The 57,671-nt window shown below is 71.6% G+C and carries 42 protein-coding genes (2 of these 42 cut by a window edge); 17 read left to right on the top strand and 25 right to left on the bottom strand.

Features of this window, described 5'->3' with window-relative positions:
• From ACVBD7_RS14565 to ACVBD7_RS14555, 3 genes are all read left to right on the top strand, one after another.
• Positions 1-972: the 3' portion of a tripartite tricarboxylate transporter substrate-binding protein gene (locus ACVBD7_RS14565; protein ID WP_458093952.1), read on the top strand. The gene continues 24 nt to the left of window position 1, outside the view; the window shows 972 of its 996 coding nt (coding positions 25-996); its start codon lies beyond the left edge, outside the window; the stop codon is at positions 970-972.
• A 4-nt stretch (positions 973-976) separates the two neighbouring features.
• Positions 977-1,651, top strand: coding sequence for an RraA family protein (locus ACVBD7_RS14560; protein ID WP_458093951.1), 675 nt, complete (start codon positions 977-979; stop codon positions 1,649-1,651).
• A 119-nt stretch (positions 1,652-1,770) separates the two neighbouring features.
• Positions 1,771-2,388 (top strand): chalcone isomerase family protein, encoded by a 618-nt coding sequence (locus ACVBD7_RS14555; protein ID WP_458093950.1) that lies wholly within the window; start codon positions 1,771-1,773, stop codon positions 2,386-2,388.
• Between the two features lie 10 nt (positions 2,389-2,398).
• On the opposite strand, the gene ACVBD7_RS14550 is transcribed toward ACVBD7_RS14555, so the two are convergent.
• On the bottom strand, positions 2,399-3,421 hold the full coding sequence (locus ACVBD7_RS14550) for an enoyl-CoA hydratase/isomerase family protein (protein WP_458093949.1): 1,023 nt from the start codon (positions 3,419-3,421) through the stop codon (positions 2,399-2,401).
• 117 nt (positions 3,422-3,538) lie between these two features.
• Here ACVBD7_RS14550 and ACVBD7_RS14545 point away from each other — a divergent pair, with 117 nt between their 5' ends.
• The 8 genes from ACVBD7_RS14545 to ACVBD7_RS14510 all read left to right on the top strand — a co-directional run bounded on the left by ACVBD7_RS14545 (position 3,539) and on the right by ACVBD7_RS14510 (position 10,812).
• Positions 3,539-4,729 carry an ABC transporter ATP-binding protein gene (locus ACVBD7_RS14545; protein ID WP_458093948.1) on the top strand — a complete coding sequence of 397 codons (1,191 nt, stop codon included), beginning with the start codon at positions 3,539-3,541 and terminating at the stop codon, positions 4,727-4,729.
• Positions 4,730-4,844: 115 nt separating this feature from the next.
• On the top strand, positions 4,845-5,900 hold the full coding sequence (locus tag ACVBD7_RS14540) for an extracellular solute-binding protein (RefSeq protein WP_458093947.1): 1,056 nt from the start codon (positions 4,845-4,847) through the stop codon (positions 5,898-5,900).
• Positions 5,897-7,015, top strand: coding sequence for an ABC transporter permease subunit (locus ACVBD7_RS14535; protein ID WP_458093946.1), 1,119 nt, complete (start codon positions 5,897-5,899; stop codon positions 7,013-7,015). The genes ACVBD7_RS14540 and ACVBD7_RS14535 overlap by 4 nt, the downstream gene beginning before the upstream one ends.
• On the top strand, positions 7,012-7,710 hold the full coding sequence (locus ACVBD7_RS14530; protein WP_458093945.1) for an ABC transporter permease subunit: 699 nt from the start codon (positions 7,012-7,014) through the stop codon (positions 7,708-7,710). The genes ACVBD7_RS14535 and ACVBD7_RS14530 overlap by 4 nt, the downstream gene beginning before the upstream one ends.
• Before the next feature lie 87 nt (positions 7,711-7,797).
• Positions 7,798-8,538 carry a superoxide dismutase gene (locus tag ACVBD7_RS14525; protein WP_458093944.1) on the top strand — a complete coding sequence of 247 codons (741 nt, stop codon included), beginning with the start codon at positions 7,798-7,800 and terminating at the stop codon, positions 8,536-8,538.
• Positions 8,539-8,674: 136 nt separating this feature from the next.
• The gene (locus tag ACVBD7_RS14520; protein ID WP_458093943.1) at positions 8,675-9,349 is read left to right on the top strand and encodes a chloramphenicol acetyltransferase; all 675 of its coding nucleotides are present in this window, start codon (positions 8,675-8,677) and stop codon (positions 9,347-9,349) included.
• Positions 9,350-9,359: 10 nt separating this feature from the next.
• Positions 9,360-10,193: an alkaline phosphatase family protein gene (locus ACVBD7_RS14515; RefSeq protein WP_458093942.1), complete on the top strand. Its 834-nt coding sequence runs from the start codon at positions 9,360-9,362 to the stop codon at positions 10,191-10,193.
• 16 nt (positions 10,194-10,209) lie between these two features.
• Positions 10,210-10,812 (top strand): hypothetical protein, encoded by a 603-nt coding sequence (locus ACVBD7_RS14510; protein ID WP_458093941.1) that lies wholly within the window; start codon positions 10,210-10,212, stop codon positions 10,810-10,812.
• Between the two features lie 86 nt (positions 10,813-10,898).
• On the opposite strand, the gene ACVBD7_RS14505 is transcribed toward ACVBD7_RS14510, so the two are convergent.
• From ACVBD7_RS14505 to pehA, 7 genes are read right to left on the bottom strand one after another with little or no spacing between them, the layout of a single operon-like run.
• The gene (locus ACVBD7_RS14505; protein WP_458093940.1) at positions 10,899-11,786 is read right to left on the bottom strand and encodes an ABC transporter permease; all 888 of its coding nucleotides are present in this window, start codon (positions 11,784-11,786) and stop codon (positions 10,899-10,901) included.
• Positions 11,786-12,721 (bottom strand): ABC transporter permease, encoded by a 936-nt coding sequence (locus ACVBD7_RS14500; protein WP_458093939.1) that lies wholly within the window; start codon positions 12,719-12,721, stop codon positions 11,786-11,788. The genes ACVBD7_RS14505 and ACVBD7_RS14500 overlap by 1 nt, the downstream gene beginning before the upstream one ends.
• Positions 12,721-13,767, bottom strand: a complete 1,047-nt coding sequence (locus ACVBD7_RS14495) for an ABC transporter ATP-binding protein (protein WP_458093938.1) — start codon at positions 13,765-13,767, stop codon at positions 12,721-12,723. Before ACVBD7_RS14495 ends, ACVBD7_RS14500 begins: the two co-directional genes overlap by 1 nt.
• Positions 13,764-14,744 (bottom strand): ABC transporter ATP-binding protein, encoded by a 981-nt coding sequence (locus ACVBD7_RS14490; RefSeq protein ID WP_458093937.1) that lies wholly within the window; start codon positions 14,742-14,744, stop codon positions 13,764-13,766. Before ACVBD7_RS14490 ends, ACVBD7_RS14495 begins: the two co-directional genes overlap by 4 nt.
• Positions 14,744-16,372, bottom strand: a complete 1,629-nt coding sequence (locus ACVBD7_RS14485) for an ABC transporter substrate-binding protein (protein ID WP_458093936.1) — start codon at positions 16,370-16,372, stop codon at positions 14,744-14,746. The genes ACVBD7_RS14490 and ACVBD7_RS14485 overlap by 1 nt, the downstream gene beginning before the upstream one ends.
• 5 nt (positions 16,373-16,377) lie before the next feature.
• Positions 16,378-18,006 (bottom strand): ABC transporter substrate-binding protein, encoded by a 1,629-nt coding sequence (locus ACVBD7_RS14480; protein WP_458093935.1) that lies wholly within the window; start codon positions 18,004-18,006, stop codon positions 16,378-16,380.
• Entirely contained in the window at positions 18,003-19,556 is a 1,554-nt protein-coding gene (pehA, locus tag ACVBD7_RS14475) for a phosphoric/sulfuric ester hydrolase PehA (protein ID WP_458093934.1), read from the bottom strand. Before pehA ends, ACVBD7_RS14480 begins: the two co-directional genes overlap by 4 nt.
• Before the next feature lie 266 nt (positions 19,557-19,822).
• On the opposite strand from pehA, the gene ACVBD7_RS14470 reads away from it, so the two are divergent.
• A complete protein-coding gene (locus ACVBD7_RS14470; RefSeq protein WP_458093933.1) occupies positions 19,823-20,977 on the top strand; it encodes a ceramide glucosyltransferase in 1,155 nt (384 codons plus the stop codon).
• A 95-nt stretch (positions 20,978-21,072) separates the two neighbouring features.
• A complete protein-coding gene (locus tag ACVBD7_RS14465; RefSeq protein WP_458093932.1) occupies positions 21,073-25,326 on the top strand; it encodes a choice-of-anchor I family protein in 4,254 nt (1,417 codons plus the stop codon).
• 190 nt (positions 25,327-25,516) lie between these two features.
• Here ACVBD7_RS14465 and ACVBD7_RS14460 read toward each other — a convergent pair whose 3' ends face one another.
• The 5 genes from ACVBD7_RS14460 to ileS all read right to left on the bottom strand — a co-directional run bounded on the left by ACVBD7_RS14460 (position 25,517) and on the right by ileS (position 32,304).
• A complete protein-coding gene (locus tag ACVBD7_RS14460; RefSeq protein WP_458093931.1) occupies positions 25,517-26,779 on the bottom strand; it encodes a M16 family metallopeptidase in 1,263 nt (420 codons plus the stop codon).
• Positions 26,776-28,212, bottom strand: a complete 1,437-nt coding sequence (locus ACVBD7_RS14455) for a M16 family metallopeptidase (RefSeq protein WP_458093930.1) — start codon at positions 28,210-28,212, stop codon at positions 26,776-26,778. Before ACVBD7_RS14455 ends, ACVBD7_RS14460 begins: the two co-directional genes overlap by 4 nt.
• Before the next feature lie 95 nt (positions 28,213-28,307).
• Positions 28,308-28,868, bottom strand: a complete 561-nt coding sequence (locus tag ACVBD7_RS14450; RefSeq protein ID WP_458093929.1) for a DUF3035 domain-containing protein — start codon at positions 28,866-28,868, stop codon at positions 28,308-28,310.
• A gap of 65 nt (positions 28,869-28,933) precedes the next feature.
• Entirely contained in the window at positions 28,934-29,446 is a 513-nt protein-coding gene (lspA, locus tag ACVBD7_RS14445) for a signal peptidase II (protein ID WP_458093928.1), read from the bottom strand.
• Positions 29,446-32,304, bottom strand: a complete 2,859-nt coding sequence (gene ileS / locus ACVBD7_RS14440; RefSeq protein ID WP_458093927.1) for an isoleucine--tRNA ligase — start codon at positions 32,302-32,304, stop codon at positions 29,446-29,448. The genes lspA and ileS overlap by 1 nt, the downstream gene beginning before the upstream one ends.
• Positions 32,305-32,598: 294 nt before the next feature.
• On the opposite strand from ileS, the gene ACVBD7_RS14435 reads away from it, so the two are divergent.
• A complete protein-coding gene (locus tag ACVBD7_RS14435) occupies positions 32,599-34,146 on the top strand; it encodes a cation:proton antiporter (RefSeq protein WP_458093926.1) in 1,548 nt (515 codons plus the stop codon).
• 22 nt (positions 34,147-34,168) lie between these two features.
• Here ACVBD7_RS14435 and ACVBD7_RS14430 read toward each other — a convergent pair whose 3' ends face one another.
• On the bottom strand, positions 34,169-34,453 hold the full coding sequence (locus ACVBD7_RS14430; protein WP_458093925.1) for a DUF3297 family protein: 285 nt from the start codon (positions 34,451-34,453) through the stop codon (positions 34,169-34,171).
• An 88-nt stretch (positions 34,454-34,541) separates the two neighbouring features.
• Positions 34,542-35,915 carry a glycosyltransferase family 4 protein gene (locus ACVBD7_RS14425; RefSeq protein WP_458093924.1) on the bottom strand — a complete coding sequence of 458 codons (1,374 nt, stop codon included), beginning with the start codon at positions 35,913-35,915 and terminating at the stop codon, positions 34,542-34,544.
• A 157-nt stretch (positions 35,916-36,072) separates the two neighbouring features.
• Here ACVBD7_RS14425 and ACVBD7_RS14420 point away from each other — a divergent pair, with 157 nt between their 5' ends.
• Positions 36,073-38,298: a glycosyltransferase gene (locus ACVBD7_RS14420; protein ID WP_458093923.1), complete on the top strand. Its 2,226-nt coding sequence runs from the start codon at positions 36,073-36,075 to the stop codon at positions 38,296-38,298.
• Positions 38,299-38,369: 71 nt separating this feature from the next.
• Here the strand turns inward: ACVBD7_RS14420 and ACVBD7_RS14415 are convergent, their stop codons facing one another.
• The 5 genes from ACVBD7_RS14415 to ACVBD7_RS14395 are packed head-to-tail and all read right to left on the bottom strand — an operon-like array spanning position 38,370 to position 43,264.
• Positions 38,370-40,139 (bottom strand): polysaccharide biosynthesis/export family protein, encoded by a 1,770-nt coding sequence (locus ACVBD7_RS14415; protein WP_458093922.1) that lies wholly within the window; start codon positions 40,137-40,139, stop codon positions 38,370-38,372.
• Positions 40,129-41,313, bottom strand: coding sequence for a capsule biosynthesis protein (locus ACVBD7_RS14410; RefSeq protein ID WP_458093921.1), 1,185 nt, complete (start codon positions 41,311-41,313; stop codon positions 40,129-40,131). Before ACVBD7_RS14410 ends, ACVBD7_RS14415 begins: the two co-directional genes overlap by 11 nt.
• Positions 41,282-41,932, bottom strand: a complete 651-nt coding sequence (locus ACVBD7_RS14405) for an ABC transporter ATP-binding protein (protein WP_458093920.1) — start codon at positions 41,930-41,932, stop codon at positions 41,282-41,284. Before ACVBD7_RS14405 ends, ACVBD7_RS14410 begins: the two co-directional genes overlap by 32 nt.
• A gap of 19 nt (positions 41,933-41,951) precedes the next feature.
• On the bottom strand, positions 41,952-42,779 hold the full coding sequence (locus tag ACVBD7_RS14400) for an ABC transporter permease (RefSeq protein WP_458093919.1): 828 nt from the start codon (positions 42,777-42,779) through the stop codon (positions 41,952-41,954).
• Positions 42,776-43,264 carry a hypothetical protein gene (locus tag ACVBD7_RS14395; RefSeq protein ID WP_458093918.1) on the bottom strand — a complete coding sequence of 163 codons (489 nt, stop codon included), beginning with the start codon at positions 43,262-43,264 and terminating at the stop codon, positions 42,776-42,778. Before ACVBD7_RS14395 ends, ACVBD7_RS14400 begins: the two co-directional genes overlap by 4 nt.
• Before the next feature lie 41 nt (positions 43,265-43,305).
• Between ACVBD7_RS14395 and ACVBD7_RS14390 the strand changes: the two genes are divergently transcribed.
• Both ACVBD7_RS14390 and ACVBD7_RS14385 read left to right on the top strand, forming a co-directional pair.
• On the top strand, positions 43,306-45,102 hold the full coding sequence (locus tag ACVBD7_RS14390) for a capsular polysaccharide export protein, LipB/KpsS family (RefSeq protein WP_458093917.1): 1,797 nt from the start codon (positions 43,306-43,308) through the stop codon (positions 45,100-45,102).
• Positions 45,099-45,875 carry an SDR family NAD(P)-dependent oxidoreductase gene (locus tag ACVBD7_RS14385; protein ID WP_458093916.1) on the top strand — a complete coding sequence of 259 codons (777 nt, stop codon included), beginning with the start codon at positions 45,099-45,101 and terminating at the stop codon, positions 45,873-45,875. The genes ACVBD7_RS14390 and ACVBD7_RS14385 overlap by 4 nt, the downstream gene beginning before the upstream one ends.
• A 6-nt stretch (positions 45,876-45,881) precedes the next feature.
• On the opposite strand, the gene ACVBD7_RS14380 is transcribed toward ACVBD7_RS14385, so the two are convergent.
• The 5 genes from ACVBD7_RS14380 to ACVBD7_RS14360 all read right to left on the bottom strand — a co-directional run.
• Entirely contained in the window at positions 45,882-47,141 is a 1,260-nt protein-coding gene (locus ACVBD7_RS14380) for a capsule biosynthesis protein (protein WP_458093915.1), read from the bottom strand.
• Positions 47,142-47,209: 68 nt separating this feature from the next.
• The gene (locus ACVBD7_RS14375; protein ID WP_458093914.1) at positions 47,210-47,950 is read right to left on the bottom strand and encodes a formyltransferase family protein; all 741 of its coding nucleotides are present in this window, start codon (positions 47,948-47,950) and stop codon (positions 47,210-47,212) included.
• Positions 47,951-48,015: 65 nt separating this feature from the next.
• Positions 48,016-49,335, bottom strand: a complete 1,320-nt coding sequence (locus tag ACVBD7_RS14370) for an aminotransferase class I/II-fold pyridoxal phosphate-dependent enzyme (protein WP_458093913.1) — start codon at positions 49,333-49,335, stop codon at positions 48,016-48,018.
• Entirely contained in the window at positions 49,332-56,846 is a 7,515-nt protein-coding gene (locus ACVBD7_RS14365; RefSeq protein ID WP_458093912.1) for an SDR family NAD(P)-dependent oxidoreductase, read from the bottom strand. The genes ACVBD7_RS14370 and ACVBD7_RS14365 overlap by 4 nt, the downstream gene beginning before the upstream one ends.
• A gap of 26 nt (positions 56,847-56,872) precedes the next feature.
• Positions 56,873-57,671, bottom strand: the 3' portion of a protein-coding gene (locus tag ACVBD7_RS14360) for a glycosyltransferase family 4 protein (protein WP_458093911.1). The gene runs 545 nt beyond the window's last position; the window shows 799 of its 1,344 coding nt (coding positions 546-1,344); its start codon lies off the right edge, out of view; its stop codon occupies positions 56,873-56,875.

Below are 57,671 nucleotides of genomic sequence, written 5' to 3'. Positions count from 1 at the left end.
CGCCGCACCCTCCTGTCCCTCCCGCTGGCGCTCCTGGCAGCACCCGCGGTGATCCGCGGCGCGGACGCGCAAGCCTGGCCGAGCGGGCCGGTGCGCGTCGTGGTGCCCGTGCCGCCCGGCGGGTCGATCGATGCGGTCGCGCGGCTGGGGGCGCCCGCTATCTCGGCGGAGCTCGGCGTGCCGGTGCTGATCGAGAACCGCGGCGGCGGGGCGGGCAGCATCGGCACGGGCATGGTCGCCAAGGCGGCGCCGGACGGCAACACCTGGCTCATCACCTTCGACTGGCACCCGATGATGAACGCGCTGGTACCGAACCTCACCTTCGACACGCGCACCGATTTCACGCCTGCCTTCCTCGTCGGCAGCGCGCCCTATGTACTGGTCGCGAAGCCGGATTCGCCCTTCCGCAGCCTGTCCGACGTGATCGCGGCGGCGAAGGCGCGGCCGGATACTGTCACCTTCGCCTCCACCGGCAGCGGCACGCTCGGGCATCTCGTAATGGTGCTGCTCGCGGCGCGCGCGGGCGTGCGGATGGTGCATGTCGCCTATCGCGGCGGCGGCCCGGCCATGACCGACACGCTGGGCGGGCGCGTGGACCTGATGATCGGCAGCGCGGCGCTGATGGCGCCCGCCATTGCCGATGGCCGGCTGCGCGCCATCACCCAGACCGGGGCCGAGCGCATCGCCGCCCTGCCCAACCTGCCCACGGCGGCGGAGGACGGGTATCCGGATGTCGTGGCCAGCGCCTGGTGGGGTTATTTCGGCCCGGCGGGCGTGCCCGCGCCCATCGTCACCCGCTTCGCCGGCGCGTTGCGTGCGGCCTATTCGGGCGATCGCGCCCGCACGATGATGACGGAGACCCAGCAGGCACGCCTGATCCTCGGCGATGCCCCGGCGCTGACCCAACTGGTGGACCGCGAGGCGAATCTGTGGTCCCGCGTGATCCGCGAACACGACATCAAGGCCGATTGAACCGATGGACAGCTTCCCCCGCCTGGATCCGGCGATCGTCGCCGCCTTCCGCGACCTCCCGACCTCCGCCATCTCCGACGCACTGGACCGCCAGGGGATCGAGTGCGCGGTCGAAGGGCTGCGTCCCATGCTGGCCGGGCGCCGCGTGGCGGGGCAGGCCGTGACCCTCGCCTACCTGCCCTGCGGCACCCGGCGCGGCACGATGGGGGATTTCCTGCATCTCGCCGCCCCCGGCGACATCCTCGCGCTCGACATGCGCGGCCACACGGAATGCACCGCCTGGGGCAACATCCTGACCGAGGCGGCGCATCGCGCCGGCCTGTCGGGCACGATCATCGACGGTGCCAACCGTGATATCGGCGAGAGCCGCGAGGTGGGCTACCCGATCTGGTCGCGCGCGCATTTCATGCGCACCGGCAAGGATCGCTGGCAGCTCGAGGCGACGAATGTGCCGATCGCACTCGGCGGCATCCGGGTCGAGGCCGGTGACCTTCTCTGTGCGGATGATGCGGGCGTGGTCGTCGTCCCGCGCGAGTTGGCGGCGCGCACGCTGGAGATCGTGCGCGAGATCGGCGCGAAGGAAACGCTGATCCAGGAGGCGGTGCGCGGTGGCGCGGAACTGGCCGAGGCCCGTGCCACCCACGGCTATTTCGGCCTGCAGGGGCGCGAGGGGCGGTAGCGCCGGCCCGTGGTAGAAGCGGGACGCCCACCTATCTAGGCCGAGCCGGTCTAGGCCGAGCCGGTCGCGGGCAGGCCCGTGACCGCGCGATGCGGCGGGCGGGCGAGAGGAGCATGGGCATGGCGCGAGACGATCTCCCGGCGAGCGGGTTGGACGGGGCCGCGGGGCCCCTCGGCGGCAGTTCGATGCCTGTCCTGTCGCCCCGTGCGGTGCTCCCGCGCCGTGCGCTGCCGCTCCTCGCGGCCGCCCTGCCTCTTGCGGCGCCCCGATCTGCCCGCGCGCAGGAGGCCCCGGCCGAGCTGAACGTTGCCGGCCGCCACCTGCTGCTCAACGGCACGGGGGTGCGCCGCTTCCTCGCTTTCGAGGTGATGCGCGGCTGGCTCTATCTGGAGCGGCGCAGCGGCGATGCCGCCGCCATCCTGGCTTCTCCTGGGGTCAAGCTGCTCCGCATCCGCTACCTTGTCGGCGTGCCGCGGAGCCGACTGGTGGATGGCTGGGAAGAGGGCTTCCGGGACGGCTGCGCCTGCGAGATGCCGGCCGATTTTCGCGCCCGCCTGCGCGACCTTCCGGCGGGCCAGATGGAGGACTGGCTGTTCCTGCCGGACCGTGCGGAGATCGCCTATGCCGGGGAGGCGCCGGTGCGCGTCGGCGGCCAGCAGGGGCGGATGATGCTGGCCAGCTTCATCGGGCCGGATGCCTCCAGCGCGGGGCTGCGCCGGGGGCTGCTGGGCGGGTAGCCGGCGAGCCTTAGACGCCGAACATCGCCCGCACGGCTGCCGGGTCCACCGCGCTCATGGTGGAAGGCTGCCAGTGCGGGGCGTTGTCCTTGTCCACCAGCACGGCGCGGACGCCCTCGGCGAAGTCCGGGTGGCGAGTGACGGCGCGGGTGAGGGCCAGTTCCATCGCCAGACAGGCCGGAAGATCCAGCCCGGCGCCGCGCCGCAGCAGTTCCAGCGTCACCGCCAGCGAGGTGGGCGACATCCGGTGTAGCACGGCCATCTGGGCCCCGGCCCATTCGGTGCCCTCGGCGGTGAGGAGCGCCATGATCGAGGCCATGTCGTCGGGCGCGAAGCAGCGTTCCACGGCCGCGCGCTCGGTCTCGATCCGGCCCGGGGGAACGGCGGCCGCGTGGCGGTCCACCACGCTGGCGTCGCCGGCCAGCAGGGCCTCGCGCAGGGCCGGCAGGCGGTCCCGTGGGACGTGATGGGTGGCCAGGCCCGCCTCCACCGCCTCGGCGCCGTGAAGCCGGGCGCCGGCCAGGGCCAGGTACTTGCCCATCGTGCCACGGGCGCCGGGAAGGCGAGGCAGCACGAAGGAGGTGCCGACATCGGGAAACAGCGCGATCGCGGTCTCGGGCATGGCCAGCAGCGCGTGCTCGCTCACCACCCGGTGGCTGCCATGGATGGAGACGCCGATGCCGCCGCCCATGCAGACGCCGTCGATCAGGCTGATCCAGGGCTTGGGGAACTCTGCGATCATCCGGTTCAGCGCATATTCCCCGGCGAAGAAGCGCTCGATGGTGGCGGCATCCCCGGCCAGGGCGGCATTGCGGACGGCGCGCACATCGCCGCCGGCGCAAAAGGCGCGGCCGCCGGCACCCTCAAGGATCACGAGATCCACCGCCGTGTCGTTGCGGAACCGGGCGGCGGCTTCGGCCAGAAGGTCGATCATCCCCTGGTCCAGCGCGTTCAGGGCGCGGGGGCGGTTGAGCAGGATGATCCCCGCCCGGCCCTCGATCCGCGCCGTCACGCTCGCTTCCGTCTGGTCCATCGCCGGTCCGCTTCCCTGTCCTTTTCTCCGGGCTAGACCCCAGCCGCGGTCTGAGCAAGCGGGCGCGGTTGACAGTGCCGCCCTGCGCCGCGATCCCTGCAATCCTTGGAGGGCCCCATGGCGCGGCAACTTGTGAGCTTCGGCACCGAGGGCACCGTCTTCGGGGGTGATACCGCCCCGCGCCCCGTTCAGCCCGCGCAGCCGCAGGCAGAGCCGCCCGTGCTGGTGATGGATGGTCTCCGGAAGTCGGGCCGGGCGGAGGGGACGCAGGCTCTCATCTGGCTCGACCTGAAGCAGGCAAAGGGGGAGTTCGTGACCCTGCTCGGCCCGGCCAGCGCCGGGAAGAGCGTGGCGATCGACCTCGTCGCCGGTTTTCTGCAGCCCGATGCCGGGCGGCTGCTCATCAAGGGCGAGCGGATGACGCAGCAGGCGCCCTGGCGGCGCGATATCGGCCTCGTCTCGGGCGCGCCGGACCTGTTCCCGGACATGACCGTGCTCGGCAACGCCGCCTTCCCGTTGGAGGCGCGCGGCATTGCCCGGGCGGAGCGGGAGGAGCGGGCGACGGCGATGCTCGAGCGCTGGGGCGTGCCGCCTGCCCTCGGTGCCGCGCGGCCGTCGGGGCTGTCGCTCGCGCACCAGATGCGCGTGGCCTTCGCGCGCGCCCTGGTGCACGCCCCCGCGCTGCTGCTGCTGGACGACCCGCTGCATGCCCTGGAGGGGGAGGAGCGGGAGCTGCTCGCCGCCGACCTGCGCCGCCATCGCGCGGAGCTGGGGTTGACGGTGCTGCACGCCACGCGTGACGTCTCCCTGGCCTTTGACCTTTCGGACCGAGTGGCGGTGCTGGAAGGCGGACGGATGCGCCAGCTCGGGACGCCACAGGCGCTGTACAACGCCCCTGCTGATCCGGTGGTGGCCGGGCTGACCGGGCCCTGCAACCGGCTGGCCGGCGCCGTGGTCTCGATCGAGGACGGCGCCTGCGTGGTGCGGCTGGATTGCGGGCTGGAGGCGATGGGGATGCCGGTGACCGGTCCGGAGGGTTCGCCCATGCCTGGCGGGCGCTGCGTCCTGGTGATCCGGCCGGAGCTGGTGGCGGTGGCGCCGCTCTCGGCCGAGGAGATGGGCGAGGACGCCGTGCCGGCGCGGCTGCTGGAGCAGCGCTTCGCCGGGGACCATCTGCGCCTGCGCCTGGCAGTGGGAGAGGGCGCCGAACTGGTTGCTCACCGCCCGCCCGGGCTCGCCTTGCCGGCCCTGGGTGGGGAGGCCTCCATCGCCTGGGACCTTTCCGCGGCGCGCGTGCACCGCGCCTAGAAATTCGCGCCGAAACGCGGGCTCGGCATCGCGATTTGCGCATCTCGCCGGTCGACTCGGACCCATCATGCGTTAGGGTGCAGCGCACACCGCCCAGAACGAGCGAGAGGCCGCGATGCTCTCCACGCGCCGCATCACGCGCAGGCTGCTGGCCTCCGCCCCGCTGGCGGCGGCCTCGCTCGGCCTTGCGCGCAGCGCGCAGGCCCAGGCGCGCGACCTGACGGTGGTCTCCTGGGGCGGCGCCTATCAGGACACGCAGCGCGAGGTGATGTTCCGTCCCTTCCAGCGCGCCACCGGCCAGCGGCTGCTGGAGGAGACCTGGGACGGCGGCATGGATTCCCTTCGTGATTCCGCCCGCACCGCGCGATGGGACCTCGTGCAGGTGGAGGGCGACGAGTTGCTGCTCGGCTGCGAGGAGGGGCTGCTGGAGCGGATCGCGCCCGACCAGGTTGGCGGGGCGGAGCGCTACATCCCCGGCGCGCTGAGCGAGTGCGGAGTAGGCACCATCCTCTACGGCTTCGTGCTGGCCTACCGGCGCGGCGGGGTGGCGCCCGATGGCTGGGCGGATTTCTTCGACATCGGCCGGTTTCCCGGCGGCCGCGCGATGCGGCGCGGGGCGAAGGTAACGCTGGAGATCGCGCTGCTGGCCGACGGCGTGGCGCCGGAGGCGGTTTACGCGACGCTCGGCACCGCGGCGGGGGTGGAGCGGGCCTTCCGCCGGCTGGACACCATCCGGCCGGTGCTGCGCTGGTGGGACCAGGGCAGCGAGCCGCCGCGGATGCTCTCCGCCGGGGAGGTGGTGCTCGCCGTGTCTTATAACGGCCGGATCGATGCCGCGAACCGCGAGGATTCGGCGGATCTCGGCATCGTCTGGGCCGGGCAGCTTCTTGCGCAGGATAGCTGGGCGATCCTGCGGGGCAGCCCGAACCGAGAGCGCGCCCTGGCCTTCCTTCGCTTCATTGGCGATCCCGCCCTGCAGGCCGGGCTTCCGGCGCGCATCCCCTATGGCGTAACCGCCCGCGGTGCCGAGGACGGGCTGCCGGACGAGGTGCTCGCAAACCTGCCGACCGCACCCGACAATGCCCGCGGCGCGCTGCAGATCGACGACGCCTTCTGGAAGGCCAATCTGGACCGTCTGGAGCGGCGGTTCGCGGCCTGGCTGGGGCGTTGAGGCTTTCCGCCCCACGGGCGGCGCTGCTGGTCGCGCCGCTCATCCTTCTCGTGCTGGCCGGGGTGGTGGCGCCGGTCGGGGCGTTGCTCTGGCGCGCGGTGGCGGAGCGGGAGGTGGCGCCAGCCCTGCCGCGCACCCTGCGCGAGCTGAGCCGCTGGGACGGGCGTGACCTGCCCGAGGACATGGCCTTCGAGGCGCTGGCGGCCGATCTCGCCGCCTTGCGCGCGGCGGGGGCGGTGGGGGTGGTGGCGATGGCGCGCGCCGCCAGCCGCCTGGCCGAGGACGTGCCAAAGCTGCGCGAGGCCCTGCCCGGCACCGCCGAGCGCGCGGGCGAGACGCGAACCCTTCGCTCGGTCGCTGTGCTCGTCGCCGATCCGGCCTGGGGCGAGGCAGAGAGCTGGGCCGCGCTGCGCCGCGCGGGTGCGCCGGCCTCGGGCTTCCATCTGCTGGCATCCCTGGGGCTACGGTTGACGGCGGATGGCGGGCTGGAGGACAGCCCGCAGGGGCCGCATGCGCGGGCGCTGCTGGTGCGCGGGATCGGCGGCGCGGTGCTGGCCGTGGCGGGCTGCTTCCTTCTTGCCTGGCCACTGGCGCGGCGGATCGCGGAGGCGGCGCCGGTCCGGGCCGGGCTGCTCGCGGGGCTGACGCTGCTGCCGCTGTTAGCTGGCGAGGCGGCACTGGCCCTGGGCTGGTCGGGGCTGGTGCAGGCGGGGCTGACGGAGATGGCATGGGGCGTGGCGCTAGCGGCCCTCATCCTCGGCGGATTGCCCCTGATGGCGTTGCCCGTCGCCTTCGCGTTGCGGCAGGCGGGGCCGCGCCTGCCGCGGGTGGCCTCGGCACTGGGCGTGTCGCCCTGGCTGGTGTTCCGGCGTATCCACCTGCCCGCCGCCCGGCGCGGCATCGCGGCCGGCTGTGCCCTGGTCTTCGCCCAGTCGCTGGGGGCCTTCATCGCGCCGGGGTTGCTGGCCCCTGAGGTGCCAGGCGCTGCGGCTGCTCTCGCCGCGACCGCGGGGGCCCGGGATTGGGGCTCTGCCGGCGCGCTGGCCGCCTGGCTGCTGCTGCCGGTGCTGCTGGCGGCTTGGCTACTGCTACGGGCCTGGAGGCGGCCGGCATGAGGCGGCTTGCCCCCTTCGTGCTGTTGGCGATGCTCGCGCCGCTGCTGGCCCTGCTCCTGGATGGCGCGATGGCCGGTGGGGGCGAGAGCGCGGCCTGGGCGCTGCGGCACAGCCTGCTCGTGGCCGCGCCGGCAAGCCTGGCGGCTACTGCCCTGGGTAGCGCGGCGGGGATCGGGCTGCGCGCGGGCTTCCTGGGGCGTGGGTTGGCCGTGGCGCTGATCGCCCTGCCGTGGCTGCTGCCCTCGGTGATCCCGGGCGCCGCGCTGCTGCTGGTCGCGGAGCGCACGGGCTATGGCGCGGGGCGGCCGGGGCTGTTGCTGTGGCATGTGCTGCTGGCCGCGCCACTGGTGGCCGCGATCGTCTGGGCAGCACTTGAGCGTGTGGATCCGGCGCTGTTCCGCGCGGCGGCGGCCTGCGGTGCGAAGCCGGCGCAAGCGGCGCAGCTTCTGCTGCGGCCGCGGGTGCTGCGCGCGATGGCGGCCGGGGCCGCGCTGGCCTTCGCCGTCTCGATCGGTGAGAGCGGTTCGGCCGTCCTGCTCGGGGCGGAGACGCTACCGGCATCGGCGCTGCCGAGTGCGATAGGCGGTGCTGCGGCGTTGGGCGGGGATACTGCGATGGCGTCTCTCTGCCTGCTGGTGGCCGGGGGCGCACTTGGCCTGGCGGCGCTGCTCCGGCCCCTGCGGAATGCCGCCTGACAGAACCCGGCCCTCGTAAACGGGCGGGCCCTCCCATGTCCTTCCGGCTGGGCGGGACGTTACCGCCCCAACAAGAGGAGACCTTTCATGATCCTGCCCCCGCGCCGCGCCCTTCTGGCCGGCCTGCCCGCCCTTGCCGCTGCCGCTATGCTGCGCCCCGCCCAGGCACAGACGCCCGCGGCGCCGGCCGCCCCGGCGGCCGGGCCGTTCCGCCTGCCGCCGCTACCCTATGCGGCCTCGGCCAACGAGCCGCATCTCGACGCGCAGACCATGGAGATTCATCACGGCCGCCATCACCAGGCCTATGTCACCGCGCTGAACAATACCCTGCGCGACCACGGCCAGCTGACGGCCATGCCGGTGCAGGACCTGCTCGGGAAGCTTGACCAGGTACCCGAGGCGATCCGTACCACCGTGCGCAACAACCTTGGCGGTCACGCCAACCACAGCATGTTCTGGGAGATCATGGGCGGCCGCGGCGGTCCGCCCACGGGCGAGGTGGCGGAGGCGATCACCCGCGACCTCGGCGGCTTCGATAAGATGAAGACCGACTTCAACGCCGCCGGCGCCGGCCGCTTCGGCAGCGGCTGGGTGTTCGTGACGGTGGCTCGGGACGGCAAGCTGGCCCTGACCACGCGCCCGAACCAGGACACGCCGCTGATGGACGGGCAGCGCGTGCTGTTCGGCAACGATGTGTGGGAGCACGCATATTACCTGAAGTACCAGAACCGCCGCCCCGACTACCTGGCGGCCTGGTGGAACGTGGTGAACTGGGACCGGGTGGCCGAGCGCTACGCTGCGGCAAAGGCGGGCACGCTGGGGATCTGAGACCCCGGCCGGCGAGGGGGCAGCCCTCCGCCGGCCATGCTGTTCGTCACCGATCTTTCGCGGAAGCTTCACCGGAGCGGGCGGGCAATTCATCCGGACGGGCAGGATGGTCGCCGCCCGATCTGTGGACCTTCCCGTGACCGATCCCGACATGCCCACCCGCGCCGTTGCCTCCGACCCTGACACTGCGGGAAAGGCGCTGGGTGAGGCGCCCGCGATTGATCCCACCGCCCGCGTGCGCGACAGCCAGTTCGGCCGTTGGTGCGAGGTGGGCGCGCGCACCCGCGTGGCCGAGAGCCGGTTCGGCGACTACGCCTATGTCGGCAATGACAGCGACATCATGCACACGCAGGTCGGGCCCTTCTGCTCCATCGCCGCGCAGGTGCGAATCAATCCGGGCAACCACCCGCTCGACCGCGTGGCGCTGAACCACTTCACCTACCGCTCCTCCGCCTACGGTCTGTGGGATGACGATGCGGCACTCTTCGAATGGCGCCGGCAGTCCCCGGTGGTGCTGGGCCCGGATGTGTGGATCGGGCACGGCGCGGTGATCTTGCCGGGCGTCACGATCGGCACGGGGGCGGCGATCGGGGCGGGGGCGGTGGTGACGAAGGACGTGCCGGACTTCGCCATCGTGGTCGGCGTGCCCGGGCGCGTGCTGCGCCTCCGCTTCGCGCCCGAGATCATCGCGGCGCTGCACCGCATCGCTTGGTGGACCTGGCCGGATGAGCGGCTGGGCGCGGCGCTGGCGGATTTCCGCGCGCTGGACGCCGAGGCCTTCTGCGCGAAATACGACCCGGCCCAGGCCTGAGGAACCCGCCATGAGCCCGACCGCCAGCCGCGTGCTGATCGTGCTGTTCGACGGGCTGCGGCCCGATCTCGTCACGCCGGAGCGAATGCCGGCGCTGTCGGCCTTCCTGGGTGGATCCAGGCGCTTCCCCGAGGCCTCCTCGGTGTTTCCCTCGCTCACCCGCGTCTGCGCCACCACCATCGGCACGGGGGTGCCACCGGCGGTCAGCGGCATCATCCAGAACGCCTTTCCGGACCCGGCGGCGCGGGAGGGGCGGTTCCTCGACACCGCCTCGGTGGAGGACATGCGGCGGGCGACGGCGCTGCACGGGCCGCGCTTCGTCGCGGTGCCGCGCTTCGCGGATTCGCTTGCGGCGGCGGGGCGGCGCTTTGCGCTCGTGCACAGTGGTTCGCCCGGCGGTGCCTATCTGCTCGATCCCCGCGCGGCGGCGAATGGCTCCTTCGTGCTGAGCCTGGCCGGGCGCGAGGCGAGCGAGACGCCGGAGGCCTGGGACCGGGTGGTGGAGCGGACCGGGGCGCCGCCTTCGGGGCAGGCGGACAAGCTTGGCCTGCTGGATTACGCCGGCCGTGCGATGGCGGATGTGGTCCTGCCGGAGGTGGCGCCCGATGTCGCGCTGCTATGGCTGACGGAGCCGGACTGGTCCTTTCACTACAGCGGCATGGACACGGAGGCGACGCGCATTGCCACGCGCGCGGCCGATGACGCCTTCGCGCGGGTGCTGGAAGCGGCGGAGCGCCTGCCGGAGGCGGAGCGGATGGCGGTGATCGCCATGTCCGATCACGGGCATGTCGGGACGGATGAGGTCTTCGATCTCGTTTCCGAACTGGCCGTGCAGGGGGTTTGACGCCTCGCTCGATCGAATGGGGGCGGACCTGTCGATCGCGGCGGGCACGATGTGCTGGCTGTGGCCCAGGCAACCCGACGCGGCGCGGCTGGAGCGGCTGGTGGCTGACCTGCGGGAGCAGCCCTGGTGCGGCGCGCTGCTGGCCGGCGGCGGCAACGGGGTGGAAGGACGGTTCCCCGGCACCTTCGACTTGGCCCTCGTGAATGCCGACCACGCCCGCTCCGCGCCGCTTCTTGTCGGGATGCGCGGTGGTGATGGGCTGGACCCGTTCGGCTTGCCGGGATGTAGCCCAATCGTGGGGAAGAACTTCCCGCGCGGGGGCGGCATGCACGGCGGGATCCATCGCCGGGAGATGGCGAACCTCATTGCCCTGCGGATGGCCGGGGTGGCGCCGGGCGAGGATGCGGCGCCGGTGGGGCTGGTGGATATCGCGCCCACCTTGCTCTCTCTGCTCGGCGCGGCGCCGGTCGCGCCCGTGGCGGGGCGGTCGCTGCTGTCGGATGGGCCGATGCGCGCGCGGCGGGTGCTGGAGACGGGCGCTGGCGGTTACGCGCAGCGCCTGGTGCTGGCCGGGGAGGGGCGCGGCAGCCTCGTGCGGGAGGGTGGGCGTTCGGGCTGAGACCAGTGTCCTGACCGCCCGATCCGTCGAGCAGCGCGGGCGGATCACGCCGCCCGCGCGCCGCGTCCCACGCTCGCTGACGCCGCTCAGCGCAGCGTCGGGTCCAGCCGGTCCCGCAGCCAGTCGCCCAGCAGGCTGACCGACAGGGTGGTCAGCACGATCACCGCGGAGGGGGCGAGCAGGATCCAGGGCGCCCGCGTTAGGTATTCCCGCCCGTAGCCGACCATGTTGCCGAGCGAGGTCATCGGCGGCTGCACGCCGAGGCCGAGGAAGGACAGCCCGCTTTCCAGCAGGATGACCTCGGGAAAGGCGAGGGTCATGGAGACGATGAGGGTCGAGGCGATATTGGGCAGCACATGCCGCCCATAGACGCGCCAGGGCGAGGCGCCGAGCTGGCGGACCGCCGCGGCATAGCCCTGCGCGCCGGCGCTGACCGCGAGGCCGCGCGCGATGCGGGCGTAGCGTTCCCAGCCATGGAGGCCGAGCAGGCAGATGAAGAGCGGCAGCGCATTGCCGAAGAAGGCCAGCACCGCCAACGCCAGGATGAGGAAGGGCATGGCGGCCTGGAAATCCACCAGCGCCAACACTGCTTGCTCGACGAGCCCGCGGAAATGCGCGGCGAGGAAGCCGAGGGAGATGCCGAGCACCGCCGCGATGGTGGTGGCGCCGAAGGCGATCAGCAGGCTCATGCGGATGGACTGGATGAGGCGGGACAGCACGTCGCGCCCCAGCTCGTCCGTGCCCATCGGGTGCAGCCATTCCCCGCCCATGCCGATGGGTGGCGTCAGGCGGTTGCGCAGGTCGAGTGCAGTGTAGGGGAAGGGGCTGATCAGGTCGGCGGCCAGGGCCACGAACAGCATCAGCGCCAGCCATCCCAGGGCGAAGACCACCAGCGCGGGCATGCGCGCGCGGCGGCGCTTCGGAGGCGCGGTGACGGCGGGCGCGGCGACGGGGGAGAGGGCGATGTCGGACATCAGGCGGTCGCTCCCCGGGGCGCCGCGCGCAGGCGCGGATCGAGCACGCCGTAGAGCAGGTCCACGGCCAGGTTGGCGGCGACCATCGTGGCCGCGACCAGCAGCAGGATACACTGCACCACCGCCAGGTCCCGGTTCGCCACGGCCACCACCAGCAGCCGCCCGACGCCTGGCCAGGAGAACACGCTTTCCACCACCACCGCGCCGGCGAGAAGGCTGCCGACCATGAAACCGACGATCGTGACGGTCGGGATGGCCGCGTTGGGCAGGGCGTGGCGCCGTACGGCGACGGACCAGGGCACGCCCTTGGCCAGTGCGGTGCGCATATAGGGCTGGCCCAGCACCTCCAGCATGGCGGAGCGGGTGAAGCGCGCCAGCACGCCGGCGCCGCCGATGCCCAGCGTGATCACGGGCAGGATCGCGTGCCGCCAGCTCTCCTGCCCGCCGGAGGGCAGCCAGCCGAGGGTGACTGCGAAGACCAGCACCAGCACCAGGCCGAGCACGAAGGAGGGCACGGTGAAGCCGGCAACGGCCAGCATCATCACCGCGCGGTCGGCGAAGGAGTTGCGGTGGAGCGCGGCATAGACGCCGGCGGGGATGCCCAGCCCGATCTTGATCAGCAGGGCGGGGATGGTGAGCGCGAGGGTGGCGGGCACGCGCTCGGCCACCAGCTCGACCGCCGGGCGGCCGTCACGCATGGACTGGCCGAGATCGCCGCGGAAAATGGCGGTGAAGTAACGGAGATACTGCTGCCAGATCGGGTCGTTGAGGCCCCAGGCTTGGCGGAAGGCGGCGACGGCCTCGGGCGGCGCGTCGGCCGACATGATGAGCAGCGCGGGGTCGCCCGAGAGGCGCAGCACGACGAAGGCGAAGGTGACCACCAGCGCGAGGGTGAGCAGCGCGCGGGCAAGGCGGGTGCCGAGGAAGCGAAGCATCAGGCGTTCATCCGTTCCGGCACGGGTTCGGAAATGGCGGTGGGCACCGCGCCGTCATTCGGCGCGACATCGCCATGGGCGACGTGGCAGGCCACCAGCCGGCCATCGGAGCTGCGGCGCTTCAACGGCGGCACCTCGCGCGCGCAGAGGGCGGCGGCGAAGGCGCAGCGCGGGTGGAAGGCGCAGCCGGGCGGGCGGGCGGCAGGGTTGGGCGGGTCGCCCCTGAGCACGATGCGCCCGCCGCGCCGGCCGGGATGCGGGATGGCGGAAACGAGGGCCTGGGCATACGGATGCGCGGGGTCGTGTAGCACCGCATCCGGATCGCCTTCCTCCACCACGCGGCCGAGATACATGACGGCGACGCGGTGGCTCATCTGCCGCACCGCGCGCAGATCGTGCGAGATGAACAGCATGGCGACGCCGGTGCGCGCCTGCACCTCCGTCAGCAGGTTCATCACCTGGGCCTGGATGGAGACGTCGAGCGCGCTGATCGGTTCGTCGCAGACCAGCAGGTCCGGGCCGGTGGCGAGCGCGCGCGCCAGCACCGCGCGCTGGCGCTGGCCGCCGGAGAGCTCGTGCGGGTAGCGCGTGGCGTGATCGGCGCGCAGGCCGACATCGCGCAGCAGCGCCTCCACCCGGCCGGGCCGGTCGGCGCGCGTGCCGATGTTGTGGATCTCCAGCGGCTCCGCGATCTGGGCGCCGATGGTTAGGCGCCGGTCCATGGCGCCGAGCGGGTCCTGGTAGACCATCGCCATCCGCGCCCGCAGGCGGCGCCATTCCGGCGAGGAGGGATGCGGCATCTGCTCGTTCTTGAAGGCCACGCCGCCGGAATCCGGCACCTCCAGCCCCAGCACCATCCGGCCGGTGGTGGACTTGCCGCAGCCGGATTCGCCGACCAGGCCGAGGGTACGGCCGCGATGCAGGGTGAGGGAAACGCCATCCACCGCGCGCACCTCGACGGATCTGCCGAAGAAGCCCTGGCGCATGGCGTAACGGCGGACGAGGTCCTGGGCGTGCAGCAGCGGCTCGGGATGGGCGTCGGTCATGCCGGGATGGGCTCCGGGGCGCGGGCGTGCTCGATGGGGCGGATGCAGGCGGCGCGATGGGCGGGCGCGACCGGGAGAAGCAGCGGCGGGGCGGCATCGCAGGCCGCGACGTGGCGTGGGCAGCGCGGCGCGTAGGGGCAGCCGGGCGGTATGGCCCAGGGCTCGGGCACGCCGCCGGGGATGGCGGCCAATGGGCGGCGCGGGCCGTCGATCGGCGGCAGGGCGGCGAGCAGGCCGGCGGCATAGGGATGGGCGGGCGCGGTGAAGAGTTCGGCGGAGGAGGTCTCCTCCACGATGCGGCCGGCATACATGACGCAAACGCGGTCGCAGGTTTCCGCCACCACGCCGAGATCATGGGAGATGAGCACGAGGGCCATGCCGGTGTCGCGCCGGATCTCGGCCAGCAGTTCCAGGATCTGCGCCTGAATGGTGACGTCGAGCGCGGTGGTGGGCTCGTCCGCCACCAGCAGCTCGGGTTGGCCTGCGAGGGCCATGGCGATCATCACGCGCTGGTTCTGGCCGCCGGAGAGCTCGTGCGGATAGGCGTCCAGGCGGCGCCGGGCATCGGGCATGCCGACGCGGTCCAGCAGGCGGCGGGCCTCCTCGCGCGCGGCGTCGCCGGAGATACCCCGATGCAGACGCAGGGCCTCCGTGATCTGGCGGCCGATGCGGTGCACGGGGTTCAGGCTGCTCGCGGGGTCCTGGAAGATCATCGCTACGCGGCCGCCGCGCACGCGGTCCAGCACGGTGGGGGCGGCGTGCAGGATTTCCTGGCCATCCAGGCGCACGCTGCCGCCGACAGTGGCCTTGCCCGGGAGCAGGCCGAGGGCGGCGAGCCAGGTGACGGACTTGCCGCAGCCGGATTCACCGACCAGCGCCACGGCTTCCCCGCGCCCGATGGCGAGGTCCACGCCATGAAGGGCGGGGATGCCATCGAAGGCGGCGGTGAGGCCGCGCATTTCCACCAGCGGGGCCATCACGCACCCCAGTTGCGGGCGGAGAAGTCCATGGCGAAGGACTGCCCGGCGCGCCAGGGCAGGTCGCGGCGCTTGGCGGTGAAGTTCAGCGTCTGGTGCAGCACGGTGTAGCCGGGGTCCTCGCGCTCGATGATCTCGAGCATGCGGCGGAAGGCGCGGCGGCGGTCATCGAGACTCATCGAGCCCTCCAGCACCGCGGAGAGTCGGCCGAATTCCTCGTTGCGCCACTCGTTGATCTGCCACTGCTGGCCTTCCGGACCATGGGCGGCGGTCAACGACGACACCGGGTCGTTGAAGGAGGCGGAGTTGGACCAGTCCCGCACGCCACGACCGGTCGCCGTGCCCGCACCCTGGTTCGAGAGAACCTGCGGGAAGTTCTCCTTCATCTCAATCACCACGTTCAGCCCGACCGCGCGCCAGCCCTCGACCAGGATCTGCGCCGTGGCGACCTGGGCGGTGTAGTAGTTGTTGAGCAGGCGGTAGGGGATCGGCTCGCCGCGGTAGTTGGCTTCGCGCAGAAGGCGGCGAGCCTCGGCAGGGTCGAAGCGCGGGGCTTCCCAATCGGCCTGCAGCATCGGGCCGTAGAAGTCGAACTGCTCGCCGCGCGGGATCGGTGCCTTGCCCGCCCAGAGAGCGTCCACGATCGACTTGCGATCGATGGAATGGGTGAAGGCGCGGCGGATGCGGGCGTCGCGCAGGCTGGGATGCGACTTGTCGAACACCGTGATGCGGTGGTTCATGATCGGGCCGCCCACCACCTCGTGACGCGCGGTGCGGTCCAGCCCGCCGATCTGGTCGGGCGGGATGTCGCAGGCGAAATCGGCCTCGCCGGAAAGCAGCATGTTGATGCGGCCGGAAACCTCGGGCACCTCGATGAATCGCACCTGGCGCAGCGGCGGGCGGCCGCGCCAGTGGTCGTCATGCGCCAGCAGGGTGAGGGACTGGTCCGGGCGGAACTCGGCCACCTTGTAGGGGCCGGTGCCGACGGGCTTGCGCGCCCAGTCCAGCCAGGAATTCGCGGCGTCGAACCCGGCCTGGGAGAGGATCATGCCGGTGGTGCGGGAAAGCCGCCCCTCCAGCGCCGGATCGGCCACCTTGTTCACGTAGCGGACGGTGCGCGCATCCACGACCTCGATGCGCTCGAAGCCCGGATAGGTGCGGCGCGCGATGGCGGCGGCCTCCGGCGGCGGCTCCTTGCCGCCCGTGCGGCCGGGGACGCTGCCGAAGAGGTTGCGCGCGGAGGCGGGGTCCGCGCCCCACATGCGGCCGGGGCCGAAGGAGAAGGCGACGTCCTCCGCCGTCATCTCCCGGCCATCGTGGAAGCGCACGCCGGGGCGCAGGGCGAATTCCAGCGTGCGGTCGTCCACCCGGCGCCATTCGGTGGCGAGGCCCGGCTTGAGGCCGAGATCGCCGAGCCAGTCCTGCTCGATCAGCGCCTCGCCATACAGGCCACCATGCCGCGTGCCGACGTTCGACTGCTCGCGCAGCGTCTCCAGCGTGTTGGTGTTCGCCACCTTCTGCACGGCGACCGTGACGGAAGGGCGCTGGTCGGACTGCGCGATGGCGAAGCGCGGCAGCGCCAGGGCACCGGCGGAGGCCAGCGCGGCGCGACGAGAGAGGACCGGCACCGCGATCAGCCCCAGTTGCCCTGGCGGAAGTCCATGGCGAAGGCCGGGGCCGCGCGCCAGCGGATGTCCTTGCGCTTCGCCGTGAAGGTCGCGTTCTGGTGCAGAACGGTGTAGGCCGGGTCCTCGCGCTCACAGATCTCAAGCATGCGGCGGAAGGCCCGCTTGCGCTCGGCGCGGTCCATCGAGGTCTCGAGCAGCACGGAGATGCGGTTGCTCTCCTCATTGGTCCAGATTCCGACCTGCTGCGGCTGACCGTTCGGACCCCACTGGTTCACGTTGCAGGACACGGGATCGTTGAAGGGGGCGCTGGCGGACCAGTCGTACACGCCGCGGCTGCCGTTGCGGTCGAGCACCTGGCTCCAGTTCTCCTTCATGTCGATCTGCACGTTCAGGCCAACCTGACGCCACATCTCCACCAGCACCTGCGAGGTCGGAGTCTGGTTGATGTAGTAGTTGTTCAGCAGGCGATAGGGGATCGGCTCGCCCTTGTAGCCGGCCTCACGCAGCAGGTTGCGGGCCAGCGTCGGATCGTAGCTCGGCACCTCCCAGTCCGAGACGAACATGTCGCCATAGTACTCGAACTGCAGCCCGCGCGGGACGACGGTCCGGCCGCCCCAAAGGCTGTCCACGATCGCCTTGCGGTCGATGGAGTGAGTGATGGCGCGGCGCACCCGCGCATCGCGCAGCGCGGGATTGTTCTTGTCGAAGACGGAAATGCGGTGGTTCAGGATTGTGCCGCCCTGCACCTCATAGGCACGGTCGCGCTCGATGCCGGAGATCTGGTCGGGCGGGATGTCGCAGGCGAACTGCACCTCGCCGGTGCGGAGCGCATTGATGCGGGCAGACACCTCGGGGATCTCGAGGAAGCGGATCTGGCGCAGCGGCGGGCGGCCGCCCCAGTACTCGTCATGCGCGGCAAGCGTAAGGGAGTGGTCCGGGCGGAACTCCACCACTTTGTACGGGCCCGTGAGCACGGGCTTACGCGCCCAGTCGAACCAGCCGGCTGCCTCCTGATAGGCACGGCGCGAGATAATCTCGCTGCCGAAGCGTGACAGGCGGCCCTCCAGCGTCACGTCCGGTGTGGCGTTGTGGAAGCGCACGGTCCGGGCATCCACGATCTCCACCCGCTCCAGCGCAGGCCAGGCACGGCGGGCGACGCCGGTCACCTCGGCCGGCAGCTCGCGCTGGGCGGGGGAGGGGATGATGTCACCGCGGATGGAGATGGTGCGGCCCTGGGCGGTTGGCTGCGTGTCACCGAACATGCGCTCGCGGCTGAAGGAGAAGGCCACGTCCTCGGCCGTCATCACGTCGCCGTTGTGGAAGCGGACACCCTCCCGCAGCGTCAGCTCGACCACGCTGTCAGACACGCGGCGCCAGGACGTGGCCAGGCCCGGCACGGTCTTCAACTCGTTCTGCCAGTCGCGCCCGATCAGTCCCTCCCAAAGGGAGGAGAAGAAGATGCGCTCACCGACATTGGACTGCTCGCGCAGCACCTCCAGCGTGTTGGAGTTGCTGATCTTCTGCACGGCGATATTGATTGCCGGGCGCTGGTCGGACTGGCCGATGGCGAAGCGCGGCAGGGATGCCGCAGCCGCGGCGGCACCGAGGAGAAGGGGGCGGCGGGAGAGGTTCATGCGGTTCGCTCCTCGAGGCGATCTTCGAGACCGGTGGGGGTCGCGCGGAAATGGGTCAGCGTGCGCTCGGCATGGCGCATGCGGTGGGACAGAGCGCGCTGCGCCATGTCGCGCACGGTGCTGGCATGGGCGGGGTCTTCGGCCAGGTTGTGGAAGCCGTTCGGATCGGCCTCCAGGTCGAAGAGCAGCGGCGGCAGGGCGGCGAAATGGACGTATTTCCACCTGCTGTCCTGCACGACGAGGAGCGAGCAATCATCCATGTGCAGGCCGAGATCGTCCTCGGGGCGCGAATAGAAGACGTCACGGAAATCGTATTCGTAGAAGAGGTGGTCGCGCCACCCGGCCGGCGGACCGCTCGCCAGCACGGGCAGCAGCGAGTGGCCGTCGCAGGCCCGGGGCGCATCGCCGCCCAGCCAGTCGAGGATGGTGGGCATCACGTCCACGCTCTCAGTAAAGGCATCCTCGATCCGGCCGGCGGCGGAGGCTGGCGCGTCGGGGTCCTTGATCACCAGCGGGATGCGGAAGCTCTCATCGTGGTAGCCGACCTTGCCGAGCAGGTAATGGTCACCGAGCTGCTCGCCATGGTCGGAGGTGAAGATGACCAGCGTGTCGTCCCACTGGCCCGTCTCCTCGAGATAGGCGACGACCTGGCCGAGCGCCGCATCCACCTCCGAGATCATGCCGCAATAGGTGGCGCGCATCTGCGCGATGGAACCGGCATCCAGCGCCGTCGCGGCGCCGCCGGCGCCGTGGAAGAAGGAGCCCTGGCTGATCCCGCGCAGGTAGAAGTCGAGTAGCGGGTGTTGCGCCGCTTCCTCCTTCCAGTTGCCGGCGCGGATCGGCGCAGGCATGTCCTCGGGCCGGTACATGCTGTTGTAGGGCGCGGGAGCGATGAAGGGCGGGTGCGGGCGGTAGTAGCCGAGATGCAGGAACCAGGGCTTGCCGTTGCGGCCCTTCAGGTAGCTCAGCGCACGCTCGGTGAAATAGGCTGTGTCGGAAAACTCGGCGGGGATGCGGCTGGGGCGGTTCGTGGCGCCCGGCACCTCGTCCTCGCCCTCGGGCAGCCAAATGTCCTCGCGGTTCGGCGGCAGCGGGTAGCCCTTCTGGGCGAGCCAGCCGAAATACCCGTCCATGCTCGGCTCGAAGGCACCCACGGCGCGGAATCCGTCCATCAGATCGCCCAGCGTGGTGAAGCGCGGGTCGAGCGCGCTGGTGGTACGCGGGTCCGGGGTGCTGGTGGTGTAGCCGATCAGTGCGGGGTCGTAGCCGATGCGCCGCAGCTCCTTCGCCAAGTTGGTGTGGCGCGCATCCAGCGGCACCGTGTTCTGCACGGCCCGGTGGTTCATCAGGTACAGGCCGGTCAGCAGGCTGGCGCGGGCCGGGCCGCAGGGCACGGTATTGGTGACGTGGTTGCGGAAGGTCACGCCCTCGCGGCACAGCCGGTCGAGATTTGGCGTTTTCAGGAAGCCCGCGCCGAGGGCGGGCACGAAATCGGCGCGCCACTGGTCGACGACGACGAGAAGCACGTTGCGGCGAGAGGAGCTGGGCATGTCGGCCGTGGGAGTCCCGGAAGGCGCGGGACGCTTACTGCGGATCGGCGACAGCTCTGCGTCGTCAGGGTGTCCGTCGCGTGACAGCGCGAGCCGCTCGCGCGGGCCACGGAAACGGCAGCACACGCGTAGCCTGTCACGGATGTTTCACGCCATTGCAAGATGCGTGTCGGCGGCCGTGGCGCAGGTAGGCGGATGATCGGAACCAAGGCACCGGCGCCGAGCGGCGCCTTCCCTGGCGACATGCTCAAGGCGTGCGCGACGCAATGAGCATTGTCGTCCTAGCCGGGGCCGCTGCGGCCGCCCTCTCGGCCATCAACCTCGCCAGCATCGGCCTTGCTTGGTCGCGTCTGCGGCCGCGCGGGCGTCCGGCGGCACCACTGGCGCATGCGCCTGCCGTGACGATCGTTCGGCCGGTCTGCGGAATCGAGCCTTTCATCGAGGAGACGCTCGGGACCAGCTTCGCGCTGAACCATCCCGAGCACGAGATCCTTTTCTGCGTCGATCACGCAGAGGATCCGGTGGTTCCCCTCATCCAGAAGCTGATGGCCGCCCATCCCGGCGTCGATGTCCGGCTTCTGGTGGGGGAGGACCGCGTCAGCGCGAATCCCAAGCTGAACAACTGCGTGAAGGGCTGGCGGGAGGCGCGGCATGGCTGGATCATCCTTGCCGACTCCAATGTTCTGATGCCCTCGGATTACGTGCAGCAGCTGTTCCGGGCCTGGCGCCCGGATACGGGGCTGGTCTGCTCCACCCCGCTCGGCGTACGGCCCGGCAGCTTCTGGGCGCATGTGGAATGCGCCTTCCTCAACACGCTCCAGGCCCGCTGGCAGTACGCGGGGGAGCGCGTGGGCCTCGGCTTCGCGCAGGGCAAGAGCATGCTGTGGCGACGTGACGTGCTGGACGCCCATGGCGGCATCCGGGCGCTGGGCGCCGAGATCGCCGAGGATGCCGCGGCGACCAAGCTGGTGCGCGCGGCGGGTCTGCATGTGCATCTGGTGGATTCGCCTTTCGATCAGCCCCTCGGTCCGCGCACCGCGCGCCAGGTCTGGGACCGGCAGGTGCGCTGGGCTCGCCTGCGCCGCGTCACCTTTCCCGCCTTTTTTGCGCCGGAAATCCTGAGTGGCGGCGCGGTGCCGCTCGCCCTGGGGCTGGGCGCGGCGGCCGGTGCCGGGATCAGCCTGCCGCTCGCGGCGGCCGTGCTGGCGCTGCTCTGGTACGGGGCGGAGGCTGCGCTGGCAGCGCGCAAGGGTTGGCCGCTGTCCTGGCGGCTGGTTCTGGCCTTCCTGGTAAGGGACCTGGTGATCCCAGCCATGTGGGTCGCGGCCTGGACAGCCGGGCAGACCGTGTGGCGTGGCAACGCGATGCGCATCAGCTTTTCGCGGGTGGCAACTGAGTCCCCGGGCACCGCGGGCGACTGACCCGGCGCAGGTGTCACAAAACCATGCATGAACGAAGTTTTAAGGCCGGGTAACTGCCCGCGCTGTCGCTCTCCGTGACGGAAAGGCCCGAGACCATGCCCGATATCAATGCGGACCTGCTCTGGAGCAGGGACAGCTCCGACTCCGCCGCCGGCAGCGCGGAGGTGATCGCCTATGACGCCGTGCGCGGCCTCGTGCTGGTTCTTGGCCCCAACGGGGTCGAGGCGTTGAGCGCCGCCGATGGCGCGCTCCGCTTCAGCCTTCCCTCCTCCGCGCTCGGCGCACTGGGGACCGGCAACAGCGTGGCGGTGTTCGGCGACGTCATGGCCGTGGCCTATGATAATGCGACGGACGGTGGCAACGGAACGGTCGCCATGTACCGCATCGCGGCCGATGGCAGCGCGGCGACCCTGATCCGCCAGGTCGAGGTTGGCGCCGTACCGGACATGGTGACCTTCACGCCCGATGGCAGCCGCCTGCTGGTGGCGATCGAGGGCGAGCCGAATGACAATTATGGCGTGAACGCCTCGGGCGACCCCGTTGGCGGCGTGGCCGTGATCGATGTGGCGACGGGCGGCAGCACCTTCCTCGGCTTCGGCGGGTTCGACACCGAGGCGCTGCGCGCCGCCGGCGTTCGCATCACGGGTGTGGACGGTGTCACCGCCGCGACCGATCTCGAGCCGGAATACATTGCCGTCTCCGCCGATGGCACGAAGGCCTACATCACGCTGCAGGAAAACAACGCGATCGCGACGCTGGACCTGGAGACCCTGAGCTACACCGGCATCTTCGGCCTCGGCACCAAGGACCATTCGGTCGAAGGCAACGGACTCGACACCTCGGACCGCGACGGCGGCGTGAATATCGGCACCGCCCCCGTCCACGGCATGTACATGCCCGACGGCATCGCCACCTTCGAGTCCGGCGGCCGCACCTACCTCGTCACCGCCAATGAGGGCGACGCCTCCGAGTGGGGCAGCTACAACGACGTGGGCCGGCTGAAGAACGCCAATCTCGACGCGGCCAGCTTCGGTGGCGCGGAAGGCATCGCCGCGCTGAAGAACGACGCCGAGCTCGGCCGCCTTAACATCTCCCTCGTTGACGGCGACACGGATGGGGACGGCGACATCGACGTCATCCACACTCTCGGCGCGCGCAGCTTCTCGATCTGGGAAGTGGGCGAGAACGGCCTGACCCAGACCTTCGACTCCGGCGACATGATCGAGAGCATGCTGGCCCAGGTCCGGCCCGATCTGCTCGACGATGGGCGCTCGGACGACAAGGGCCCGGAGCCGGAGAGCATCACCCTCGGCACCATCGATGGCCAGCTCTACGCTTTTGTGGCGCTCGAGCGGTCGGACGCCGTGATGTCCTTCGCCATCACCTCCCCGACCTCGGCCGAGTATGCCGGGGTGATCGAGACGAGCGATGCACCGGAGGCCATCCATTTCGTCTCTGCCGAGGACGCACCGGCCTCCGTGGGCGGCCCAATGCTGATCGCCCCGGCCGAGGGCTCGGGCGTGACGACGGCGCACAAGCTGGCCGCGAATGACGGCAGCTTCACCCTGCAGATCCTGCACGCCTCCGACTTCGAGGCGGGGCTCGCGGCCACCACCCGCGCCAGCCAGTTCGCGGCCATCGTGGACAAGCTGGAGGACAGCGTCGCCAACAGCATCACCCTGTCATCGGGTGACAACTACATCCCCAGCCCCTTCAACGCCGCCGGCACCGACCCGAGCGTGAAGAACGAGCTGCAGGACCTCTATGCCTGGCTGCTCGGTGTGCCCGCCTCCGACCTCGCTGGATTGGCGCTGAACCCGGCCACGATCGACATCGCTATCATGAACGCGCTTGGCGTGCAGGCGAGCGTCTTTGGCAACCATGAATGGGACTTCGGCCCGAACGCCGTCGCCGCCGCGATCGACTTCACCAAGGGCGCCGGCACCACGGCCTCTGCGGTCACCTCGATCGGCGGGATGTTCCCCTACCTCTCCGCCAATCTCGATTTCAGCGCCGATCCGGCGATGCGGGCGCTCTACACCGCCGCTCTGCGTGACGCGGCGAGCTATGCGACTGTGGCGGGCGACCTGGCCAGCGGCGATGCGCTGAATGCAGAGGCCGCGGACCAGCAAGTGGCTCCCTGGACCACGATCACCGAGGGCGGCGAGACGATCGGCGTGCTCGGCGTTACGACCCAACTCCTCGCCTCCATCTCCTCCATCGGCGGCGTGAAGGTGATGGACCCGGCCGGTGATGGCGGCGTGGACAACACGACCGAGCTGGCTGCCATCCTGCAGCCGCTGATCGACCAGATGACGGCGCAGGGCCTGGATAAGATCATCCTGCTCAGCCATCTCCAGCAGTACCAGCTGGAACTGGATCTCGCCGGCAAGCTGAGCGGCGTGGACGTGATCATCTCTGGCGGCAGCCACGCGGTCTTCGCTGATGATGGCGACGTTCTGCAGCCCGGCGACACGGCGGCCCAGGACTACCCGACCTTTGTCACCGGCGCGAACGGCAAGACCGTGGCGGTGGTGAACACGGGCAGCGAGTACTCCTATGTCGGTCGCCTTGTCGTCACCTTCGACGCGAATGGCGACATCATCCGCGACAGCGTGGACCCGGACGTCTCCGGCGCCTATGCCGTGAACGAGGAAACGGTCACCGACCTCTGGGCCGGCGAGGATGCCTATGCCGAGGGCACGCGTGGCGGCGAGGTCAAGAACGTGACCGACGCCGTCGCCGCGGTGATCGCGCAGAAGGACGGCAATGTCTTCGGGTTCACCGACGTGTACCTGGAAGGCCGCCGCGGCGAGGTGCGGACGGAGGAGACCAATCTCGGCAACCTCTCGGCCGATGCGAACCTCTTCGTCGCCAAGCAGCTGGACGCCACGGTCACCGTCTCCATCAAGAACGGCGGCGGCATCCGGGCCGAGATCGGTGCCATCGGCACCGGTGCGAACCCGGAAGAGCTGCCCCCGCAGGGCAACCCGGGTGCGGACAAGCCGGTGGGCGCGGTTAGCCAGCTCGATATTGAGAACTCACTGCGCTTCAACAACGCGCTGTCCGTCGTCACGGTCTCGGCCGAGGAGCTGGTGCGGATCTTTGAGCACGCGGTGGCCGGCGTCGCACCGGGCGCGACCCCGGGCTCTTTCGGCCAGGTCGGCGGCGTCTCCTTCAGCTACGACGCAACGGCGGTCTCCCAAGTCCTGAACCCGGACGGCACGGTGGTGCGGGCCGGTGAGCGCGTGCAGAACCTCGTCATCCTCGGCGAGGACGGCGCGGTGCTCGACACGATCATGCGGGACGGCGTGCTGGTGGGCGATGCGGGCCGAGACATCCGCATGGTGACGCTCAGCTTCATGGTGGATGGCGGCGACGGTTACCCGATCGGTGCCTATGCCGAGAACCGGGTGGACCTGCTGAACAACGCCGCCCTGACCGATGGCGCCGCCAGCTTTGCGGCCAAGGGCAGCGAGCAGGACGCGCTGGCCGAGTACCTGAAGGCCGAGCACGGCACGGCGGCCGAGGCCTATGACAAGGTCGATGCCGGCCAAGCCACGGACGAGCGCATTCAGAATGTTGCCGCCCGCGAGGACACGGTGCTGGGCGACCGCCAGGACGGCACGACGGGCGACGACCGCCTGCTGGGCGATGGCGGGCGCGACGCGCTCTACGGGATGGGCGGCAACGACCGCCTCATCGGTGGCGCCGGGGATGACCAGATGTTCGGTGGCACCGGGGACGACGGCTACAACGTCAACTCCGCCGGCGACGTGGTGGTCGAGCTTGCGGGCGAGGGCTACGATCGCGTCACGGCTTCCATCAGCTACACGCTGACCGACAACGTCGAGAAGCTGATCATGGAGGGCACGGCGGTGGAGGGCACGGGCAATGCGCTCGGTAACCGCATCCTTGGCAACGCGCAGGACAACATCCTCTCGGGTCTCGCCGGGAACGACACGCTTCACGGCAACGGCGGTGACGACCTGCTGATGGGCGGCACGGGCGTGAACCACCTGTTTGGTGGCGAGGGTGCGGACCGCTTCCGCTTCGACGCGCCGGGCGGCCAGGGCAACCTGACCCGCGTGATGGACTTCGTCGGTGGCGAGGACCGGATCGAGCTGGACGGCGATGTTTTCGCGGCGCTGTCGGGTTCCGGCCCGATCGCGGCTGGGGAGTTCGCGGCCGGGCGCGTGGCGACCACGGCGGACCAGCACGTCCTCTACGACCAGGCTTCCGGCACCCTGCTCTACGATGCGGATGGTGCGGGTGGGGCCGCCGCGATCCGTATCGGCACGCTGGTGGCCGGCACGGCGCTGGCCGCGTCGGACATCTGGGTGGTCTGACCTCTAGGCCTGAAACGCGAGCGGGCCACCATCCCGGGGGACGGTGGCCCGCTTTCGTGTCCGGCGCTTGGCGCATCAGCAAACGACCGCCGCTGGCGGTGACGGCTGCGCGGGTGGTCTGACCGGGTGCCCAGAAACGTAAACGGGCCGCCGTCCCCCGGGATGGCGGCCCGTTCGGTAAAAGGCTGGGCTAAAGGCCTTCCGGCTTGCCCACCACGGTCACCGCCAGCGCATCCGGCTGCAGCACCCGCGCCGCGACCTCCGCCAGCTTCTCGCGCGAGAGAGCCGCGAGCCGGGCAGGGCGGTTTGCCAGCCAGTCCAGCGGGCGATTGTTCCGCCGCAGCGCCAGCAGGATGTTCGCCACCTGCCGCGTGGAGGTGAAGGAGAGTGGCTGGCTGCCCGTGAGATAGGCGATGGCCTCCTCGCGCTCGGAATCGGTCGGGCCAGCGGCGGCCATGCGGGCCCATTCGCCCCGGAGCACAGAGAGCGTCTCGGCCATGCGCGCATTCTCGGACGCAACCGAGCCGATGATGATGCTCCGGCCGGCCACGGGCTCGGGCCCGGCCCCGATGCCATAGGCCAGGCCGCGCTCGACCCGCACCGCGTTCATCAGGCGCGAGGAGAACCCACCACCGGCAAGCACGCGCATCACGACCCCGGCCGCTTCCCAGTCCGGGTCATCCACCGCGAGGCCGGGCTGGCCGAAGACCGCCGCGGATTGCGGGCTGTCCATCGTCAGCACCTGCACGCCACGCGCGGCGAAGGGCGGGACCGTCGGCAAGCCGGAGGGCGCCTCTGTAGGCCAATCGCCGAAAATGGCGGCCAGCACGTCGCGCAGTTGGTCGGCCGTGATCGCGCCCGAAGCGGCGACGAGAAGGCCGCCGCGGCGGAACTGCCGGCCGGGCACGGATTTCAGCAGCTCGCCCGGCAGGGTGGCCAGGGTCTCCGCCGTGCCGCCGGGCGGGCGGCCGAAGGGGCCGGGCAGGGCGGCGGCCCAGAAGGCACGGCCGGCCTGCCCGCGCGGGTTCTCCAGCGCCTGGCGTGCACCGGCGATGGCACGGGCGCGCACCCGCTCGACGTCCTGAGCCTCCATCCGCGGGGCGGAGAGGGCGAGGCGGGCGAGGCGCGTGGCTTCCGGAAGAGCGTCGCTGAGACAGCGGAAATTGCCGGAGAACTCGTCCCGGTCGGCGGAGAAGTTGAAGGAGATGGCGGCATCGCGCATCGCCTCCTGGAAGGCGTTGGCGGAGAGGTCGCCCGCGCCCTCGGTCAGCAGGGCAGCGGCCAGGGCGCCGGCGCCCTCCCGCCCCTCGGGATCCAGCGCGGAACCGCCGGGGATGGAGAAGGCAAAGGAGACGACGGGAACCGCATGGTCCTCCGCCAACCATGCGGTGACGCCGGCCGCTTCCACCACCTGCACGGGCAGGGTGAAGCCGCTGGGAATGGTCTCGCTCATGGCGCGCGCACGCCTTCGGGCAGCAGCCATCCCGTCGTGGAGGGATGGGTGAAGATGGCGCGGGCTGAGGCGGTCACCGCCTCGGGCGTCACGGCACGGATGCGGGCGGGCCAGTGCTCCACGGCGTCGAGCGGCAGGCCGATGGCCAGCGCGCCGCCCAGCAGGCGGGGGGCGGCGCCGAGCCCGTCCAGCGAGAGAAGGGCGCCGGCGGTGAGCTGGCGCTGGCTGCGCGCCACCTCCTCGGTGGTCACGCCGCCATCCAGCAGGCGGGCGATCTCCTCCTCGATGGTGGCTTCCACCTTGGAAGGGAGCGTGTCGCCGCGAGGGGTCGCAAAGACGGCGAAGGCGTCTGCGCCGAGCTCGTCGCTGTCGTAGCTGGCGCCGGCCGCGACCGCGAGGCCGCTCTGGACCAGCGCCTTGTGCAGGCGCGAGCCGGGACCACCGCCCAGCAGATGCGCCAGCACTTCCAGCGGATGGGCATGGCGGATCCCCGCGCCATCGCGCCCCCAGGTCAGGGTAGGGGCGATCCAGGAGCGGACCATCTGCGCTTCGCGCACGCCGGCATCGTTGCGGATGACGCGAGCCTCCAGCGGGGCCGCGGGCGGCTCGGCACGGCGGCGGACGATCGGCTCGCCGCCCTCGGCGCCACCATACTCGTCCTCCACCACCCGGCGCAGCGCGGCCTCGTCCACGGCCCCGGCGACGACCAGCACGGCATTGGCCGGATTGTACCAGCGGCGGTGGAAGGCGAGCATATCCTCGCGGCTGAGGCCGCGGATCTCATCCGGCCACCCGATGATCGGGCGGCCGCGCCAGTGCTGGCGGCCCCACATCGCGGCGTCATAGGTCTCGCGGAAGCGGGCGCGGGGGTTGCTGTCGGTGCGCTGGCGGCGCTCCTCCAGGATCACGGCGCGCTCGGGCTCCACCCCATCGGCGGGGTAGAGCGGCGCACGGAGGCGGTCGGCCTCCATCATCGCCACCAGCTTGAGGCGGGTGGCCTCCACGGTCTGGTGATAGGCGGTCACGTCGCGGGAGGTGAAGGCATTGTCCTGCCCGCCCTCGCGCGCGACGCGGCGGGAGAACTCGCCATCCGCCACATGGGCACTGCCCTTGAACATCATGTGCTCGAGGAAATGGGCGAGGCCGGACTTGCCCTCGGGATCATCCCCGGCGCCGACACCGTAGAACAGGTAATGCGCCACCACGGGCGCACCGCGGGTGGGCACATGGGCCACGCGAAGCCCGTTCGGCATCTGCCAGAGATTGGCGCCGAAGAGCGGACGGTCGGCAGGGATGGGGGCCGGGGTGGGAAGCGGAGCGGCGGGAGCCGGGGAGGCGCCCGGCGCGGGCTGGGCAGTTGCGGCGCGGGTGGCCAGGGCGGCGGGCGCCGCGGCGGCGGTGGCCAGGGCGGCGCGGCGGGTCAGGGATGGCATTCCTGGAATGTGGGGTGCGGCTTGGCCGGCGGGAGTGTCCGGGCGGGTTTCATTGCGTGACAACCCGCCGAACCGATCGTTCTGCAACGGGCGGCCTAGAACAGGCCGTCCAGCAGGCCGCGCTGGCGTCGCTGGATGATCGGCGTCTCGCCATCCTCGGGCGAGCGACCCAGGGCGGAATTCTCACGGAGGCGCTGAGACTCCCGCTGGGGGTCCACCACGGTGCCCGGGCGGGGCGGGTCCTGCCAGAACATCAGCCGCTCGACCACGTTCCGCTGCGGGCGGTCGAGGCGGAGGCTCTCCTCATCCACCTGGCGGCGGATATTGCCGGTGGCGGTGGCGCCCGAGGCCTGGCCGGCCTGGGCGAGCAGCGCCGATTCCGCGCCCGTCGGGCGGTCGCGCCGGCTCTCGCCGAGAAGGGTGGCGGGGGCGAGGGTGCTCTCGCCGCGCTCGCGCGCCGTCATCTCCTGCGGGCGCTGGGCACCCGGGCGGGGCGGCGGAAGGGCGCCGATGCTGGGCGGGATGGAGAGGGGCGCGCGGGTCACCACCTGGAACTCGTCCGGGGCTTCGCGCGTGAGGCCGAGCGTGCGGGCCGTGTCGCCGCCACAGGCAGCGAGGAGGAGCAGCGGGGCCAGGAGGAGGGGGCGAGGGTTCATGGCGGCCGCATCCTTAGCAGGGGTGCAGGGTTTGCGGAAACAGCGCGCTGCGGGCCAGGCGTATTTCATTTCGTGCCCGCCGGGCCGGAGGCGACGGGGCGGGCCGTCACGGCCTCGATCAGCAGCACGACGACGCCGAGCACGATGGCCGCATCCGCCACATTGAACACGTACCAGTGCCAACCCCAGGCATAGGCATCGACGAAGTCCACCACCGCGCCGAAGCGGGCACGGTCGATCACATTGCCCACCGCACCGCCGACGATGGCGCCCAGCGCCAGCGCCGTGCGCCGGTTCTCCGCCTTGGCCATCCAGCGCACGAGGAAGACGGCGATCGCCGCCGCCAGCCCGGCCAGCACCCAGGCATGCCAGGGCGCGCTGCCCGAGAGCAGGCCGAAGGTGACGCCGCGGTTCCAGACCATGGTCATGTCCAGCCCGAACCCTCCCCCGCCGAGCACGGGCACGTTCCGGCGTTCCTGCAGGTTCAGCACCTCCAGGACCCACCACTTGCTCGCCTGGTCGGCGATGAGGACGAGGAGGGCGAGGATCAGGCCGCGCCGAAGATTGAGGGCGGCCATCAGGCGACGGCCGCTTCGCAGCGAAGGCACAGGGTGGGGTGCGCAGCCGAGCGCCCGACCTCGGGCAGCACGCGCCAGCAGCGCTCGCATTTGTTGCCCGGGGCGGGGAGGAAGCGGGCGGCGGCGTGCTCGCCCTCCTCCACCTCGTCGCCCTCGGGCTTCGTGCCGAGCAGGCTCAGGTCCGAGGTGATGCAGAGCTCGGCCCAGGAAAGGTTGGACAGGTCGGCATAGGTCTCGCCCAGGAACAGTTCCGGCGCGGCCTGGAGAGAGCTGCCGATGGTGCCGGCGGCGCGCGCCTTCTCAAGCGCGGCGGTGACGAGGGAGCGCACGGCCCGCGCCCGGGCCCAGCGGGTGGCCAAGGCCTCATCCCGCCACTCCACGGGGATCTCGGGGAAGGTCTGCATGTGCACGCTGTCCGCGCCCTCGCCGAAGCGGGCGAGCCAGGCTTCCTCCGCCGTGAAGACGAGCACAGGGGCCAGCCAGGTGCAGAGGCAGCGATGCAGCACGTCCAGCACCGTGCGCGCGGCCCGGCGGCGCGGGTCATCGGCGCGGTCGCAGTAGAGGCTGTCCTTGCGGACGTCGAACAGGAAGGCGGAGAGATCCGAGGCGCAGAAATTGTGGATCTCCGGCATCACGCCGGACCAGTCGTAATCCTCGGCTGCGCGGCGGATGCGCGCGTCGATCTCGGCGACGCGGTGAAGGATGAAGCGCTCCAGCTCGGGCAGTTCGGCATAGTCCACCTTCTCCGCCTCGGTGAAGCCGTCCAGGCTGCCGAGCAGCCAGCGCAGCGTGTTGCGGATGCGGCGATACAGCTCCGCCTGCTGGCCGAGGATGGTCTTGCCGATGCGGAGGTCCTCCGCGAAATCGGAATTCATTACCCACAGCCGCAGGATGTCGGCCCCATAATCCTTCGTCACCTCCTGCGGGGCGGTGACGTTGCCGAGCGACTTCGACATCTTCCGGCCGGACTCATCCAGCACGAAGCCATGCGTCAGAATGGCCTTGAAGGGCGCGATGTCGCGCGTGCCCACCGATTCGAGCAGGGAAGAGTGGAACCAGCCGCGATGCTGGTCCGAGCCCTCCAGATAGAGGTCGGCGGGGAAGGGCAGGTTGTGGTCGGGCAGGACGAAAGCGTGGGTGCTCCCGCTCTCGAACCACACGTCCACGATGTCCATCACCTGCTCGTAGTCGTCAGGGTTCCGCTCGTTGCCGAGGAAGCGGGCAGCGGCGCCGGGCTGGTACCAGGCATCAGCCCCTTCCTTGCGAAAGGCGGCAAGGATGCGCTCCATGACCGTGGGATCGCGCAGCGGCTCGCCGCTCTTCTTCTCGACGAACACCGCGATCGGCACGCCCCAGGCGCGCTGGCGGGAGATACACCAGTCCGGACGGGCGGCGACCATGGAGCCGATGCGGTTGCGGCCCTGGTCCGGTACGAAATGCGTCTCGTCGATCGCGCGCAGCGCCTTGGCGCGGATCTGGTTCCCGTCATCCATGGCGATGAACCACTGCGGCGTCGCGCGGAAGATGACGGGCTTCTTGCTGCGCCAGGAATGCGGGTAGCTGTGGCGCAGGCTGCCCTTGGCGGCCAGCGTCCCCATCGTCTCCATCGCGGCCCAGACGGCATCCTGCGCCTTGAACACATGGATGCCCGTGAAGCCGGCGGCCTGCACGGTGTAGGTGCCGTCGTCGCCGACCATCTCGGGCACGGGCAGGCCGTTGGCGCGGCCGAGGGCGAAGTCGTCCTCGCCATGGCTGGGCGCGATGTGCACGAAGCCGGTGCCGGCCTCGGCGGTGACGAAATCGCCGGCCAGCATCGGCACGTCGTGGTCATAGGCGCCCTCGCCGGCGGCCCAGCCGCGCAGCGGGTGCGCAAGGATGGTGCCGGCGAACTCGCCCCCCTTGATGACGCGGCGCACGGAATGCGCGGTGAGGCCAGCCTCCTTCTCGAAGGCGGGCAGCAGCGACAGGGCGACGATCAGGTCGTCGCCGGTGGCGAGCAGCGAGCCCTCGGCGATGCCGTCCACATGCACCAGCGCATAGTCGATCTCCTCGCCATAGGCGACAGCGCGGTTGGCAGGAACGGTCCACGGCGTAGTGGTCCAGATGACCACGCGGGCGTTCTCCAGCCCGGGCACGGTCGTGCTGACGACAGGGAAGGCGGCGTGCAGCGTGGGGCTGGTGACGTCGTGATACTCGATCTCGGCATCCGCCAGCGCGGTCTTCTCGACCGGGCTCCACATCACCGGGCGCAAGCCGCGATAGAGCGAGCCGTTCATCAGGAACCGGCCGATCTCCTCGGCGATCACCGACTCGGAGGTGAAGTCCATCGTCGCGTAGCGGTTCTCCCAGTCGCCCAGCACGCCCAGGCGCTGGAACTCCTCCGACTGGATGCCCAGCCAGTGGCGGGCATATTCGCGGCACTCCGCGCGGAACTCGAGGACGGGGACGCTGTCCTTGTCCTGCTTCTTGGCGCGATAGCCCTCCTCGACCTTCCACTCGATCGGCAGGCCGTGGCAGTCCCAGCCCGGGACGTAATCGGCATCGCGGCCCGACATCTGGGCGGCGCGGTTGATCACGTCCTTCAGGATCTTGTTCAGCGCGTGGCCGATATGGAGCGGGCCGTTCGCATAGGGCGGGCCGTCATGCAGCACGAACTTCCGCAACCCGCGGGACCGCTCGCGCAACTGGCCGCGCAGGTCCTGCGCCTTCCAGCGGGCGAGGGTGGCGGGCTCGCGCTTCGGCAGGTCGCCGCGCATGGGGAAGGGGGTCTTGGGCAGGAAGACGGTGCCGCGATAATCGCGGCGCTGGGCCTTGGTGTCAGGGGCCTTGGCGTCTTCGGGGGCGGGGGCGTCGGTCATGGGTGGTCCGGGTCTCAGGGCCGCGCTCGGGGCGGGCGGCGAAGGGGCAGGCGCTGCGGTTTGTCCCCGGCCCCTAGAGGGGGACCGGGCCGGGAATTCGCGCCCGCATGGGGGCTGGCTGCGGCCGGAGAGGCATGGGCGCCATATGCGGAGGGGGCGGGGCAGGGGTCAAGCGAGCGGCGCGGAAGCCAGCCCTGCCCGAAAGGCGGGCGAATGCCCTGGCCGGAATGGAACGGAGCTGCCCCGGCGCGCCAGCGCTTCTGCAGCGGGGCCCCTGGCCCTTAGGCTGCCGGCATGGAGTTGTTCGAAACCATTATCGCCCTGCTGCTAGCCGCGGCCCTGCTCTCTACCCTCGCCGGGCGCATCGGCGTGCCCTATCCGGCGCTGCTGGCCCTGGCCGGCACTGCGGCGGCCTTCATTCCCGGCGTACCAGCCATCACGCCCGACCCCGAGCTGGTCCTCGTGCTGTTCGTGGCCCCGGTGCTGCTGGACGCAGCCTTCGATGCCTCCCCGCGCGACCTGCGCGACAACCTCGTCCCCGTGGCGACCCTCGCCCTGGTCGCGGTGGGGATCACGGTCGCTTCCGTGGCGCTGGTGGCGCGCTGGTGCTTGCCGGAGATGCCCTGGGCGGCCGCCATCGCGCTCGGGGCCATCGTGGCGCCGCCGGACGCTTCCGCCGCGACCGCCGTGCTCCGACGCCTCCGCCCGCCGCACCGCATCCTGGTGATCCTGGAGGGGGAGAGCCTGTTCAACGATGCCAGCGCGCTGTTGATCTACCGCATGGCCCTGGCCGCGGCGGCCACGGGCACCTTCTCCCTTTTCGATGCCGGCCCGATGCTGCTGCTGACGGCGGGCGGGGGCGCGCTGTTCGGCTGGGCGGTGGCGCGGCTGCACCTGGCCTGGGTGGATGGCATGTTCGACGACATTCCCATCAACACCCTCGTCCAGTTCCTCGGCACCTTCGGCGCCTGGCTGGTGGCGGAGGCGCTGCACCTCTCGGCCATTATCAGCGTCGTCGTCTTTGGGATGACCCTGGCCCGCCACGCGCCGCGTCGGATCGGGGGGCGGCGGCGCATCGCCTCCTATGCGGTCTGGGACGTGGCGGTCTTCGTGCTGAACGCCCTGGCCTTCCTGCTGATCGGGCTGCAGCTGCGCGGGATCGTTGGCCGGATCGACGGCGCCTGGGAGAAGGTGGCGCTGCTGGCGGCGGCCACCTGCGCGGCGGTGGTGCTGACGCGGCTCGTCTGGGTGATGGCCTTCAACACCCTCGCACGCTGGGGCGTCGCGCGGTTCGGGCCGCGGATGCGCGGCGGGCGGGTGCTGGCCGAGCCTACGGCGGGCGGGGGACTGGTCATCGGCTGGTCCGGCATGCGCGGGGTCGTCACCCTCGCCACCGCCCTCGCCCTGCCGGAGGACCTGCCCTTTCGCGACGCGATCGTCTTCGCCTCGGTCTGCGTGGTGCTCGTCACGCTGGGACTGCAGGGCACGACGCTCGGGCCGCTGCTGCGCCGGCTGGGTCTCTCCGATGACGGCGCGGTGGAGGCCGAGGTGGTGCGGGCCCGCACCGAGAGCGCCCGCGCGGCCATGCAATTGGTGGAGCAGGCGCCGCCCTCCCCGGGGCGGGACACGCTGCTGCGGGAACTCGGCGCCCGCGCCGCCCTTGGCGGGTCCGTGCCGCCAGAGAGCACGGCGCGGCTGCAGCGTCGGGCGGTGGATGCCTCCCGCGACGCGCTGGAGAACCTTCGCCGGGCCGGCACGATCGGCGACGATGCCTTCCACGCGGTGGAAGAGGAGCTGGACCTGATGGAGCTGGCAGCCGATCCGCGGCTGCGGCCGGGCTGAGGCCCGGCCCCGGCCCCGGCCATTAGGCGTCCGGCGCAGCCCCGCCGGCAGGCTCGGCCTCGGTCGGCTCGCGCAGATAGGGCTCGACCTTGCCCTGCAGCTTCATGGTCATCGGCTTGCCCTTGCGGTCGACGGCCTTGCCGACCGAGAGCCGCACCCAGCCCTCGCTGACGCAGTATTCCTCGACGTTGTTCTTCTCTACGCCCTTGAAGCGGATGCCCACCCCGCGCTCGAGCAGCTCGGCGTTGAAGAAGGGGCTGCCCGGGTCCGTGGAAAGGCGGTCGGGCAGGGCGGTGTCGTCGTTCATGGGGCTGGCCTTGATGGGCGTCGGGATATCGAGATCGGGGCGGAGGGTGTTACGGAAGGCGGGGCGCGGAGTCCAAGGGGTGCGCCAATCACTCCTCCGGCGCGGCCTGTGCGGAGCCGGGCTCCAGCGTCGCGCCCAGCCGGGCATAGACATCGGCCAGCCGCCGCTCATAGGCCGCGGCGCTGTAGGTTGCCGCCTGACGACGGCCGGCCCAGGAGAGGTGCTCGCGCAGCTCCTCGTCGGCATCCAGGGCGCGGATGCCCTCGACCATCGCGCGGATATCGTAGGGGTTCACCTTCACCGCTGCATCCCCCACCACCTCGGGCAGGGAGGAGGTATTGGAGGTGAGCACGGGGGTGCCAAGGCTCATCGCTTCCAGCGCCGGGAGGCCGAATCCCTCGTAGAGGGAGGGGAACAGCACGGATTTGGCGCCACGGATCACCGAGACGAGCAAGCGGAAGGGCGCGTAGTCCAGCAGGATGATCTTCTCGCGCAGCTTCCGCTGGGTGAGCTTGCTCTCACCCTGATTCGTCATCCAGCGCTGGTGGTCCTCGAACAGCAGCTGCAGTTCCTGGTCGCTCTTCCAGGCCTGCTTGCCGAGAATCACGAGCGGCGTGTCGATGCCCGATACGAGATGCGCCTCGATCAGGCGCCCGAGGTTCTTCTTCGGCTCGATCGCGCCGAAGAAGAGGTGATAGCCTTTCCATTCCAGCCCGAAGGCGCCGCGGATCTCGTCCCGTGCCTGGTCCTCGGGCTTGTTGGTCAGGAAGAGCGGCAGCTCCACGGACTGGTAGGTGTTGGTCACCTTCTCGGGCGGGGCACCGAGGAGGTTGATGATGTCGCGCCGCGACGCCTCGCTAACGGTGATGATGTGGTCGGACTGGGCGAGCAGCATGCGGCACAGGCGGAAGTAGCGGCGCTTGTGATCCAGCGTGGTGAAGGGCAGGCGCAGAGGCACCAGGTCGTGGAAGGTGTAGATGTTCTTCGCGCCCGGCATGCGCATGGGCAGTGGATAGGTCCAGTGCGCGATGGTGGGCGCCCCGCCCGGCAGGTTCACCGGCACGGAGCGCGGGAACATCTTGAAGCGGTTGTGGGAGCGGTTGAACACGTCCTCCACGTTCCACAGCCGGTCGAAATGCGGCATGCGGGAGGCGTAGTTGTCGGCCACCACCTGGCCGGTCACGGGGATCTCGGTGGCTGTCTCGCCCAGGCCCGCCATCAGCGTGCGCCGCAGCCGCCGCATCCGGCGGGTGAAGGTCATGCGCTCGATCCCGGGATCGTCGAAGAAGGCGATCTCCTTGATCAGGGCGCTCCATTTCGGGTTCACGTGGCGGCCGTACAGCACCTCCACCTCCGCCCCCGCAGTGCCCAGCCGGTAGGACAGGTTCCGCGCATAGGTGGAGACGCCGGTGCCGTGCTCCAGCGCGAGGTTGAAGCCGTCGATCAGGATTCTGGGGCGCATCTGTTCTGTTCTAAACGAGGTTCGCCGGAAGCCGAAGTCACGGAAGCCGAAGTCCCCGCCCCAAGGTCCCGGAAATGGGCGCGGGAGGGCGGGAGCTGGGCCCTGCGCTGGTCTGGCGAGGCCGGGCACGGCATGTTCGGCGGGCAGGATACGGGGGATGAGGGTGGCGGAGGAGAGGGCCGGAGAGGATGAGCGCGCGGGCGATCTGCTGGCCCGGGCCGATGCCGCGCGGGATGCGCGCCACTGGGCCGAGGCGGCCGAGGCTTATGGCGCCTATTTGGATCTGCGGCCGGGCGACCGCGGCATCCTCGTTCAGCGCGGGCACTGCCTGAAGGAGGATGGCGACCCCGCCGCCGCCCTGGCGCTGTACCGTCGCGCTGAGGCGATGGACCCCGGCGACGCGGACATCTACCTGCAGATCGGGCACGCGCTGAAGCTGCTCGGCCGGCGCGGCGCCGCGGCGGAGTCCTATGGCCGCGCCTTCCTGCTGAACCCTGCGGACCAGGGCGCATGGGCGGAGTGGCGCGATTCGCTTCCGCAGCTGCCGCCACCGCGGGCGGAAGCGGGCATCGCTCTCGACCTGTCGGACTTGGTGAGCTGGTACGGTCACCGCCGGGTGCCGAGCGGGATCCAGCGCGTCCAGTCGGAGATCGCGGCGGCCGCCATGGGCGAGGTGACGCTCTGCGCCATGCATCCGGAGGAGGGAAGCTGGCGCGTTCTGCCGCCACCCATCTTCCTTCGCCTGCACCGTCTTTCCGAAAGCGGCGCCGATCCGGAGGAGCCGGCCTGGCAGGACGCGCTCGGGCTGCTGAAGGACTGGCTCCGCCGCGGCCATGCCCTCCGGGTCGGTCCGGGCACGGTGCTGGTGACGCTGGGCAGCGCGTGGTGGCTTCCCCGCTACGCCACGGCCCTGCGGGCGCTGCGCTCGGCCGGCGGCCGGCACGTGCCGGTGCTGCATGATTGCGGCCCGCTGGTCCTGCCCGAATTCACCGGGCCCGGGTTGCGGGCGGAGTTCGGGCGCTGGTTCTCCAGCCTGCCCGTGCTGGCGGACGGGGTGATCGCCGTCTCACACGCCACCGCGGCGGAGTACCGGCGGCTGATGGCGCGGCACCTGCCAGACTGGCCGGCGCCGCCCGTCATGGTCGTGCCGCCCGACGGCCGGCCCGGCTCGGCCATGGAGGAAGCCGAGGAAGCACCGGCTGCCGTCGCCCCATCCCGCCGCCTGGGCGCACTCTCCACGTTGCTCCACTCGCACCCCGCCCCGCCCGCGCCTATGACGCCGGCGGGCCCGGCGCATCCGGACCTGCCGGACGAGCCCTATGTGCTGCTCGTTTCCAGCCTGGAGCCGCGAAAGAACCATCTCCTCGCCCTTGAGGCCTGGGGACGACTGATCGAGCGGCGCGGGGCAGCGGGCACGCCGCGGCTGGTCTTCGCCGGGCGGCGCGCCCCGGGGGACGGGCCGATCCTCGCCGCCTTGGCCGCGGACCCCCGGCTCGCCGCTCGGGTCACGCTGCTGCACGAGCTGGACGACCGCGCGCTCGCGCGGCTCTACCGTGGCTGCCTTTTCACCCTGTATCCCAGCCGGCACGAGGGCTGGGGGCTGCCGGTTTCGGAATCCCTGTTCCACCGCCGTGTCCCGGTCGTCGCCGAGATCCCGGCGCTGATGGAAAGCGGGCGGAACGGCGCGGTTTTCTTCACCCCTAATGTTGCCGAGGACCTGGCCACGGCGGCCGAGGGACTGATTGCCGATCCGGCGCGCCTGGTCGCCGCCGCCGCGCGCATTCCCCGGCATGGCGGGCTGCGGCCCTGGGCGGAGGTGGCCGAGGATCTCCTGGCCGCCGCCCGTCGGCTGGCCGCGGAGGAACGGGATCCGCCGCCGCCCCTCCCGCTCTGCCAGGCCATCCCTCTCGGCCATGGCGGATCGCCGGGGCCGCATTCGGGCCTGGCCCGGGCCGAACTGGTGCTGGAGGGTGGCAACTGGCACCCGTCCGAGGACTGGGGTGCCTGGACGAAGCCGGGCCGCGCCGTTCTGCGCCTGTCCGCGCCGTCGGCAGGACCAGCCCGGATCTCCCTCGCCCTGCGCGCGCCGCCGGGGGCAGGGGGGCTGCTGCGCGTGGCGCTCGGGCGTCGGGACGCGGCGGCGGTGACGGCGGAGATCCGCGCCGAGGCGGTGGGCGAGCTGGCGCTGGAGATTGCGGAAGGCGGGCCGGATCTGGAAATCACGCTGGATCGCCTGCCTGGTACCCCGTTGCCGCGGGAAGGGGAGGCGCCGATCCAGGTGGGGATTGGGGTGGTTTCAGTCGCGGTCATGCATGGCCGCTCACCGGGCGACCGGATGCTCTATCTCGAGAACCGCATCCTGGTGCCGATCCGCCCGGGCTGACCCGGCCCCACAAACGAAGCGGGCGGCGCCTTCCGGCACCGCCCGCCCATTCGCCGACCAGCCTCGGTTCCCTACTGGAAGACGCGGGCCGAAAGGGCGCTCTGGTAGATGAGCTGCAGGATATCGCGGCCTACCTGGAAGAGCTTCGGGTCCAGCCGCGGCAACGCGATCAGCTCGTCGCCCGGGCGCGGGCCCTCGCGCGGGTCCAGGATCAGCTCGCCGCTGGGGCGGCGGATCATGATGTTGGACAAATTGCCGCGCTGGGTGAAGCCGCCCGCCTGGTTCACGAAATCCTCGATCCGCAGGTTCGGGCGCCACAGGATCGCCTGGGGCGTCACCACCTCGCCCGCCACCAGCACCAGCTCGCTCCGCTCGGGGACGACGATCACGTCACCATCCATCAGGCGAGTGTCGCTACAACGGCCGGAGCTGTCGGAGACGACCAGCCGCCCCTCCGGCTGCACCCGGCGTCCGCGGGAGATGTACTGGGCGACGAGCTGGGCCTCACTGGCGCGGATCTCGGCCACGCCGGTCGTCAGCGAGGTGGCGTTGAAGAGCTGCCGCTCCAGCCGGTCCAGCGTCTCGTTGATCGTGCGCAGCTGCTGGGCGGCGACGGTCGGGCGCAGCACGAAGACCGACTTGGTGTCGGCCAGCACCGGATCGACCGCCACATGGTCAAGCAACTGGCAAAGGCCGATGTCGCGGTCCGCGATCAGGACGGAGGGGCCGATGCGGCTGCCCTCGATGCTCACCCGGATGGTCTGGGGCGGGGCATCGGTGATGAAGCTTGCCACGTCCTGGTCCAGCAGGGAGATGCGGCGGAGTTCCGTGACCGTGGTGTAGCGCGACCAGGGCTGGCCGTTGCGCGTGCCGCGCACCACCACGTTGGTGGCGGAGGGTAACGGGCCGGCAAGCTGGATCAGCTCCTCGCCCGACATGGCGCGCCCGGGTACCTCGAACAGGTAGTTGTTGCGGATGGCTCCATCGACGCTGACCAGCGCGCCCTGCTTGTTCACGACGATCGTGTCGCCTTCCTGGAACAGGAAGCGCGTGAGCCGACCGGTAAGCAGGAAGGGGTAGAGGTCCACGGTCTGCACCGTGCGGCCGCCGCGCTGGATCACGATGTCGCGGAAGGAGCCGCGGGCCGGGTCCACGCCGCCGGCGCGCATGAGGTAGTCGAGCACGCTCTCCATGCCGGTGCCGACATGGCGGCCAGGGGAACGGACGAAGCCGGTGACGAAGACGCCGATCCGGTTAACGTTCAGCAGCACGGCATAGACCTGCACCTGCTGCGTGTAGATGCGGCGCACCTCGGTCTCGACCACGCGCTGCAGGTCGCCCGAGCGGGTGCCGGCGACGCGGATCGGGCCGATCGAGGGCAGGAACAGGTTGCCGTCCGCGTCCACCTGGCCGACCGCCTCGGACTCTACCGCGCCCCAGACGCGGACTGAAACGCGGTCGCCGATGCCGATGACGTAGTTTGGATTGGGCGTGTCCGCCGCCGCCGGTGCGCCGCGCGCGAAGAGGCTTGCGCCGAAGACAGCGGTGGAGGGACCCGCCGCGCGCCGCGGCTCCCCCAGCGGGCCAGTGACCGTCGCGCCGCCCTCGGCCTCGGTGGTCGAGCCGGGACGGGACAGGCTGCTGAAATCCGGCAGGAGGGTTTCCGCCGACTGCGGGGCGGCCGCGGACTGGGCTATGCTTGGCCCGAGCCGTCCGGGAACAGGCTGCTGCAGCGGCCCGGACTGGGCCCAGGAAAAGTCGACCGGCAGTGCGGACAGGACCGCGGAGAGCAGGGCCAGCGCCAGGGCGGGCCCGTGCGACGCACGGCGTTCAGGATGCATGTTCACGAAATCCGGCGAGGATCAGGGAGGCGATGCCATACACCACGCAGAGCACGGCGAACACGCTGCCCACGATGAAGGCGGCGCGGGGATACTGGGCGCTCTCGGCGATCTGCGGCTGGGTGACGCGGGCGACGTAGAGCTGCTGGCGAGACACGTCTACCCGCGCGGATTCAAGGCTTCCGACCGCCGAGGCGAGCTGCCGGTCGGCGAATTCCCGCTCCAGCATCAGGCGCTCGTAGCCGGCGAGCTGCTGCGGGGCAGCCTGGCTGCCACCGGTCAGGCGCTGGCGCTCGATACCGATCTGGCGCTCGAGCGAGGCGATCCGGTTGCGGACAACGCCGATCTGGGGGTTGTCGGGCCGCATGAACCCGGCCTTCTCGCTCAGCTCGGCCCGCGCCTGGGTGAGGGCGGCTTCAAGGCCCGCCACATTGCCCATGCTGGAGGCCGCCTCGCGCGTCGGATCGAGGGCGCGCTCCTCCTGGCGGAAACCGGTCAGCGCCGCGCGGGCCGCGATCACGCGCCGCTCGGCGATCTCCACCTCGCGCTGCGCGTCGCCCATCGTGTTGGCGCGCTGACGCTCGCTGAGGCCGTTCACGAGCTTCTCGGAGATCTGGAGCATCCCCTCGACCACGGCCTTCGCGTCCTCGGGACGGAAGGCGCGGACATGGACGGTGACGCTGCTGGACTCAGAATCGTACTCGGCCTTCACCATGCGCCGGTAGTAGCGGGTGAGGGCCTCGGCGGTCGGCTGGTCGGTCATGAGCATGGCGGGGAGGTCAGCTTCCGGCCGCCGCCAGATGGAGACGAGGTCGACCGTCTGCCGCAGCTCTCGGACCGCATCCTGCGAGGAGAGATAGTCGCGCACCGCCATCGCCTCCTCCTGGACCGGCTTGAAGCCGGCACTGCCGAGCGCCGCGCCGAGCGAGCCGCTCATGATGTTGCCGCTCGCGGAAGGTGCGCGCACGAGGAAGCGGGCCTCGCTGGCATACTGCCCGGCCGCGATGCCGTAGAAGTAGCCGGCCGTGAGGGCGGTGGGCAGCGCGACGGCCAGCAGGAAGCCGCGCCACTTCTTCAGGGTCTTGATCAGCCTCGACGGGCGGCGCTGCGGCACGGAAACCCCGGCCGCCGGCGACGCCGGATCAAAGGCTTTGATAGACGGCGATACCTTCATCGATGTCCTCATACAGCTCGAGCAGGCCGTTCCGGAGCACGACGGCGGTGCGGCAATACTGCCTGATATGGTCCGCGAAATGCGAGACCATCAGCAGGGAGGCATTCCCGAGGCGTTCCTCCAGCATGGTCTGGCAGCGCTGGACGAAGCGCTGGTCGCCGGCGGAGATGATTTCGTCCACAAGGTAGCAGTCGAATTTCACGGCAAAGGACAGGCCCATCAGGAGCCGGCCCATCATGCCCGCGGAGTAGGTTCGCACGGGCTCGAAGAAGTACTGCCCGATTTCGGAGAAGGACTGCACGAAGTCGAGCGTCTCGCGCACGTCCTGACCGTAGATGCGCGCGATGAAGCGGGCGTTGTCAGCGCCCGACAGGCTGGCCTGGAGGCCGAAGCCGGAGCCGAGCGGCCAGGAGACGGACATCTCCCGCCGCACGCGCCCTTGGGTGGGGGATTCCACGCCCGACATGACGCGCATGAGGGTGGATTTGCCCGCGCCGTTGCGGCCGAGGATCCCCACCGCGTCGCCGCGCTCGATGGTGGCGTTGATGCCCTTGAGGATCTCCCTTCGCCCGCCGCGGACGGGATAGGATTTCCAGACATTCTCGAGGATCAGGGCCATCTAAAGGGCGCCACGCTGCTCAGAAGATCTCGAGCTTGCGCCGCGCCGTCCGCAGCGCCGCGAGCCCGAGCAGGGTCACGACGAGGATGCAGCGGACCACGTAACCAAGGTCGTAATAGGTCGGGAAGGCCTCGCCAAACATGCCGTGACGGATCGCCTCATGGATGCTGACAAGGGGGTTCCAGAGCAGGATCTCGCGCAGGTTCGGAGGCAGCCAGTGCAGGGCGTAGAAGGCACCCGAGAGCGGCATCATCAGGTAGGTGACGGGGTGGACGAGCCGGTCGAACCCCTCCCACCGCGAGACGGCCGCGGCAAGCATCATCGACAAGCCGTGCGAGAGGAAGAACATCAGCACGAGCGAGAAGAAGATTAGCGCCACGTTATCCGGCAGGATTTCCGCCCACCAGGCGGATACGGTCAGGATGATCACGATCACGCCGAGGACCGAGGCGGCCTCCAGCAGGTTGCGGGCAATCATGACGTCGGCCGGCGTGACCTGCCGGTGGAATAGAAGGGTGAGGTTCGAGTGCAGCGCGCTGCCCGCCCGGTTCACGATCGAGCGGAACATGAAGAACGGCACATAGCCGACGATGCTGAACAGGAAGGGGTCCACCCCGCCTGGCAAATGCCGGCCGTGCAGCGAGTGCATCAGCCCGACCATGCTGCCCAGGAACAACGGCTCGAAGAACAGCCAGAGGAAGCCGAGATTGTGGCGGCCGAAGCGCGTCTGGATCTCGCGCATGATCAGGGCGCCGATGACGCGGCCCTGGGTGGCGATGCCCTCAATGATCCAGTGGCCCCGTGCCCGCCGCTCGGGCGGAATCGGCACCATGCCGGCGGCGCTCACGGGCGGTAGACCGCACCGCCGCGCAACAGGGACCGGGCTGCGACCCATCCCTGGGCAGGGTCGTTGCAGTAGGTTGCCCCGGGCGATCCACCGGCGACGCCGGACGGCCCGAACTGCAGTTCACGGCACTCGCGGCCGGAGGCGGCGTTGTAGACGCGGACCAGGCGTGCAGAGACAAGGCGCCCCTCGGTCGAGGGCACCGTTTCCACTTGCCCGGCCTGGGCGCGGGCGGCGAAGGCGGCCAGCAGGTCGGCCGCACGGGCCGGCAGCACGACATTCGTGGCAGGCGGAGGGGAGGTGGGGCTGGGGCCGAGGCCGACGGGATTCCACCAACTCGTCTCGGTCACGCCCGTGCTGCAGCCAGCGAGCAGCGGCAGGCCGAGGAGGAGGGCACAGCGCAGGCCGGCCCTTACGCGGGCCGAAGCCGGAAGGGCCGGCCCCGCGGGCGGGACGCCGGCCGGGCCGGAGGGCATGGCTTGCTTCATGACGGCAGTTTATCCTACCGCGACGCAGCAGGCAAAAACTCATGATGGCCCTGGCCCCTGCCATCCGGCGGCCCGATCCCGCCCCTTCCGGTGCCGAGCCCCTGGTGCTCGATGCTCTGGCCCGCTGGCCGCACCTCCCTGCCTTCTGGCCGGGGCACGAAGGCCCGCTGCCGCCATTCGGCCTGGCTCCCTTTGCCCCGCCCTGCTTTGCCGGCCGTGACGCCCCGCCCCTGATCGTCACCGAAGATGAGGTGCCGCTGGCGCCCGGGGAGGCGGAGGTGCTGGCCGGAATCATCGCCCGCGCGCGGTTGGGCGGCCCGCCGGACCTGCCGGACCCTGGGGCGGCGGCGCTCGGGCTGGCGCGGGACATGGCCGTGGTGCTCGATCCCTGCGATCCGGCGCGGCGGGTGACGGCCGAGGCCGCGCTGGCCACCGCGCGCCGTTCCGGCCGCCCGGTGCTGCTGGCACGCGACCCCTTCGCCCACCGTTCCGCCACGCCCGTGCTGCCCGCCGCCCCCGGCCTGCGCCGGGTTCCGCAGCCGCTCTCGCCCTGGACGCTGCTGGATGCCGCCACGTCGCTGCATGGCGCGACCCCCTTCATGGCCGCGCTGGCCGAGGCCGCCGGGGTGCCGCACGACTTGGCCGGTGCGCATCTCGTGCCGCTGCTCGCCCGGATCCGCGCGGCCGATCCGTTCCGGCGGCGCCCCTGGAGCCGGGCTGAAGGCTTTGCGCTCCTGGCGGACTGGATGACAGCGGAGCGGTCCAACCGGCGCATCTCAGTCTGCATCGGCATCGCCCGCTGGAAGCGGCGGCAGGTCTCCGCGGTGCTGGCGCATGGTGGCGGTGCCCCGGCCTTCACCCATGACATCGCCCGCGCGATCGAGCGGGCGCGGGCCGAGGGCGGGGCGGTGGTCGCCTGGGCCGCCGCCTGCCCGGACGGGCTGGCCGCCGTGATTAGGCGGCAGGGGGTGGAGCTGCGACTGCTCGAGGACGGCTTCGTGCGGTCCCGCGGACTCGGCGCGCGCTTCCTGCCGGGCGCCTCCTACAGCCTGGACTCCCGTGGTGCCTATTATGACCCGCGCCAGCCCTCCGACCTGGAAGCCATGCTGGCGAAGGGCGGGTACGACGCGGCACTGCTGGCGCGGTCCGCGGCGCTTCGGGGAGAGATCGTTCGGCGCGGGGTATCCAAGTACAACCTGACCAGCCAGGCGGCGCTGCCCGACATCCCCGCCGGCCGGCGTGTGGTGCTGGTGCCCGGCCAGGTCGAGGACGATGCCTCGGTGCGGCTGGGCGGGGGAGCGATCCGGTCCAATCTCGCCCTGCTGAAGGCGGTGCGGGCGGCGGAGCCGGAGGCTTTCATCCTGTACAAGCCGCACCCTGATCTGGAAGCCGGGTTCCGGCGCGGGCGCCTTCGGCCGGCGGATCTCGCCGGGCTGGCGGATGCGGTGGTGGGCGGCGTTCCGCTGCCGGCGCTGCTGCCGAAGGTGGACGCGCTCCACACCCTGACCTCCCTTTCCGGCTTCGAGGCGCTGCTGCGCGGCCTGGCCGTGACCTGCTGGGGTCAGCCCTTCTATGCCGGATGGGGACTGACCGAGGACCGCGCGCCCTTGCCGGAAGGACGGCGCGGCATGGCGAGGACGCTGGATGAGCTCGTGGCGGCGGCCCTCATTCTCTATCCGCGCTACGTCGATCCGGTGACGCTGCTGCCCTGTCCGCCTGAGGTGATGCTGGACCGGCTGGAGGATCCTGCCGTCTGGCGCATCTCGCCGCTCACGATCCATCGCGGGGTGGAGGGCTTCGTGCGCGGCGCGCTGGCGCGGATCGGGGGGCGGCGGTGAGCGCGTTTCCCGGCGGGGTGATCGTCTCCGGCGCCTCGCGCGGGCTGGGGGCGGCGCTGGCGCGGCGCTTCGCCGCACCGGGGGTGACGCTGGGCCTTGTCGCGCGGAGCGAGGCGGGGCTGCAGAAGACGGCGGAGGCCTGCGCGGCCCGTGGCGCGACGGTCCGGATTGCGGCGCTGGATGTGCGGGACGCCGCGGCGATGGCCGAGACGGTGCTGGGCTGGGATGCCGAGGTGCCGACTTCCCTTGTCATCGCCAATGCCGGCATCGCGGCCGGGCGCCGCCCGGATGGCAGCCGGGAGACGGTGGCGGATGTGACGGCCCAGGTCTCGGTGAACCTGCTGGGGGCGGTGAACCTCGTCGGGCCGCTGCTGCCGGCCTTCCGCGCGCGGCGGGCGGGGCGGATCGGGCTGGTGGCCTCGGTCGCGGCCTTCCGCGGGCTGCCGGACAGCCCGGGCTACTGCGCCTCCAAATCCGGCCTCTGGGCCTGGGGGCAGGCGATCCGGGCGGATCTGACCGGGACCGGGGCAGGGGTGACGCTTATCGCGCCGGGCTTCTTCGAGAGCGACATGGGCAGGGCCTGGCAGGGCTCGCGACCCTTCTCGCTCTCCACCGACCAGGCGGCCGATCGGGTCGAGCGGGCGCTGCGGGCCAGGCGGCCGAGCTGTGTTTTCCCGCTGCCTCTCGTGGCCGGGCTGCGGGCGCTGTCCCTTCTGCCGGCGCCGCTGGCGGACCGTGCGGTGAAGTTGTTGCGATTTCGGATCGGTGGATAGCCGCCGTTAGATCATCGGGGCGGGCGCTTCCACCACCGGCTGGTTGATCAGCCCGTGATGCAGCCGGTGCGCCGCGGCCTCCACCGCCGCATCCAGCCCGGGGCGGGCGTAGTAGACGCCGCGGATATGCAGGCAGTAGGCGATGCCGCGCAGGAAGGCCTCGCGCAGCTCCGGGTTGGGCGGCTGGCCCTCGGTCCAGAACCGGTCCAGCGGGCCGCAATGCACCAGGCCGGGGATCTTATAGATCGCCTCGCCCAGGGTGTGGGTCGGCAGCCGGTCCACGATGGCGCGCAGCCCGACCGTGCTGTTGATGGTGATCACCCCCTGCACGCTCTCGGTAATGGCGCCGAGATTGCCGCCGCCGAGATAGTGAACCCGCTCCGCCACGCCCGCCCGCTGCGCGATGCCGGTGACGCGGCGGCGCCAGTTCTTGATGGCGGGGTCCAGCGGATGGACCTTGAAGAGCAGCTGCGCCTCCGCCGACGCATGGGCCGCGAAGGATCGCGTCACCTCCTCGATCGCTGAATCGAGGTCGGGGTAGTGGGAATAGGCACGGACGGAGAAGTCGGTCTCCATCTGCATGGCCATGAGGAAGAGCGGGCCGCGCCCCTGCAGCCGCCCGATGATCGCATCCGCCCGCCGGTTCGCCCGGCGCCGCGTGACGATGCGCGAGAGCGTGCCGAAATAGACCTGGAAGGGGTGGTAGAGCTGGTGGCTCCGGTAGTGCCGGAAGAAGCCGGGAATCAGCGACACGAAGTGGTACGCCACGTCCATGGCGGCCTGGTTGAAAAAGCTGTCCCGGTGGCGGGAGGCGAGGTCGGGTGGCGGAAGGGTCTCGGCCAGGGCCAGGATCTCCGAGGGCGCCCGCGGGAAGCGGCTGTCGCGACCGAGGCCGTCGAACTCGAAGGTGATCCAGTCCGGGCGGAGATAGCCGAAATCGGTGGCGATGACGTCGATGCCGCGCGCCCTGGCGGCCGCGATCGCCTCGCGGTGGTAGTAGCGCTGCTCGCCGAGCACCAGGATGTCCGTGATTCCATGGGCGTCGAGAAAGGCCGCGATGAAGCCGGGCCACTCGGTGTCCCGGCCGGTGAAGTCCACCGCGCCCGGGCCGCGCCAGAACAGCTTGTCGCCCAGGCAGAGATTGATGCGGTAGACGGCATGGCCCAGCGAGCGCAGCCGGGCGCCGAGTTCCGAGAAGAAGGGACTGATGGGGCCCTGAAGGAACAGGAAGCGCCGCGTCGAGGCGTTATCGGGTTCCGGGGGCACCCTTGCTCCATATGCGTCGCGCGTGGCCTCGGCAATCCTGCTTGGAAGGGGTCAGGCGCGCGGCCGGCTCAGGGCCGAGCCCGCAGCGCCACGATCAGGTCCCCCAGGCCCACCAGCCGGACCCCGCGGCGGCGCCCGTCGCGGAGCGCGGCCCGGGTGGGGAAGGGGCAGTAGGGCAGCGGCTCGGGAGGCGGTTCCTCCGGCTCCCCGGCGGACAGTTGGGTAAGCGCCTCCCCGGCCAGCGGCACGGCGGCGAGGTGGAGAAGGCGGGCAGCGGCGGAGGCCGTGATGCCGCGCGGCAGATGCAAGGCCCGTTGCGCCAGGACCGCCCCGGCATCGATCCGGGGCACCAGGCGATGCACCGTGACGCCGTAGGCCGGACTGTCCTCCATCCCGGCCCAGAAGGTGGGGATTGGGCCACGGTGCCGGGGCAAAAGGGAGGGGTGGATGTTGATCCCGCCCTGCGGTGCGAGGGCGAGGGTCTCGGCCGAGAGGATCTGATCGAAGTGGAAGGTGACGATGAGCTCTGCCCGGGATTCGAGCAGGGCGGCGCGGAACGCCGGGCCGTTCACGTCCTCCACCGCGATGACCGGCAGTTGAAGCCGGCGCAGGAGCCCCGGCCGGGGATAGAGAGTGGCGGCGAGGCGCGGCAGCGACATGTTCACGGCGAGATAGCCCAGCATGCGCGGGCCCGAACGGCGCAGATGCCGCCAGGCCTGGCCGAGGACGCCACCCAACTGCCGGCGATAGGGGTTGGAGAGGCCGAGCAGGACAAGGCTGCTACGGTGGGCCTCCGCGAAGGCCGCCACCGCCTCGACGCTGGCGGCGCTGGAAAGGGTGAGGAGGGCGATGCGCGGCGGGCGCCCCGCCCCTGTCAGCCCGCCAGCTCCGCCGGGGCGATCCCGGCCGCCGTGTCGGCCACGATCTCGACGGCGCGGTCGATCTGCGCGGGCGTGTGGTCGGCGGAAAGGAAGAAGCGCAGCCGCGCCGCGCGTTCCGGAACGGCAGGGAAGGTGATGGGCTGCACATTCACGCCGCGCCGGAACAGCTCGGCCGAGAGACGCCCGGCGCGCACGGAGGAGCCTGTCATGAGCGGAACGATGGCATGGGCGGCCGAGGCGCCGGCGTCCAGCCCGCGTGCGCGGAAGCCGTCGCGCAGCTGCGCGGCGTTGGCGTTCAGCTGGCCCACGCGCCAGGGCTCCTCGCCCAGGATACGCAGCGATTCCAGCGCAGAAGCCGCGAGGACAGGAGCGAGGCCGACCGAATAGACGAAGCCCGGCGCGGTGTGGCGCAGGAAGTCGATCAATTGCCGCTTGGCGGCGATGTAGCCGCCGCAGGCGGACAGCGTCTTCGACAGCGTGCCCATCCAGATGTCCACGCCGGTCGGATCCACGCCCTGCAGCTCAGCAATGCCGTGGCCGGTCGCGCCGAGCACGCCCAGAGAGTGCGCCTCGTCCACCATCAGCCAGGCATCGTGGCGGCGGGCGATCTCGATGAAGCGGGCGAGGTCCGGCACGTCGCCATCCATCGAGTAGTGTCCCTCGATGAGGATGAGGGCGCGGCCAGCGCCGCGGCGAGCGGCGGCCAGCTCGCGCTCGGCGGCATGGGCATCGTTGTGGGCGAAGGGGATGCGGCGCGCGCCCGAGAGGCGGGCGCCCTCCACGCAGGAATTGTGGATCATCGCGTCGTGCAGGATCACGTCGCGCGGGCCCATCAAATGGCCGATGACAGTGACGTTGGTGGCATGGCCGGAGACGAAGGTGAGCGCGTCCTCCGTGCCGTAATGGGCGGCGATCGCGGCTTCCAGTTCCGCATGCAGCGGCCGCTCGCCCGAGACGACGCGGGAGGCAGAGGCGGAGATGCCGTGCCGCTCGATCGCGGCATGGGCGGCGGCCTTCACGCGCTCGTCCCCGTTCAGGCCGAGGTAGTTATAGGAGGAGAAGTTCAGGAACTCCTCGTTCCCGATCACCGTGGTGGAGGCGGCCACGCCCTGGTGCTGCCGGAAGAACGGGTTGGGAAGGTCGAGCGCCTCCATCGCCGTCTTCAGCATCTCGAAGTCGCGGAGCGCAGGCAGGTCGGCGAAGGAGGAACGCCCCCCTTCGGCGCCGCTCTCCTCCTGCCGCGCACGGCGCTTGGAGAGCCGATTGAGGAGGGCGAGGCGGGCGGTCGCAGAAAGGCCGAGGCCTTGGTTCACGCGTTGGTCTCCATCGCGCCAGGGCGCGTGTCCGTTGTCACGCCGGGGCGCGTGTCGGCGGAGGCGCCCGTCGGCACGTCATGGCCGGTGCTGCCCAGGGTCGCGGCGTCGGCCGGGGTGGGCTCCGGTGTAAGTGGGGTGGGGGAGCCCGCTTCGAAATGCCCCACCAGCGCATCCAGCTGCGCTTCCCGCGCGCCGCCCGACAGCCCTTCCACCATGCGCGCCGCCAGGCCGCCGACGGTCAGGTCCTCGGTCACGGCCGAAAGGGGCACGGGCATGCCCAGCCGGGCCTCCAGCGCACCGCGCAGCTCCAGTCCGCCCAGGCTGTCGAGGCCGAGGCGCGCGACGGGGGCGTCGGGTGCGATGCTCTCGGGTGGCAGGCGCAAGATGCGGCCCAGCTCCTCGGCCCCGATGCGGGCGAGTAGGGTCTGCGCTTCGCCGGGCGGCAGGGCGGCCAGATGGGCGCGCATGTCGGCGATGTCGGTGTCCGCCTCCTCCGGCCGGCCGCGCAGGGCGGCAAAGGCGGGCTCGCGCAGCACGGCCAGGGCAGCGCCGGCGCGCTTCCAGGCGATGCGTGCCAGGGAGATGACCGGCGCGCCGGAGGCCAGAAGGCCGGGCAGGGCCTCGAAGGATTCGCGCGCTGTCATCGGCTCAACGCCGAGGCGGCGGGCCAGAGTTTGGGCGGTCTCGGCCTCGCGCGCCAGGATGCCGGCATCCGCGATCGGTCCCCAGCCGACGGCGAGCGCCGGTCGGCCGCGGGCCCGGCGGCGGCGGGCCAGGGCCTCCAGCGCCGCGTTGGCGGCGACGTAGTTGGCCTGGCCGGGATTACCCAGCGCAGTGGTGGCCGAGGAGAAGAGGAGGAAGAGGTCGAGCGGATCCTCCTCCGTCAGCCGGTCCAGGTTCTCGGCCGCGGTGAGCTTGGGCGCGAGGCTGCGGGCGAAGCGGCCGGCATCCATGGAGGCCGCGGCACCGTCGTCGAAAATCGCCGCGGCGTGGACGACGCCGGTTATCGGGCCCTCCTGCCGGAGCGCGTCCAGCACGGCGGCAAGGGCCGGACGACTGGAGACATCCACCGCATGGGCGCTGGCCCGCGCGCCGAGGGCGGCCAGCGCCGTGATCGCCTCTCCCGCATCCGGGGTGGCCGGGCCGCGACGGGAAAGGAGGGCAATGCGGCGGGCGCCAGTCGCGGCCAGCCACTTGGCGCATTCCAGCCCGAAGCCCGCGGTGCCGCCGGTGACGAGAATAGTGCCCTCGCCCGGTGCCCAGGTCCTGGGCGGCGGGGCGTCGCCGCGCGGGGGCAGGACAATGATCTTGCCGATATGAGCGCTGGCCTGCAGCAGCCGGAAGGCGCCCTCTGCGTCCTCTGCCGGACGGCGAGAATAGGGGATGGGGCGCAAATCCCCGGCGGCGAGGCGGCCGCGGATGGATTCCAGCAGCCGCGCCGCCTCGGCCGGGCGGGCCTTTGGCAGCTGGTCCACATCCACGCCGAAATAGGTGACGTTGCGGCGGAAGGGACGGACGGCGATGCGCCGGTCCTCGGCATAGTCGCGCTTGCCCAACTCGATGAAGCGGCCGAAGGGCTTCACCAGCGCCAGGCTGCGCTCCATTGCCTCCCCGGCAAGGGAGTTCAGCACCACGTCCACACCTTCGGGCCAGTGGCGGCGCAGCGCGTCGTCGAAGCCGCTGGCGCGGCTGTCGAGCACGAGATGGGCGCCGGCGGCGCGCAGGAAGGCGCGCTTGGCGGCTGACCCGGCGGTCATCGCCACCTCGGCGCCTGCGGCCTGGGCCACCTGCAGGGCGGCGAGACCGACCGCGCCCGCGCCGCCATGGATCAGCACGCGCTCACCCGGCGCGATCCGCGCGCAGGTTTCCAGCGCATAGACGGCGGTGAGGAAGGCGACGGGGATGGTGGCCGCGGCGGTGAAGGTCAGGCCCTCGGGGATCGGGGCCAGGGCCTGGGCGCCGGTGAGCGCCCGGCTGGCCAGCGCGCGCGGGGCGAAGCCGAACACCCGCGTGCCGGGGTGGAAGGGCACGCCGGGGCCGGCGGCCTCCACCACGCCCGCACATTCCATGCCGAGGCCGGCGCCGGCGAAGCCATCCTTCAGCGTCTCCTCGGGCAGCAGGCCCTGCGCCCACATCAGGTCGCGGAAGTTGAGGCCGGCGGCCTCCACGCGCAGCCGCACCTCGCCCGGGCCGGGGGCCGGCAGGGGCTCCATCGGCTCCCAGGCAAGGGAGGCCAGCGCCCCCGGCTGGCGCACGGCGAGGCGCGAGGCCGGGCTGGGGGCGGCGGGATGGCCCTGGGCGATTCGCGGCACGCGGCGGGCGGAGAGGCCGAGCAGCAGCTCGGGCTCGCTACCGGGGTTGAGCAGCTCCGGCAGCAGGCGCCGGGCGGCGGCGGCCGGTGCAAGGACGGAGTCGATGAGGATGCGGCGCGGCGCGAGGTCCGGCATCTCGTTGGCCAGCACGCGACCGAGGGCGCGCACCGCCTCCGCCGCCGGGTTGGACGGGCCGCCCTGGGCGATCAAGGTGAAGCCCGAGCAGGCACCGGATGCATTGGCGGCGAGCTGAGTGATGCCGGCAAGGGTGGTGGACAGGGCCGCGCCGGCCGGGTTGGCGAGGGCGATCACGGCCACGTCGCGCAGGGCGCGCGGGGGCAGAGCGGAGGCGTCCTCCAGCCGCTGCAGCTCGATCGAGGCGCCGACCCCGCCGAGGGCGGCGGCCAGGGCCTCGCCCAGTGGGCCGGCCCCGGCATCGGCCAGCACCATGACGCGGCGGCCCTCACCCGAGGCAGGGACGGCCTGCGGCGGCGCCGGCCGTTGCGCGGCGATGAGGAGGGCGGGCCAGGGTGAGGCGCGCAGCGGTTCCAGCCGGGCCGCGGACCAGCCACCCGTTTCCAGCGCAGCGCGCCAGGTGTCGGCGTCGGGCGGGGTGGGGTCCGACCAGCTATCGGGGGACTGGCCGCCGATGAAGTCGGCAAGCCGGCCCGGCATCGGCTCGGCCAGAAGAAGGAGGCCACCCTCGGCGAGGGCGGCTGCAAGGTTGTCGAGCAGGGAGGTGCCGGCGCGGCCACGCATGGCCGGGTTCACCCCCACCACGAGATCCGCGATGACAGGCGGCGGCAGGACACCTGCCGGATCCCAGTCGAGCGTGACCACCTCGGCGGCTGCCTGGGCGGTGGGAGCGGGGCGGGTCTCGCCGGCCAGCATATGCAGGATGCGGCGGCCCGAGCGGGCGAGGCCGGCAGCGATGTGGCGGCTGAGCGCGGCGCCGCCGAGATCGAGCACGCGCAGCGGGCGGTCCACCGGCCAGTCGGTGGCGATCGCGGCCGCGGCGTCGGCGACCACCTGGGCCAGCCGGTCGACAGCAGCCGATTCCTCCGAAACGCGAAGACGCGCGGCCTCGGGCGGGAGATGGCCGGAAAGAGCCTCCGGCAGGCGCTCGGCGGCCAGCGCGACGAGGGCGAGATCCTGCGCCAGGGCCGGACGCTCTACCAGGACGGAGCGCCAGATCTCCTCCGGCTCGGGCAGGTCCTCCGCGGAGAGCAGGCGCCAGCCGGGGCCCTCCTTTACGGCGAGCCCATCCTCCTCAAGCGCCCGCAGCAGGGTGGCGGCGTAGGGGGTGGTGGGCAGAATGGGGCGCGGTGCGGCCTCGTCCACTCCGTTCCCGGGTGTCGCCAGGGCGCGCAGTGTGGCGGCGGCGACATAGCCTTCCAGCAGCAGGGCGGGCTCGGAAAGGTCGAGCGATTCGTCCCGGGCGCCGGCGGCGGCCAGGGCGAGGTCGAGAGCGCGCACCTGGTCGGGCGGGGGCAGGGCGGGGTCGATCGCCGGCTGGTCCTCGAGCCGGAAGGCCACCGCCTCTCCGGCCTCGCCGCGGCCGAGCCGGGCGCGCTGGAACCATACGCCCTGGGCCAGGGCGATCGGGCGGCCATTCGCGTCGCCCAGCACCAGCCGCGCTTCGGCCGCGCGCTGGCCGGCATGGGTGAGGGTGAGGGCAGCACGAGCGGCCGGGCCGGCATCGCGCCGGATGACAAGTCGCTCGAAGCGGACGGGGATGAGGGCCTCGCCGGTGGCGGATACGCCCTGGCGATCCGCAAGCAGCCCGATCAGACCCTGCATGGCGCCGTCCAGCCGCACGGGGTGCAGCAGGAAGTCGTCGTCGGCCGGGGCTTCGGCAGGAAGGTCCAATACCACCTCTGCGGTACCGCCCTCGGCGATGTCCACATGCCGCACGGGGCGGAAGGCGGGGCCGTAATCCAGGCCGCAGCGCGAGGCGATACCGTGCAGGACAGGCTCTGCGACGCGGCGGGCGCCTTCCTGCTGCGCCGCAGGCAGGGCGGGCAGGGCATGGATGGTGGCGGGGCGGAGCAGGCCGCGGGCGTTGAGCGACCAGCTCTCGCCGCTCATCCGGCGGCGGGATTCCAGGCGGAAGGTGCCGTCCTCGGCGAGGCGGAAGCGAACCTCCTGGCTGCCTGCCTCACCGGAGGGGATGGGCAGGGGGCGCAGGATCTGGAGGGCGGAGATCTCCAGCGCCTCGGCATCCGGAAACCGGCGGGCTGCGGCGGCGAGCGCCATCTCGGCCATGCCGGCCGCGGGCAGCACGGCCTCCTCGCCCAGGCGGTGGTCGGCCAGCCAGGGCATGAGGGCGGCGTCGAGGTTGCGGGTCCACTCGGTGGCGGCGCCCTCGGACGGCTCGGCACCCCGCCGGAAGCCGAGCAGCGGGTGGTCCAGCACGGGGTCATGCAGCCGCATGTCCTCGGGCGTGCTCTGGAACCAGTGGCGGCTGCGGGCATAGGGGGTGGCGGGCAGGCCGCGCCGGGCCGCGGGGCCGGCGAAAGCGGGGGCGCGGCGCGGGTCGGCACCGAGAGCCGTGGCGCGATCCGCGATCAGGGGGATCGGGTTGCCGGGCGCGTCGCGCTTGGACAGGCTGGCGAGGATCGGGGCCTCGGCCTTGGCTGTCCGCAAGATCTCCCTGAGATAGGATTGCAGGATCGGGTTGGGGCCGATCTCGATGACCGGGCGGGCGCCGAGGCGGGCGGCCACAGCGGCGGCATCGGCGAAGTGCACGGGCGCGCGCAGGTTGCGCCACCAGTATTCGGCATCCGCCGGCACATCGAGCACGGCGCCCGTGACCGTTGAGACGAAGGGCAGGCGCGGCGCCTGCGGGATCAGCCCGTCCAGGCTGTCGCGAAGCGCGCCCTCCACCTCGTCCATCGCCGCGGAGTGGAAGGCGTAGTCGAGGTCGAGCGGGATGACGGTCAGGCGCTCGCGCTTCGCGGCGGCTGCGAGGCGGGCGATGGAATCCGCAGGGCCGGCAATGGTCAGCGCGCGGGGGGCGTTACGGGCGGCGATCTCCAGCCCGGGGCCGCACTCGGCCAGCAGCGGCGCGGCCTCGGCCTCGGTGGCGTTGAGGGCGGCCATGCGGCCGCGGCCGCGGGTGCGGGCCTGGGCGGCGGAGCGGGCGACGATGAGGCGGGCGGCCTCGGGCAGGTTCAGGATGCCGGCGGCCAGCGCTGCAGCCACCTCTCCCACGGAATGGCCGAGGACGAGGCCGGGGGTGATGCCCTCGCCCGCCAGGGCGGCGACGAGGCCGTGCTGCACGGCGAAGAGGGTGGGCTGGGCAACCTCGGTGGCCGACAAGGCCTCGGCCGTCATCCCATCGGCAAGGGCTGCGGCGACAGACCAGCCCAGGCGCGGGGTGAGCTCGGCATCGGCCGCCTCCACCGCCTCCCGGAAAGCGCGGGAATGCGCCATCGCTTCGCGGGCCATGCCCGGATACTGCGAGCCGTTGCCTGAGAAGGCGAAGGCGACGCCGGCCGCATCCCGCAGCGGGGCGGCGGAGGCGGTGCCCTGGATGCCTGCGGGCTCACCGGAGGCAAAGGAATCGAGTTGGTCGGCAAGGGCCGCCGCATCTGCGCCCCGCATGACCAGACGGTGGGTGGCGAGGTCCCGGTGGCGGGCCAGGCCGCGCAGCAGGGCCGGCGCCCGGGCCGGCTCGGCGCGGAGCGCGGCAGACCAGGTGACGGCCACCTCGTTGAGGGCCTTGGAGGAGCGGGCGGAGAGAATCAGCGGCGGCAGGGTGGCGCCTGGCGCCTCGTCCGCCGGCTCATCGCCGCGGCGGCGCGCGACGGGGGGCGGGGCGAGAAGGACGGAGGCGTTGGTGCCACCGAAGCCGAAGGAGTTCACGCCCACCACGGGCGCGCGCCCGACCAGCGGCTCCGGCGCGGTGGGAATGCGAATGTGGAGGCGGTCGAAGTCGATCTGCGGGTTGGGCGTGCCGAAATGCAGGTTCGGCGGAATGACCCGGTGCTCCAGCACGAGCAGGGCCTTGATCAGGCCCGCCATGCCGGAGGCGGTCTCAAGATGGCCGATATTGGACTTCACGGAGCCGACGGGGAGCGGCACCGCGCGCTCCTCCCCGCCCGAGGCAAGGACCTCGCCGATCGCCTGGGCTTCCACCGGATCGCCGGCCTGGGTGCCGGTGCCATGGGCCTCGAAATAGGAGATGCGGCTGGCGGGCAGGCCGGTCTCGGCCAGCACCCGACGCAGCAGCGCGGCCTGGGCCTGGGGGTCGGGCAATGAAAGGCCGATGGAGCGGCCGACCGCGTTCACACCGGCGGCCAGGATCACGCCGCGGATGGCGTCGCCGTCGGCGAGCGCTGCCGAGAGGGGCTTTAGGATGACCACCCCCGCGCCCTCGCCGCGAACATAGCCGTCGGCCGCCGCGGAGAAGGCGTGGCAGCGCCCGGTGGGCGAGAGCATCGAGGCGCGGGAGAAGCCGGTGAAGGCATAGGGCGAGAGGAGAAGCTGCACCCCGCCCACCAGCGCCGCCTCCACCCGCCCGGCGCGGAGCGAATCCACAGCGTGGGACAGGGCGACGAGCGAGGAGGAGCAGGCGGTGTCGATGGTCTGCGCGCCGCCGCGCAGGTCGAAGACGTTGGTGATCCGGTTCCCCAGGATGGAGAGGGTGTTGCCGGTCATGAAGTAGCGGTCGACGCTGGCGGGATCCGACAGGCGGAGCTCCGCGTAATCCGTCGAGGAGCCGCCGACGAAGACGCCGATCTCGCGCCCGGCAACCGAGGAGGCGGGCCAGCCAGCATCCTCCAGTGCTTCGGCGGCGACCTCGAGAAGGAGGCGCTGCTGAGGGTCCGCCTCTGCGACCTCGCGCGGGGAAAGGCCGAAATGGACGGCGTCGAAAGCGGCCACGTCGCCGATATGGCCGGCGGCAAAGGTGTAGGACCGCCCCGGTTCCGCCCGGCGGGGGTGGTAGAACCAGTCCTGGTTGAAGCGATCGGGCGGCAGGGTCGAGACGGCGTCCCGTCCCTCGATCATAAGCGACCAGAAGGCGGCGAGGTCCGGCGCGCCGGGGAAGCGGCAGGCCGCGCCGACGATGGCGATGGGCTCGGCGGCCGCGCCGGCCGGCGCACCGGCCGCCGCATTCGCGCCCTGGGAACGCGGGGAGCGGGCGCGCGTGGCGCGGGGGCCCGGGCCGGGTGCGGAATCGGGGCGTGTCATATCGGAACCCAGTGGACGTCGCGCGGTCAGCTGGCCGCGCCGCCGGGCCGGACGGGCCGGGCACGCATCCAGCGCTGCGTGCCGGCGCGGACCGGGGCGTGGCTGGCCCGGCGTGCAAGACTGGCCAACACCTCGTCTACCCGGCTGAAGTGGCTGTCCCAGCGGGGCGGCCGCCAGCCGGCGATGCGGGCCACCTGCGAGGCGCGGGCCGGGCTGGCCGGATCGGCATAGTCCAGGATGGTCGAGCGCCAGGAGACACCGTCCAGCGGGTCCAGGTAGTCGGGCACGTCGCCGCCGACCTCGCGCAGCGCGGGCAGGTCCGAGCAGATGGCGGGGACGCCGAGCGCCAGCGCCTCGGCCAGCGGCAGGCCATACCCCTCGGCGAAAGAGGGGAAGAGCAGGGCGCGGGCGCCGCGCAACAGCTCCCACACCTCGCGGTCCGGCACCTGGCCCATCTCGCGCACCGTGCCGCGGAGGGCATCGCAGCGCTCGAGGATGTCCACCACGTTCTCGTTCTCCCAGCCGCGGCGGCCGATCAGAACGAGATGGGGCGTGCGCCGGCCCATCCGGGCAGCGAGGTCGCGCCAGAGGTGAAGCAGCAGAAGGTGGTTCTTCCGCGGCTCGATGGTGCCGAGCACGATGAAATACGGATCGGCCGGCAGCGCCGGGGCGACCGCAGGCGGGGATTCGATGCCGAGGGGGGCGATGACCACCGGCGGCGGGATGTTGCGCATGCCGAGATGCGGGCGCAGCGCCTCCGCCGTATGGGCGGAGTTGACGATAATGGCGTCGGCCAGGGCGGCGGTGGTGCCGATGCGCTTCAGG

Source organism: Roseomonas sp. WA12, from assembly GCF_054165765.1.
This window is presented reverse-complemented; position numbering and strand designations above follow the sequence as displayed.

Bases quoted from the DNA above. Each gene is read 5' to 3' on its own strand.
- pehA (WP_458093934.1), bottom strand. From the start codon at position 19,556: ATGCCCAGCTCCTCTCGCCGCAACGTGCTTCTCGTCGTCGTCGACCAG.
- ACVBD7_RS14555 (WP_458093950.1), top strand. From the start codon at position 1,771: ATGGCGCGAGACGATCTCCCGGCGAGCGGGTTGGACGGGGCCGCGGGG.
- ACVBD7_RS14490 (WP_458093937.1), bottom strand. From the start codon at position 14,744: ATGGCCCCGCTGGTGGAAATGCGCGGCCTCACCGCCGCCTTCGATGGC.
- ACVBD7_RS14455 (WP_458093930.1), bottom strand. From the start codon at position 28,212: ATGCCATCCCTGACCCGCCGCGCCGCCCTGGCCACCGCCGCCGCGGCG.
- ileS (WP_458093927.1), bottom strand. From the start codon at position 32,304: ATGACCGACGCCCCCGCCCCCGAAGACGCCAAGGCCCCTGACACCAAG.
- ACVBD7_RS14395 (WP_458093918.1), bottom strand. From the start codon at position 43,264: ATGAAGCAAGCCATGCCCTCCGGCCCGGCCGGCGTCCCGCCCGCGGGG.
- ACVBD7_RS14545 (WP_458093948.1), top strand. From the start codon at position 3,539: ATGGCGCGGCAACTTGTGAGCTTCGGCACCGAGGGCACCGTCTTCGGG.
- ACVBD7_RS14470 (WP_458093933.1), top strand. From the start codon at position 19,823: ATGAGCATTGTCGTCCTAGCCGGGGCCGCTGCGGCCGCCCTCTCGGCC.
- ACVBD7_RS14505 (WP_458093940.1), bottom strand. From the start codon at position 11,786: ATGTCCGACATCGCCCTCTCCCCCGTCGCCGCGCCCGCCGTCACCGCG.
- ACVBD7_RS14425 (WP_458093924.1), bottom strand. From the start codon at position 35,915: ATGCGCCCCAGAATCCTGATCGACGGCTTCAACCTCGCGCTGGAGCAC.
- ACVBD7_RS14550 (WP_458093949.1), bottom strand. From the start codon at position 3,421: ATGGACCAGACGGAAGCGAGCGTGACGGCGCGGATCGAGGGCCGGGCG.
- ACVBD7_RS14540 (WP_458093947.1), top strand. From the start codon at position 4,845: ATGCTCTCCACGCGCCGCATCACGCGCAGGCTGCTGGCCTCCGCCCCG.
- ACVBD7_RS14515 (WP_458093942.1), top strand. From the start codon at position 9,360: ATGAGCCCGACCGCCAGCCGCGTGCTGATCGTGCTGTTCGACGGGCTG.
- ACVBD7_RS14450 (WP_458093929.1), bottom strand. From the start codon at position 28,868: ATGAACCCTCGCCCCCTCCTCCTGGCCCCGCTGCTCCTCCTCGCTGCC.
- ACVBD7_RS14480 (WP_458093935.1), bottom strand. From the start codon at position 18,006: ATGAACCTCTCCCGCCGCCCCCTTCTCCTCGGTGCCGCCGCGGCTGCG.
- ACVBD7_RS14390 (WP_458093917.1), top strand. From the start codon at position 43,306: ATGATGGCCCTGGCCCCTGCCATCCGGCGGCCCGATCCCGCCCCTTCC.
- ACVBD7_RS14410 (WP_458093921.1), bottom strand. From the start codon at position 41,313: ATGAAGGTATCGCCGTCTATCAAAGCCTTTGATCCGGCGTCGCCGGCG.
- ACVBD7_RS14435 (WP_458093926.1), top strand. From the start codon at position 32,599: ATGGAGTTGTTCGAAACCATTATCGCCCTGCTGCTAGCCGCGGCCCTG.
- ACVBD7_RS14500 (WP_458093939.1), bottom strand. From the start codon at position 12,721: ATGCTTCGCTTCCTCGGCACCCGCCTTGCCCGCGCGCTGCTCACCCTC.
- ACVBD7_RS14495 (WP_458093938.1), bottom strand. From the start codon at position 13,767: ATGACCGACGCCCATCCCGAGCCGCTGCTGCACGCCCAGGACCTCGTC.
- ACVBD7_RS14420 (WP_458093923.1), top strand. From the start codon at position 36,073: ATGAGGGTGGCGGAGGAGAGGGCCGGAGAGGATGAGCGCGCGGGCGAT.
- ACVBD7_RS14530 (WP_458093945.1), top strand. From the start codon at position 7,012: ATGAGGCGGCTTGCCCCCTTCGTGCTGTTGGCGATGCTCGCGCCGCTG.
- ACVBD7_RS14465 (WP_458093932.1), top strand. From the start codon at position 21,073: ATGCCCGATATCAATGCGGACCTGCTCTGGAGCAGGGACAGCTCCGAC.
- ACVBD7_RS14405 (WP_458093920.1), bottom strand. From the start codon at position 41,932: ATGGCCCTGATCCTCGAGAATGTCTGGAAATCCTATCCCGTCCGCGGC.
- ACVBD7_RS14365 (WP_458093912.1), bottom strand. From the start codon at position 56,846: ATGACACGCCCCGATTCCGCACCCGGCCCGGGCCCCCGCGCCACGCGC.
- ACVBD7_RS14460 (WP_458093931.1), bottom strand. From the start codon at position 26,779: ATGAGCGAGACCATTCCCAGCGGCTTCACCCTGCCCGTGCAGGTGGTG.
- ACVBD7_RS14430 (WP_458093925.1), bottom strand. From the start codon at position 34,453: ATGAACGACGACACCGCCCTGCCCGACCGCCTTTCCACGGACCCGGGC.
- ACVBD7_RS14510 (WP_458093941.1), top strand. From the start codon at position 10,210: ATGGGGGCGGACCTGTCGATCGCGGCGGGCACGATGTGCTGGCTGTGG.
- ACVBD7_RS14560 (WP_458093951.1), top strand. From the start codon at position 977: ATGGACAGCTTCCCCCGCCTGGATCCGGCGATCGTCGCCGCCTTCCGC.
- ACVBD7_RS14415 (WP_458093922.1), bottom strand. From the start codon at position 40,139: ATGCATCCTGAACGCCGTGCGTCGCACGGGCCCGCCCTGGCGCTGGCC.
- lspA (WP_458093928.1), bottom strand. From the start codon at position 29,446: ATGGCCGCCCTCAATCTTCGGCGCGGCCTGATCCTCGCCCTCCTCGTC.
- ACVBD7_RS14525 (WP_458093944.1), top strand. From the start codon at position 7,798: ATGATCCTGCCCCCGCGCCGCGCCCTTCTGGCCGGCCTGCCCGCCCTT.